General features: G+C 71.3%; 49 protein-coding genes and 1 pseudogene (2 of these 50 only partly in view). 14 read left to right on the forward strand and 36 right to left on the reverse strand.

What is annotated here, in order from left to right:
• The 10 genes from AB0M93_RS37885 to AB0M93_RS37930 form a co-directional block, all read right to left on the reverse strand.
• Positions 1-611, reverse strand: partial view of a TetR/AcrR family transcriptional regulator gene (locus AB0M93_RS37885; RefSeq protein ID WP_364283367.1) — the 5' portion only. The gene continues 34 nt to the left of window position 1, outside the view; only the first 611 of its 645 coding nucleotides appear in the window; it begins with the start codon at positions 609-611; its stop codon lies beyond the left edge, outside the window.
• A 90-nt stretch (positions 612-701) separates the two neighbouring features.
• Entirely contained in the window at positions 702-2393 is a 1692-nt protein-coding gene (locus tag AB0M93_RS37890; protein WP_364283370.1) for an NAD(P)/FAD-dependent oxidoreductase, read from the reverse strand.
• A complete protein-coding gene (locus tag AB0M93_RS37895; RefSeq protein WP_364283373.1) occupies positions 2390-3145 on the reverse strand; it encodes a carbon-nitrogen hydrolase family protein in 756 nt (251 codons plus the stop codon). The genes AB0M93_RS37890 and AB0M93_RS37895 overlap by 4 nt, the downstream gene beginning before the upstream one ends.
• Positions 3142-4533, reverse strand: coding sequence for an amino acid permease (locus AB0M93_RS37900; RefSeq protein ID WP_364283376.1), 1392 nt, complete (start codon positions 4531-4533; stop codon positions 3142-3144). Before AB0M93_RS37900 ends, AB0M93_RS37895 begins: the two co-directional genes overlap by 4 nt.
• A 264-nt stretch (positions 4534-4797) precedes the next feature.
• The gene (locus AB0M93_RS37905; protein ID WP_364283379.1) at positions 4798-6093 is read right to left on the reverse strand and encodes a HAMP domain-containing sensor histidine kinase; all 1296 of its coding nucleotides are present in this window, start codon (positions 6091-6093) and stop codon (positions 4798-4800) included.
• A gap of 2 nt (positions 6094-6095) precedes the next feature.
• Positions 6096-6806, reverse strand: coding sequence for a response regulator transcription factor (locus AB0M93_RS37910; RefSeq protein ID WP_364283381.1), 711 nt, complete (start codon positions 6804-6806; stop codon positions 6096-6098).
• 47 nt (positions 6807-6853) lie between these two features.
• Positions 6854-7516 carry an IclR family transcriptional regulator gene (locus AB0M93_RS37915; RefSeq protein ID WP_364283384.1) on the reverse strand — a complete coding sequence of 221 codons (663 nt, stop codon included), beginning with the start codon at positions 7514-7516 and terminating at the stop codon, positions 6854-6856.
• A 50-nt stretch (positions 7517-7566) separates the two neighbouring features.
• Entirely contained in the window at positions 7567-8379 is an 813-nt protein-coding gene (locus tag AB0M93_RS37920) for a sugar phosphate isomerase/epimerase family protein (RefSeq protein WP_364283387.1), read from the reverse strand.
• Positions 8379-9512, reverse strand: a complete 1134-nt coding sequence (locus tag AB0M93_RS37925) for a dihydrodipicolinate synthase family protein (protein ID WP_364283390.1) — start codon at positions 9510-9512, stop codon at positions 8379-8381. Before AB0M93_RS37925 ends, AB0M93_RS37920 begins: the two co-directional genes overlap by 1 nt.
• An 81-nt stretch (positions 9513-9593) precedes the next feature.
• Entirely contained in the window at positions 9594-10634 is a 1041-nt protein-coding gene (locus AB0M93_RS37930) for a LacI family DNA-binding transcriptional regulator (RefSeq protein WP_364283393.1), read from the reverse strand.
• A 216-nt stretch (positions 10635-10850) separates the two neighbouring features.
• Here AB0M93_RS37930 and AB0M93_RS37935 point away from each other — a divergent pair, with 216 nt between their 5' ends.
• The 3 genes from AB0M93_RS37935 to lpdA all read left to right on the forward strand — a co-directional run bounded on the left by AB0M93_RS37935 (position 10851) and on the right by lpdA (position 13535).
• Positions 10851-11255 (forward strand): nitroreductase family deazaflavin-dependent oxidoreductase, encoded by a 405-nt coding sequence (locus AB0M93_RS37935; protein WP_364283396.1) that lies wholly within the window; start codon positions 10851-10853, stop codon positions 11253-11255.
• 77 nt (positions 11256-11332) lie between these two features.
• Positions 11333-12094, forward strand: coding sequence for a lysophospholipid acyltransferase family protein (locus AB0M93_RS37940; protein WP_364283398.1), 762 nt, complete (start codon positions 11333-11335; stop codon positions 12092-12094).
• A 49-nt stretch (positions 12095-12143) separates the two neighbouring features.
• The gene (lpdA, locus tag AB0M93_RS37945; protein ID WP_364283401.1) at positions 12144-13535 is read left to right on the forward strand and encodes a dihydrolipoyl dehydrogenase; all 1392 of its coding nucleotides are present in this window, start codon (positions 12144-12146) and stop codon (positions 13533-13535) included.
• Here the strand turns inward: lpdA and AB0M93_RS37950 are convergent.
• A complete protein-coding gene (locus AB0M93_RS37950) occupies positions 13525-13968 on the reverse strand; it encodes a GNAT family N-acetyltransferase (protein WP_364283404.1) in 444 nt (147 codons plus the stop codon). The two genes, lpdA and AB0M93_RS37950, sit on opposite strands and share 11 nt — an antisense overlap.
• Positions 13969-14038: 70 nt before the next feature.
• On the opposite strand from AB0M93_RS37950, the gene AB0M93_RS37955 reads away from it, so the two are divergent.
• Positions 14039-14359, forward strand: coding sequence for a nucleotidyltransferase family protein (locus AB0M93_RS37955; protein ID WP_364283406.1), 321 nt, complete (start codon positions 14039-14041; stop codon positions 14357-14359).
• Positions 14360-14630: 271 nt separating this feature from the next.
• Entirely contained in the window at positions 14631-16538 is a 1908-nt protein-coding gene (locus tag AB0M93_RS37960) for a S8 family serine peptidase (protein WP_364283409.1), read from the forward strand.
• Between the two features lie 45 nt (positions 16539-16583).
• Here the strand turns inward: AB0M93_RS37960 and AB0M93_RS37965 are convergent, their stop codons facing one another.
• Positions 16584-17213: a class I SAM-dependent methyltransferase gene (locus AB0M93_RS37965; RefSeq protein ID WP_364283411.1), complete on the reverse strand. Its 630-nt coding sequence runs from the start codon at positions 17211-17213 to the stop codon at positions 16584-16586.
• 21 nt (positions 17214-17234) lie between these two features.
• On the opposite strand from AB0M93_RS37965, the gene AB0M93_RS37970 reads away from it, so the two are divergent.
• The gene (locus tag AB0M93_RS37970) at positions 17235-17969 is read left to right on the forward strand and encodes an SDR family oxidoreductase (protein ID WP_364283414.1); all 735 of its coding nucleotides are present in this window, start codon (positions 17235-17237) and stop codon (positions 17967-17969) included.
• 137 nt (positions 17970-18106) lie between these two features.
• On the forward strand, positions 18107-21016 hold the full coding sequence (locus AB0M93_RS37975; RefSeq protein ID WP_364283417.1) for an NACHT domain-containing protein: 2910 nt from the start codon (positions 18107-18109) through the stop codon (positions 21014-21016).
• On the opposite strand, the pseudogene AB0M93_RS37980 reads toward AB0M93_RS37975, so the two are convergent.
• Positions 21013-22028, reverse strand: a pseudogene (locus AB0M93_RS37980) (SDR family oxidoreductase). The gene AB0M93_RS37975 and the pseudogene AB0M93_RS37980 overlap by 4 nt on opposite strands.
• Positions 22029-22098: 70 nt before the next feature.
• On the opposite strand from AB0M93_RS37980, the gene AB0M93_RS37985 reads away from it, so the two are divergent.
• Both AB0M93_RS37985 and AB0M93_RS37990 read left to right on the forward strand, forming a co-directional pair.
• A complete protein-coding gene (locus AB0M93_RS37985) occupies positions 22099-23046 on the forward strand; it encodes a LysR family transcriptional regulator (RefSeq protein WP_364283420.1) in 948 nt (315 codons plus the stop codon).
• 25 nt (positions 23047-23071) lie between these two features.
• Positions 23072-23422: a VOC family protein gene (locus AB0M93_RS37990; RefSeq protein ID WP_364283423.1), complete on the forward strand. Its 351-nt coding sequence runs from the start codon at positions 23072-23074 to the stop codon at positions 23420-23422.
• Between the two features lie 24 nt (positions 23423-23446).
• Here the strand turns inward: AB0M93_RS37990 and AB0M93_RS37995 are convergent, their stop codons facing one another.
• The 8 genes from AB0M93_RS37995 to AB0M93_RS38030 are packed head-to-tail and all read right to left on the reverse strand — an operon-like array spanning position 23447 to position 32113.
• Positions 23447-24073: a VOC family protein gene (locus tag AB0M93_RS37995; RefSeq protein WP_364283426.1), complete on the reverse strand. Its 627-nt coding sequence runs from the start codon at positions 24071-24073 to the stop codon at positions 23447-23449.
• Entirely contained in the window at positions 24070-25347 is a 1278-nt protein-coding gene (locus AB0M93_RS38000) for an MFS transporter (protein ID WP_364283429.1), read from the reverse strand. Before AB0M93_RS38000 ends, AB0M93_RS37995 begins: the two co-directional genes overlap by 4 nt.
• A 50-nt stretch (positions 25348-25397) precedes the next feature.
• Positions 25398-26312, reverse strand: a complete 915-nt coding sequence (locus tag AB0M93_RS38005) for a hypothetical protein (RefSeq protein ID WP_364283431.1) — start codon at positions 26310-26312, stop codon at positions 25398-25400.
• On the reverse strand, positions 26291-27667 hold the full coding sequence (locus tag AB0M93_RS38010) for an FAD-binding oxidoreductase (RefSeq protein ID WP_364283434.1): 1377 nt from the start codon (positions 27665-27667) through the stop codon (positions 26291-26293). The genes AB0M93_RS38005 and AB0M93_RS38010 overlap by 22 nt, the downstream gene beginning before the upstream one ends.
• Positions 27654-28253 (reverse strand): class I SAM-dependent methyltransferase, encoded by a 600-nt coding sequence (locus AB0M93_RS38015; RefSeq protein ID WP_364283437.1) that lies wholly within the window; start codon positions 28251-28253, stop codon positions 27654-27656. Before AB0M93_RS38015 ends, AB0M93_RS38010 begins: the two co-directional genes overlap by 14 nt.
• Positions 28250-29908 carry an alpha/beta fold hydrolase gene (locus AB0M93_RS38020; protein ID WP_364283440.1) on the reverse strand — a complete coding sequence of 553 codons (1659 nt, stop codon included), beginning with the start codon at positions 29906-29908 and terminating at the stop codon, positions 28250-28252. The genes AB0M93_RS38015 and AB0M93_RS38020 overlap by 4 nt, the downstream gene beginning before the upstream one ends.
• Before the next feature lie 4 nt (positions 29909-29912).
• Positions 29913-31151 carry a hypothetical protein gene (locus AB0M93_RS38025; protein WP_364283443.1) on the reverse strand — a complete coding sequence of 413 codons (1239 nt, stop codon included), beginning with the start codon at positions 31149-31151 and terminating at the stop codon, positions 29913-29915.
• A gap of 17 nt (positions 31152-31168) precedes the next feature.
• Positions 31169-32113 (reverse strand): YcaO-like family protein, encoded by a 945-nt coding sequence (locus AB0M93_RS38030; RefSeq protein ID WP_364283446.1) that lies wholly within the window; start codon positions 32111-32113, stop codon positions 31169-31171.
• Positions 32114-32923: 810 nt separating this feature from the next.
• Between AB0M93_RS38030 and AB0M93_RS38035 the strand changes: the two genes are divergently transcribed.
• Both AB0M93_RS38035 and AB0M93_RS38040 read left to right on the forward strand, forming a co-directional pair.
• On the forward strand, positions 32924-34147 hold the full coding sequence (locus AB0M93_RS38035) for an aminopeptidase (RefSeq protein ID WP_364283449.1): 1224 nt from the start codon (positions 32924-32926) through the stop codon (positions 34145-34147).
• Complete coding sequence (locus AB0M93_RS38040) at positions 34140-35012, forward strand: DUF5829 family protein (protein ID WP_364283452.1); 873 nt, start codon at positions 34140-34142, stop codon at positions 35010-35012. The genes AB0M93_RS38035 and AB0M93_RS38040 overlap by 8 nt, the downstream gene beginning before the upstream one ends.
• Positions 35013-35019: 7 nt before the next feature.
• Here the strand turns inward: AB0M93_RS38040 and AB0M93_RS38045 are convergent, their stop codons facing one another.
• From AB0M93_RS38045 to AB0M93_RS38065, 5 genes are all read right to left on the reverse strand, one after another.
• Entirely contained in the window at positions 35020-35538 is a 519-nt protein-coding gene (locus AB0M93_RS38045) for a GNAT family N-acetyltransferase (protein ID WP_364283455.1), read from the reverse strand.
• Positions 35539-35600: 62 nt separating this feature from the next.
• Positions 35601-37178 (reverse strand): glycoside hydrolase family 13 protein, encoded by a 1578-nt coding sequence (locus tag AB0M93_RS38050; protein WP_364283458.1) that lies wholly within the window; start codon positions 37176-37178, stop codon positions 35601-35603.
• 33 nt (positions 37179-37211) lie between these two features.
• The gene (locus AB0M93_RS38055) at positions 37212-38081 is read right to left on the reverse strand and encodes a carbohydrate ABC transporter permease (RefSeq protein ID WP_364283461.1); all 870 of its coding nucleotides are present in this window, start codon (positions 38079-38081) and stop codon (positions 37212-37214) included.
• Positions 38078-39046, reverse strand: a complete 969-nt coding sequence (locus AB0M93_RS38060) for a sugar ABC transporter permease (protein WP_364283464.1) — start codon at positions 39044-39046, stop codon at positions 38078-38080. The genes AB0M93_RS38055 and AB0M93_RS38060 overlap by 4 nt, the downstream gene beginning before the upstream one ends.
• Entirely contained in the window at positions 39024-40400 is a 1377-nt protein-coding gene (locus tag AB0M93_RS38065; protein WP_364283467.1) for an extracellular solute-binding protein, read from the reverse strand. Before AB0M93_RS38065 ends, AB0M93_RS38060 begins: the two co-directional genes overlap by 23 nt.
• A gap of 140 nt (positions 40401-40540) precedes the next feature.
• Here AB0M93_RS38065 and AB0M93_RS38070 point away from each other — a divergent pair, with 140 nt between their 5' ends.
• Positions 40541-40798: a hypothetical protein gene (locus tag AB0M93_RS38070; protein ID WP_364283470.1), complete on the forward strand. Its 258-nt coding sequence runs from the start codon at positions 40541-40543 to the stop codon at positions 40796-40798.
• A gap of 151 nt (positions 40799-40949) precedes the next feature.
• Here AB0M93_RS38070 and AB0M93_RS38075 read toward each other — a convergent pair whose 3' ends face one another.
• The 5 genes from AB0M93_RS38075 to AB0M93_RS38095 form a co-directional block, all read right to left on the reverse strand.
• Entirely contained in the window at positions 40950-41957 is a 1008-nt protein-coding gene (locus AB0M93_RS38075) for a LacI family DNA-binding transcriptional regulator (RefSeq protein ID WP_103352111.1), read from the reverse strand.
• A gap of 1113 nt (positions 41958-43070) precedes the next feature.
• The gene (locus AB0M93_RS38080) at positions 43071-44492 is read right to left on the reverse strand and encodes a HAMP domain-containing sensor histidine kinase (RefSeq protein ID WP_364283473.1); all 1422 of its coding nucleotides are present in this window, start codon (positions 44490-44492) and stop codon (positions 43071-43073) included.
• Positions 44489-45163, reverse strand: a complete 675-nt coding sequence (locus AB0M93_RS38085) for a response regulator transcription factor (RefSeq protein ID WP_364283474.1) — start codon at positions 45161-45163, stop codon at positions 44489-44491. The genes AB0M93_RS38080 and AB0M93_RS38085 overlap by 4 nt, the downstream gene beginning before the upstream one ends.
• A 130-nt stretch (positions 45164-45293) precedes the next feature.
• Entirely contained in the window at positions 45294-47486 is a 2193-nt protein-coding gene (locus tag AB0M93_RS38090; RefSeq protein WP_364283477.1) for a discoidin domain-containing protein, read from the reverse strand.
• Between the two features lie 20 nt (positions 47487-47506).
• A complete protein-coding gene (locus AB0M93_RS38095) occupies positions 47507-49765 on the reverse strand; it encodes a discoidin domain-containing protein (RefSeq protein ID WP_364283480.1) in 2259 nt (752 codons plus the stop codon).
• Between the two features lie 198 nt (positions 49766-49963).
• On the opposite strand from AB0M93_RS38095, the gene AB0M93_RS38100 reads away from it, so the two are divergent.
• Entirely contained in the window at positions 49964-50746 is a 783-nt protein-coding gene (locus AB0M93_RS38100; protein WP_364283483.1) for a methyltransferase domain-containing protein, read from the forward strand.
• Complete coding sequence (locus AB0M93_RS38105; RefSeq protein ID WP_364283485.1) at positions 50743-51660, forward strand: alpha/beta hydrolase; 918 nt, start codon at positions 50743-50745, stop codon at positions 51658-51660. The genes AB0M93_RS38100 and AB0M93_RS38105 overlap by 4 nt, the downstream gene beginning before the upstream one ends.
• Here AB0M93_RS38105 and AB0M93_RS38110 read toward each other — a convergent pair.
• From AB0M93_RS38110 to AB0M93_RS38130, 5 genes are all read right to left on the reverse strand, one after another.
• On the reverse strand, positions 51646-53382 hold the full coding sequence (locus AB0M93_RS38110) for a choline/carnitine O-acyltransferase (RefSeq protein ID WP_364283488.1): 1737 nt from the start codon (positions 53380-53382) through the stop codon (positions 51646-51648). The genes AB0M93_RS38105 and AB0M93_RS38110 overlap by 15 nt on opposite strands.
• Positions 53379-54188, reverse strand: coding sequence for a class I SAM-dependent methyltransferase (locus AB0M93_RS38115; RefSeq protein WP_364283491.1), 810 nt, complete (start codon positions 54186-54188; stop codon positions 53379-53381). Before AB0M93_RS38115 ends, AB0M93_RS38110 begins: the two co-directional genes overlap by 4 nt.
• Before the next feature lie 15 nt (positions 54189-54203).
• Positions 54204-55055 (reverse strand): arpA protein, encoded by an 852-nt coding sequence (locus tag AB0M93_RS38120; protein ID WP_364283494.1) that lies wholly within the window; start codon positions 55053-55055, stop codon positions 54204-54206.
• 88 nt (positions 55056-55143) lie between these two features.
• Positions 55144-55674, reverse strand: coding sequence for a DUF4232 domain-containing protein (locus AB0M93_RS38125; RefSeq protein WP_364283497.1), 531 nt, complete (start codon positions 55672-55674; stop codon positions 55144-55146).
• A gap of 106 nt (positions 55675-55780) precedes the next feature.
• Positions 55781-57671, reverse strand: the 3' portion of a protein-coding gene (locus AB0M93_RS38130) for a bifunctional FO biosynthesis protein CofGH (protein ID WP_364283500.1). Its footprint extends 707 nt past the window's final position; the window shows 1891 of its 2598 coding nt (coding positions 708-2598); the start codon falls outside the window, past its right edge — the gene reads right to left on this strand; it ends in the stop codon at positions 55781-55783.

A 57671-nucleotide genomic window follows, 5' to 3' on the forward strand; every position in this document is an offset into this window, starting at 1 on the left:
TGGATGGCCGGGAAGATCTCGCCGACCAGGGTCACCAGCGACTTCGACAGCAGCAGGTGCACCTGGTCGCGGGTCAGTGACCGGCGCACGAGCCATTCCCGGCCGGCCGACTTCACCATCCCGCCGAACGCGCGCACCAGCGCGTTGAGCTCCGGCCCGTGTTCGCTCTCCCGCGACAGCCCGACGGCCTCCAGCACGCGGTCGGCGGATTCGCGGTCGGCCTCTTCCAGGATGCGCTCGACCTCCAAGTCGCGGCCGATGCCCTCGGGCGCGATCGCGGCCAGCCACATCCGCTCCTGGCTGGTGACCATGTCGAGGAACCACTCGATGGCCACGTCGGCCCGCAGCTCGAGCGGCCCGTCGGGGAGGATCTCCACGGCCAGCCGCGGCACGGTCAGCGCGCGGCGGATGATTTCCAGGTACAGCTCGCGTTTCGTGCCGAAGTAGTGGTTGATCAACCCCCGCGCGACGCCGGCCGCCGCGGCGATGTCCGAAGTGGACACTGCGGAATAGGGGCGCTCACCGAACAGCCGCGCCGCACAAGCGTAGATCTGTTCCTTCCGTTCGTCCGGTTCCAGTCTTCGCCATCTCGGCGCCGGCTCGGTGTTCATGGCCCCATCGTCGCACGGGCCGATGCGCCGGGCAGGGTAGTGAGCACGATGTCGGATGCGCTCCCGCGCCAACACCCGATCGGGGCACGCTCAGTCCGGCAGCGTGATCGGCGCGATGTCCGCGAAGCCGTCACCCGGGCCCGGGTTCGCCGGATCGGTGGCCCCGCCGAAGTGGTGCAGCACGCCCCAGACGGCGTTGAGCGCCGTCTGCACCGCGCCCTCGGCCCAGCCCGCCGTCCACGAGATGTCGTCGCCCGCCAGGAACAGCCCGCGGTACCGCGCCGGCAGCTCGTCCTGCACGAAGTGCGTGAACAGCCGCTGCTGGTAGCGGTAGTGGCCGGGCAGGTTCGCCTTGAACGCGCCCATGAAGTGCGGTTCGGCCTCCCACGACACGGTCACCGGATCGCCGATGATGTGCCGCCGGACGTCGACGCCCGGGTAGATCTCGCGCAGCGACTGCAGCATCACCTCGACGCGCTCGCCGACCGGCAGCGGCAGCCACTTCAGCGAGTCGTCGGCCCAGGTGTAGGACAGGCAGATCACCGCGGGCTTCGCCGGGTCGTCGCCGAGCAGGTACGTGCCGCGCGGCATCCGGTCGGTGAGCGTCATGCTCATCGCGTCGCGGCCGGTGCCTGCGTCGCGGTCCAGCCAGAACGGCCGGTCGACCGGCACGAAGACCTTCGACGACGCCATGTAGTGCGTGCGCTCGATCGCCGTCCAGTGGTCGATCGGGAACAGGGCTTCGTCGCATTCGATGTTCGACAGCAGCATCCAGCTCTGCGCGGTGAACACCGCGGCCGGGAACGTCCGGATGTGGCCTTCGGTGTCCGTCACGGTGATGTTGCCAGGTGCGGTGCGGTGCAGCCGCGCGACGCCGGGCTGCGGGCGGCCGCCGTGCAGCGTGCTCAGGCTGGTGCCCGCCGGCCAGAAAGCGATGTCTTCCGGGGCGTGCTCCCACAGCCGCAGCGGGAGCTGCCGGCTGCCGCCGGCGATGCTGCGGTGCTCGTCGTCGGCTCCGGTGTAGACCACGCGCAGGATCTCCAGGATGGAGTTCGGGAAATCGGTGTCCCAGCCACCGGTTCCGAAGCCGACCTGGCCGAAGATCTCGCGGTGGCGGAAAGAGGCGAATGCGGGGGAGTCGCAGAGGAAGCCGTAGAACGTCTGGTTGTCCAGCCGCGGCACCAGCTCGTTCCACAGCCGCTTGATCGTCTTCGCGTCGTGGTCGCGGATCGCCGTCTGCATCTCGGCGAAGGCGGCGTGCTCGGCCAGGGTCCGGTCCCAGGCCGCGGCGACTTCGCCGAAGACGGCGGGCAAGTCCTCGGGCGTGCGCGCGTAGTGGCTCTGCCCCTTCAGGTCCACGACGGTGCTGGGCGTGCCCGGCGCCAGCGGGTTCGGGAACGGCGTGGTCTCCAGCCCCACTTTGCCGATGTAGTGGAACAGTGCGGTGGACGCGGGCGGGAAGCGCATCGCGCCCATCTCGGCGACGACGTCGTCCGGGCAGCCGGGGAACCGCACGGTCCGCAGCCGCCCGCCGATCTCGGCGATCTCGTACACCACCGGCCGCAGGCCCAGCTTCATCAGCTCGTACGCGGTGACGATGCCGGAGAGGCCGCCGCCGATCACCGCGACCTCGGTGCCGTGCCGGTGCGCGGGCAGCGAGCCGAGGCCGGCGGGGTGGGCGAGGTAGTCGTCGTAGGCGAACGGGAAGTCCGGGCCGAACATCGTGATCGGGCGGCCCGCCGGTTCGTCGTGGTGGATCGCGGTCGGGACGGCGGAGGTCATGCGGTGGTTCCTCGGTACAGTTCGGGCCGTCGGTCGGCCAGGTGGGTGTTCTCCGTGCGGGACGCGAGCAAGACATCCCGCGTGACGTCGGCGGCGATCAGCTCGGGACCGGCGCCGGCGCGGGCGAGCACCGCGCCGGTCGGGGCCACGACGCAGGACCGCCCGCAGTAGGTCAGCTCCTGCTCGGTGTCGCAGCGGTTCGCGTAGGCGACGAACAGCTGGCTTTCGTAGGCCCGCGCGGGCACGAGCGTGTCGGCGACCAGCTCGTAGGGGTGCATCAGCGCGGTCGGCACGACCAGGAGCTCGGTGCCGGCGAGCGCGTGCGCGCGGACCAGCTCCGGGAATTCGACGTCGTAGCAGATCAGCAGCCCGATCCGGACGCCGCCGAGGTCCGCCTGCACGACGGCCTCGTCGCCGGGGGTGAACCAGGCCTTGTCGAGGTCGCCGAACAGGTGCGTCTTGCGGTAGTTGGCGAGCCGGCGCCCGGCCGCGTCGACGAGCTGGACGCTGTTGTGGACGTGCTCGCCGTCGGATTCCGGGTAGCCGTAGGCGAGGGCGACGCCGGTTTCCCGGGCCAGCGCGGACATCCGGGCCGCGGTGGGGCCGTCGGCCGGCTCGGCGAGCTCGTGCGTGCGGGCGCCGATGTGGTAGCCGGTGGTGCTCATCTCCGCCGTGACGACGAGGTCGGCGTCCGTTTCGGCGGCGACCCGGGCGAGGTCGGCGAAGGGGCCCTGGTGGATCGCGACCTTCATGCCAGCCTCGACCGCCGGATCCCGTAGCCGAAGTAGATCAGCAGGCCCAGCGCCATCCAGCCGCCGAAGACGGCCCAGGTGGCGCCGTCGAGGCTGAGCATCATGTACCCGCAGCAGAGCACGCCCAGGATCGGCGTGACCGGCGAAAGCGGCACGCGGAACGAGCGCGGGGCGTCCGGCTGGCGCCGTCGCAGGAGCAGGACCGCCACGTTGACCAGGCCGAACGCGAACAGCGTGCCGATGCTGGTGGCGTCGGCCAGCTTCCCGAGCGGGATGAAGGCGGCCAGGGCCGCGACGAAGGCCGAGACGACCAGGGTGTTGACCCGCGGGGTGCCGCTCTTGGCGTCCACTTTGGACAGGGCAGCGGGGACCAGGCCGTCGCGGGACATCGCGAACAGGATGCGGGTCTGTCCGTACAGGACGGTCAGCACGACGCTGGTGATCGCCACGATCGCGCCGGCGGCCAGCAGGCCGGCCCAGAACGGGTTGTCCGAGACGACGTCGAGCACGTGGGAGAGCGCGGCCTCCTGGCCGTCGAACTGCTGCCACGGCAGCGCGCCGACGGCGGCCACCGCGACCAGGCAGTACAGCACGGTGACGATGCCGAGCGAGAGCAGGATCGCCCGCGGCAGGTCGCGCTGCGGGTTCTTCGCCTCTTCGCCGGCGGTCGACGCGGCGTCGAAGCCGATGTAGGCGAAGAACAGCTTGGCCCCGCCGGCGCTCAGCCCGGCCAGCCCGAGCGGCAGGAACGGCGTGAAGTTCTTCGCCTGCACGGCGCTGAAGGCGATCGCGCAGAACAGCACCAGCGTGCCGATCTTGACCGCGACCATGACGGCGTTGGCCCGCGCGCTCTCCTTCGCCCCGGACAGGAGCAGGACCATCGCGAGGACGACCACGAGGATGGCGGGCACGTTGACGACCCCGCCCGAGCCGGGCGGCTGGCTGAGCGCGTCCGGGATGGCGAAGCCGAAGGCCAGCCGCAGCAGTTCGTTGAGGTACTGCCCCCAGCCGACCGCGACCGACGCCACCGAGACGCCGTATTCGAGCACCAGGCACCACCCGCAGACCCAGGCGACCAGCTCGCCGAGGGTCGCGTACGCGTAGGAGTAGGACGAACCGGACAGCGGGATCATCCCGGCGAGCTCGGCGTAGGACAGCGCCGAGAACAGCGCGGTGATCCCGGCGAGCACGAACGACAGCACGACCGCCGGCCCGGCCACCGGGACGGCTTCGCCGAGCACGACGAAGATGCCGCTGCCCAGCGTCGCCCCGATGCTGAGCATGGTGAGCTGCCCCAGGCCGAGCGACCGCTTCAACGTGCCATGATCACCTTCGGCGACCAGGTCGGCGACCGGTTTCCGCCGCACCGTCGCGGCTCGCAAAGTCATGCCGACGACGGTAACGGCCGTTTCCGGCCCGCAAAACACGAGAACATTGCGCGTACAGATGAATCACAGGTGATTCATTGCACATCGGCCATGAAACGTGGCGAATCGTTCCGGGTCATCACGCGTGTTTCCAGGGCATCACGCGTGATTGAAGGGGCATTACGCGTGATTGGAGGGGCATTACGCGTGATTGGAGGGTCATCACGCGTGATTGGAGGGTCATCACGGCTGATGCCCCTCCAGACACGGGTGATGCCCGGTTCGTCACGCCGGGCCGGGGGGTTCGGCGGCCGGGAGGAGGAGGGTGAACGTCGGCGGGGCGGGGCGGCTGAGCCGGAGGCGGCCGCCTTCGGCCTCGGCGAGGCTGCGGGCCAGGCGGAGGCCGATGCCGTGGCCGGTGGGGGCCGTGGCGAACGGGTCCGTTTCGCCGAGGTCGGGGCCTTCGTCGGCGACGTCGATGGCGAGCGCGTCGCCGGCGTCGCGGGCCACGACCGTGACCGTGCCGCGCCCGTGCGTCGCCGCGTTGTCCAGCAGTACGCCGAGGACCTGCCGGACCGCCGCGGGCGCCACGTGCGCCGGCGGTGGGTCGTCCCGGACGATGCGCAGCGTCCGCCCCTGCGGTGCGAGCAGGGCTTCGCCGGCCTGCCGGACCTCGTCGAGGAGCCGGCCGAGGTTCAGCTCGGCTCGCTGCCCCCGGCGTTTCCGGCCCAGGGCCAGCAGGTCGTCGATGGTGCGTTCCAGCCGGTCGGCGGACGCGATGGCGGCGCGGATCGCCGCGTACGGGTCCGCGGCCGGGGTCTCCAGGGCGGCTTCGAGCTGCAGGCGCAACCCGGTCAGCGGCGTGCGCAGCTGGTGCGACGCCTCCGCGGAGAACGCGCGCTCGCGTTCCAGCGTTTCGCCGATCCGGGTGGCGGTGGCGTCCAGTGCCTCGCCGACCTGGTCGATCTCGGGGATGCCCGCCCGCGGCGACCGGACGGTGAAGTCGCCATCGCCGAGCCGCCCGGCCGTGACGGCCAGCTCCTCCAGCGGCCGGACGAGCCGCTTCGCGAACCGCCGGGCGGTCAGCCAGCTCGCGCCGATCGCCGCGGCCGCCAAGATGGCCATGATGTGCAAGGTGAGCGCGATCCGCACGGTCAGCGCGGTCTCCGGCATCGCGGCGCGGACGACGCCGGTCACCCGGGACCCGCTGACCACCGGCACGGCCAGCACCAGGTCCTCGCCTTCGTTCCCGGTGACGACGTCCACCGTGGCCCTCGCCGCCTGCTGCTCGATCGGGCCGGCGGCGGCCGGGCCGTGCCCGGCGAGCAGCCGCCCGGCCGGGCTGTAGACGCCCACCTCGGCGTCGGCGTCGTCGTCGTCGCCGGGCGGTGGCACGACGGGGAGCCGCCCGGCGTCCAGCTCGTGCGACACCGCGAGCGCGACCGTGTCCGCGGCCCGTTCCAGTTCGGTGGTGGCGTCGTCGCGGAAGTACCGGGTCACCGCGATGCCCAGCGGCAGCGCGAACAGCAGGGTGGCGACCGCGGCGGCCAGCACCGTCAGCGAGATGATCCGGCGGCGCACGGCTACCCTTCGGCGGCGGAGCGCGCCGGGTCTTCCAGCCGGTAGCCGTGCCCGCGCAGGGTGGCGATCCGCGGCACCTCCTCGTCGGGTCCGGCGGCCGCGGCCAGCTTGCGGCGCACCGCGGCGATGTGCACGTCGAGGGTCTTCGTCGAGCCGTACCAGTGCGCGTCCCAGACCTCGGACATCAGCGTGTCGCGGCTGACCGCGACGCCGGGCTGCTCGGCCAGCCGCGCCAGCAGGTCGAACTCCTTGGCGCGCAGCACCACCTCGCGCCCGCCCAGGGTGGCGCGGCGGCCGGCGATGTCGACGGTCAGCCCGCCGATGGTCACCGGCGGCCGGGCCCCGGCCGGTGCGCCGCGCCGCAGGTGCGCGCGGACCCTGGCCAGCAGCTCGCCCAGCCGGATCGGCTTGGTGAGGTAGTCGTCCGCGCCGGCGTCGAGGCCGACGACGACGTCCATCTCCTCCTGCCGCGCGGTGAGGATCACCAGCACCGCCGCGGGCAGCGCGGCCCGCAGGCGGCGGCAGACCTCGACGCCGTCGAGGTCGGGCAGGCCGAGGTCGAGCAGCACGAGGTCGAAATCGCCGGCTTCGGCGGCCTGCAAAGCGGTCCGCCCGTCGCGGCGCCAGCACACCTGGTGACCGTGCAGCCGCAGGGTCGATTCGAGCACGCTGCCGATCGCCGCGTCGTCTTCCACCACCAGCAGGTTCGGCATGTCGGGCAGCCTAGCCAACAACCCGGCGGGATCCGGCCCCTTGTGGCTTATTCCGCTCGCGTCCCGAGGCCGATCTGCGATATCCGCACCGCGGCGGCGGTGACGGCTTCGGCGAACGCGGCGGTTTCGCCCGCGCCGAACCGGCTGCTGGGCCCGGTGATCGCCAGGGCCGCCAGCACCCGCCCGTCGCCGTCGTGCACCGGCGCGGCGACGCTGGAGGCGCCGGCTTCGGGCTCGCCGTGGCTGACCGCGGCCCCCTCGGTGCCGTCGAGGACCCGCCCGGCGGCCCCGGAGCCGAGCGGCAGCTCGTCCCCGACCCGCCCGACGTGCCGGATGGCCAGCGGCCCCTCCTGCTGGGCCACGCAGACCAGCACCGACGTGCTGCGCACGTAGAGGTTCACCGTCTCCCGGCACTCCCGGGCCAGCTCCCGCAGCACCTGGCGGACCTGCTCGGGCAGCTGCCACGCCGTGTTCGCCAGCTGCGCCCACCGCAGCATCCCGGGCCCGACGGTGATCCGCCCGTCGGGGCGGGTCCAGAGCAGGCCGCGCTGTTCGCAGGTGGCGACCAGCCGCAGGACGGTCGTCTTCGCCAAGCCGCTGGCCGTGGTGAGATCCTTGACCGCCCAGGTCCGGCGGTGTTCGGTGAAGAGGGCGAGCAGGTCGAACGCGCGCAGCACGCTCCGGACCGTTCCCTCGTCATCCGTGGTCATCGAGCGCCCCGTCCGCCTGATGGACCCAGCGTACCGCCAGGCGGACCGGATCAGGCCACGTATCGCTCGAATGCCGCAACGGTCTCGGCGAGCACTTCGGCGCCCGGGCGGCCCCACAGGCCGGCGTTGAACACCTCGACCTCGATCGGCCCGGTGTAGCCGGCGGCTTCGACGGCCGCGCGCAGCCGGCGGTGGTCGATCGGGCCGTCGCCGGGCAGGGCGCGGCCCAGCAGCGGATCGGGCAGCGGCACCAGGACGTCGCAGACGTGGAACCCGGCGATCCGGCCCGCGGCCGCGGCGATCGACTCCTCGATCCGCGGGTCCCACCACACGTGGAACTCGTCCACCACCACGCCCACCTGCTCGGCGGGGTGCTCCGCGGCGATCGCCAGCGCCTGGTCCACAGTGGACAAAACGGACCGGTCCGCGCACTGCATCGGGTGCAGCGGCTCCAGGCCGAGCCGGACCCCGCGTTCCCCGGCGTACGGCGCCAGCTCGCCGACGGCGTCGGCGACGCGCTGCCGGGACGCGGGCAGGTCGTTGCCCGCGATCCCGCCGACGACCAGCACGAGCACGCCGGCGCCGAGCGCGGCGGCTTCGTCGATCGCCTCCCGCGTCTGCGCGATCCCGTCCACGGGGGACCCCTCCGGCGTCACGCCGGTGAAGAACCCACCGCGGCACAACGACGAAACCCGCACCCCGTGCTCCTCGAGCAGCCGGGCGGCTTCGCCGACGCCGGTCTCGGCGACCTTGTCGCGCCACAGGCCGATCCAGCCGACGCCGGCCGCGGCGCAGCCGGCCACCGCCTCGGGCAGCGACCAGGACTTCGTGGTGATCTGGTTGAGGCTCAGCCGCGGGTCCATCACGCCACCCCGGCGGCCTGCAGCAGCGGCCGCATCCGGGCCTCGGCCAGGTCCGGGTCGGCCAGCACGCCGGCCTCGTCGGCGAGCCGCAGCAGCGTGGCGAGGTGGGTGATCGTGCGCGCGGATTCCTGGCCGGCGAGCATCCGGAAGTGGTTCTGGTGGCCGTTGAGGTAGGCCAGGAAGACGACGCCGGTCTTGTAGTGCCGGGTCGGTGCCCGGAAGATCTCGCGCGCCAGCGGCACGGTCGGGTCGAGCCGCGCGCGGAACCCGGCCCGGTCGCCGTCGTCCAGGCAACGCAGCGCAGCCGCGGCGACCGGGGCGATCGGGTCGAAGATGCCGAGCAGCGCCTCGCTGTGGCCCTCGTCGTCGCCGGCGATCAGCTCGGGGTAGCTGAAGTCGTCGCCGGTGTAGCAGGCGACGCCGTCCGGCAGCGCCCGCCGGAACTCGATCTCGACCTCGGCGTCGAGCACCGAGACCTTCACCCCGGCGATCGTGGCGGCGTGCTCGGCGCACAGCGTCGCCAGCTCGCGGGCCGCGGCGCGGACGTCGTCGTGGCCCCAGTACCCGGCCAGCGCCGGGTCGAACTGCTCGCCCAGCCAGTGCAGCAGGACCGGCCCGCCCGCCTCGGACAGCACCTTCCCGTAGGCCGCGTGGTAGTCGGCCGGGCCGGTGGCCGCCGCGGCCAGCGCGCGGCTGGCCATCACGACCGGGACCGCGCCCGCGCCGGCGACCAGGTCCAGCTGCTCGCGCCAGGCGTCCACAATGGACGCCACGGTGGCCGGCCCCGGCGGCAGCTGGTCGGTGCCGACCCCGGCGCACCAGCGCCGCCCGGCCGCGGCCGCACCGGTGCGCGTGACCAGCTGCCGCGTCGTGGCCCAGTCCAGGCCCATGCCGCGCTGCGCGGTGTCCATCGCCTCCGCGATGCCGAGCCCGCACGCCCAGAGGTGTTCGCGGAAGGCCAGCGTCGTGTCCCAGTCCACGGCGCAGGGCTCGTCGGCCAGCGCGTCCGCGACGACGTGCGCGGCGGCGTAGGCGATCCGCGACGACGGCGGTGTCCCCGGCGGCGCGGGGCGCGGCCGGCCGGACGGCGACCAGTTCTGCAGCCCGCCGCCGGGGACCGGGAGCACGAGCATCGGGACCTCCGAGAGGGTCAGAAAGCGCTTTCTCAACCCACGGTAGGGCCTGTGCCGGAGCTCGACAAGGCCCTGCCCGGGTCAGCGCTTGGGGCGCGCGGTGCTCTCGCGCAGGACGACCTCGCCGGACAGCCGGACCGTCCGCGGCCGGCCGCCCGCGGACCCCTTGATCGCCAGGTCCATCGCCCGCTCGCCGAGTTCCTCCAGCGGCAGCCGCACGGTGGTCAGCGCCGGGGCGAGGTCGCGGACCACCGGGATGTCGTCGAACCCGGCCACCGAAATGTCGCCGGGCACCGAGACGCCCTCTTCGCGCAACGCCGTCAGCGCGCCGATCGCCATCACGTCGGTGACGGCGAACAGGCAGGTCGGCAGTTTGCGCCGGCGGCCGGCCAGCAGCCGCTTCGTCGCCTCGTACCCGCCGTCGCGGCTGAACGCGGCCTCCACGACGTCGTCCTCGCGCAGCTCGATGCCGTGCGCGGCGAGCTCGCCGGAGAACCCGGCCAGCCGGTCGATCACGGTGCTCAGCCGCCGCGGCCCGGCCAGCACGGCGAACCGCTTGTGGCCGAGGCCGACCAGTTCCTTCGCCAGCGCGGCGGCGCCGCCCTTGTTGTCCGGCTGCACGGTGTCGATCTTGAGCCCGCGGTGCCTGCTGACCGCGGCGACCTGCCCGCCGCCGCGGCGGTAGGGCTCCAGCTCGGCGGCCATCGCGCGTTCCCACGCCCGGTCCTCGAACGCCGAACCGATCAGCAGGATGGCCGCGGCCCGCTGCGCGCGCAGCGTCGAGACGTAGGCCACTTCGCGGTCCGGGTCGCGGAAGGTGCCGGCGAGCATCACGAGCAGCCCGTTGTCGGTGGCCACCCGCATCACCCCGCCCGCGATCGCGGCGAAGTACGGGTCGCTGACGTCGTGGCAGATCACGCCGACCGTGCGGTGGGTGCCGCCGGCGAGGGCCTGCGCGTGCGCGTTGGGGGCGTAGGCCAGCTCGGCCGCGGCGGCGGAAACCCGCTCCCGCAGGTCGGCGCGGACGGACGCGGTGCCGTTGAGCACCCGCGACGCCGTCGCGAGCGAGACGTTCGCGCTGCGTGCCACGTCTTCCAGTGTCACGTGCGGCCGGGCCTTCATCGCTGGCTCCTCCAGGGGTCGGTCTCGGGTGTCACGGCGTGCTCGGTCGGTGCAATCTACTGGGAGGAGGGTGTGTCCCGAGAAGCCGCTGCTCGGGGGACCTCCCCCGAACGAGTGAATGCCGCGGGAAGATCGCGCGGGGCGTGTGTGTTGGAAACAAGGAAAACCTTCAAGTGGTGAGCCCGCCACTGCTGCCGATCACGAAAGGAACCACGCATGCTGTTCGGTGACGAGCACGTCCGCCGCTACGAGGAGACCGACGGCGAGGTCGGTCACGAGTGGAAGGAAGGCGTGCCGACGCTCGTGCTGACCACGAAGGGCCGCAAGACCGGGCAGGAGCGGAAGTTCGCGCTGATCTACCAGGAAGCCGACGGGAACCCGGTGATCGTGGCCTCCAAGGGCGGCGCGCCGAACCACCCCGGCTGGTACCTCAACCTCCTCGAGCACCCGGAGGTCGGCGTGCAGGTCAAGGCGGACAAGTTCAAGGCCCGCGCCCGCACGGCGTCGGGCGAGGAGCGCGCGAAGCTGTGGGAGAAGCTCGCCGCCGTCTGGCCGGACTACAACGAGTACGCCAAGAAGACCGACCGTGAGATTCCCGTCGTGGTGCTCGAGCGGCTCTGAAATTCGTGCTGTGATCTGCGCCGCGTTCGGCGCGGGGAGGGGCCGATCCGGCCGGCCGTGGGCTACGAATGACAGCTATGGACCGCTGGACCGCCCTGGACCTCGAAGGTGAGCTGCTCACCCGGCGCCAGATGATCGCCTACGGCCGGCGCTTCGCCCGCGCCGGCCGGGGCGCCTGGTACAGCTTCGCCATCGAGGTGGTCTGGCAGTTCCTCGCCCAGACGACCCGGTTCCGGGTGCGGGGCTCGCACCACATCCCGAAGACCGGCGGCGTGCTGGTGGCGTCGAACCACCTGTCGTTCGCCGACCCGACGACGCTCACCGCGTTCTGCCTCGCCGCCGGCCGCGTGCCGCGCTACCTGGCCAAGGCGTCCCTGTGGAAGCTGCCGGTGGTCGGCCGCGTGATGCGCTCCGGGCGGCACATCCCGGTCTACCGCGGCGCCGCGACGGCCGCCGAGGCCTACCGCGACCTGGTCACCTCGGTGCGGGACGGCGAGTGCGTCGCGGTCTTCCCGGAAGGCACGTTCTCGAACGACCCGGACGGCTGGCCGATGCGCGGCAAGACGGGCATCGTGCGGGCCGCGCTGGAGACCGGGGCCCCGGTGATCCCGGTGGCCAACTGGGGCACCCACCACCTGCTGCCGTCGACGGCGAAGTTCCCGCGGATGGTGCCGCGCAAGACCGTCGACCTGGTCGCCGGGCCGCCGGTGGACCTCTCGGACCTGCGCGACCGCCCGCTCACCCGCGAGGTGCTGGAGGAGGCGACGGCCCGGATCATGGGCGCGGTGACCGCGCTGCTGGAGTCGATCCGCGGCGAGCAGCGCCCGGTCGCCGCCTGAGGTCGGCGTCACCCCGCCCGGGCCTGGCCGAAGGGGTAACTTCGGGCGTATGAGTGCACAACACTTTGATGTCGTCGTGCTGGGGGCCGGAGTGGGCGGCTACGTCGCGGCGATCCGCGCGTCCCAGCTGGGGCTGAGCGCCGCGGTGGTCGAGGAGAAGTACTGGGGTGGCGTCTGCCTGAACGTCGGGTGCATCCCGTCGAAGGCGCTGCTGCGCAACGCCGAGCTGGCGCACGTGGTGACCCAGGAGGCGAAGACGTTCGGCATCTCCTCCGACAGCCCGATCCGCGTCGACTACACGGCCGCCTACGAGCGCAGCCGGAAGGTCGCCGACGGGCGCGTCAAGGGCGTGCACTTCCTGATGAAGAAGAACAAGATCACCGAGTTCGACGGGCACGGCACCTTCGTCGACGACCACACCCTCGAGGTGAACGGCGAGCGGATCACCTTCGGCCACTGCATCATCGCCACCGGCGCGACCACGCGGCTGCTGCCCGGCACCTCCCGCAGCGAGCGGGTCGTCACGTACGAAGAGCAGATCCTCTCGAGCGAGCTGCCTTCGAGCATCGTGATCGCCGGCGCGGGCGCGATCGGCGTGGAGTTCGCGTACGTGCTGCACAACTACGGCGTCGACGTCACGATCGTCGAGTTCCTGGACCGGATGGTGCCGCTGGAGGACGCGGAGGTGTCGGCGGAACTCGCGCGCCGCTACCGCAAGCTGGGCATCAAGGTGCTGACGTCGACCCGCGTCGAGTCGATCGACGACTCCGGTTCCTCGGTGCGGGTGACGGTGTCGTCGGAGAAGAACGGGCAGCAGGTCCTCGAAGCCGACAAGGTGCTGCAGGCGATCGGCTTCCAGCCGCGCGTGGAGGGCTACGGCCTGGAGAAGACGGGCGTGGCCCTGACCGACCGCGGCGCGATCGCGGTGGACGGCCGCGGCCGCACGAACGTCGGCCACATCTTCGCGATCGGCGACGTGACGGCGAAGCTGATGCTGGCGCACGCGTCGGAGTCGATGGGCGTGGTGGCGGCGGAGACGATCGCGGGCGCGGAGACCATGGAACTCGACTTCCCGATGATCCCGCGCGCGACCTACTGCCAGCCCCAGATCGCGAGCTTCGGCTGGACGGAGGAGCAGGCCCGCGAGAAGGGCTTCGACGTCAAGGTGGCGAAGTTCCCGTTCACCGCAAACGGCAAGGCCCAGGGCCTCGGCGACGCGGGCGGCTTCGTGAAGCTGATCAGCGACGCCGAGTACGGGGAGCTGATCGGCGGCCACCTGATCGGCCCGGACGTCACGGAACTGCTGCCGGAGCTGACGCTGGCCCAGCAGTGGGACCTGACGGTGCACGAGGTGGCCCGCAACGTCCACGCCCACCCGACACTGGGCGAAGCGGTGAAGGAGGCCGTCCACGGCCTCGCCGGTCACATGATCAACCTGTAGGGACGTCGAAGCGCAGCTCCGGCCGTTCCCAGCGGACCTTCGGGGGTCTCGCCGGGATCGTGCCGGTGCGGCGCGCACCCATCCGCAGGTAGAACGGCAGCGCGGGCGGGTGCGAGACGACGCGCACACTCGCCAGCCCGCGCCTGCGCGCCTCGGCGAGCATGTGCGCGATCAGGCGCGCGCCGATGCCGAGCCCTTGGGCTTCGTCGGCGACGAAGAGCAGGTCGAGTTCGGCGTCCAAGAGCGCGTAGAAGCCGAGGAGCCGATCTCCGGTGGCGGTGAACGTGGGGTTGGCTCCGACGTAGCCCGGGGTGATCGTGTAACCGTCCAAGATGGACGCGTAGCGGCCTCGGTAGGCCGCGGAAGCGTGCACCAAGGCGGTCAGCGCGCCGGCCTGCGCCGGGGTGGCGCGGCGGATTTCGATTTCGGCCATGCCACGAACCGTAGGGCAGGGCACCGACAGTTTCCGGCCGCTGCCCCGTGCGCCGTTCTACGATGGCGGCATGGCGGACCCCGATCGGCTGCAGGAAGCCCTGGCGCGCAACGAAGTTCTCGTCGAGCTGCTGCGGCGGGCCCGCGGGTTCGGGCTGCCGGGCTGGTACTTCACCGCCGGGTGCGTCGTGCAGACCGTGTGGAACGTCCTGACCGGCCGTGCCCCGACGCACGTGCACCTTTGGTGCGAAGCGAATTTCGCACGCCGTGCCCTCTGTTCGCGAGCGCCGAGGCCGCGATCGACGCCTTTCCCGCCGTCTGCTCGTGCGCCGGGGTGCGGTGACTCGACGGCGCCGAGGAGATCGGCACCGCGGGTGCGCTTCCCGTCGTGATCCTCACGCTTGTCGACCACCACCGAGCCGCGGAACCCGGCGTGCCCCGGCCTACCCGTACACCGAGGCGGCCCCGCGCACCGGGAAATGGAGACCGGGCACGGCCGGGGCAGAATAGTTCTCACGTTTCCTCGATCGTTCCAGCATGTGGACCGAAGCCGCTTCCCGACTTTGGTCGCTGGAATCCGGGCCGGTCGCTCCTTAGATTCTCCCCATTACACCCGGTTGGGTGTCATTCGGTCGAGTGACCGAGTACCACAGGGAGACATCGATGGTGAGATTCAGCCGGGTCGCCGCGCACGCGGTTCCGCTGACGGTCGGCACGCTGCTGCTGACGACCGGGGTTTCGGCGGCGCAGCCGTCCACCGTGGACGCCGCGGCCGCGCGCACCGAGGCGGGCATCAGCGCGCTGCAGAGCATCAAGAAGAGCCTGAGCCCCGCGGAACGCAAGCAATCGAGCCAGCTGGTCGTCGAGAAGCGGTTGCGGGCCGACCGGTCGCTGGCCGCGAAGCTGCCCGAGTACCGCTCGGGTGTCGGCGTGAGCTCCGCCGGCACCGTCGCGGTCGACATCTCCTCCCGTGACCAGGGCGTCGCCAACGCCGTCAAGGCGGCCGGCGGCACGGTCCGCTTCGCCTCGCCGGACGGTGCCGTCCGCGCCGACCTGCCGCTGTCCGCGCTGGACACCATCGCCGGCCGCGCCGACGTCGTCGAGGTGAAGCCCGCCGCGCAGGCCATGACCTGGCGCGAACCGGGCAACCGCGACGCCGCCGCGCCCGCGGCCGTCAAGGCAGCCGCCGCCGCGACGCAGGTGTCCGAAGGCGACAAGGCGCACGGCGCCGACGCCGCCCGCGCCACCTACGGCGTCAGCGGCGCCGGCACCAAGGTCTGCGTGCTCTCCGACGGCGTCGACTCCCTGGCGAAGTCCCAGAGCGCCGGCGAGTTGCCCGCGGTCGACGTCCTGTCCGGCCAGAAGGGCAGCGGCGACGAGGGCACCGCGATGCTCGAGATCATCCACGACCTCGCGCCGAACGCCACCCTCGGCTTCGCCACCGCGTTCACCAGCGAGGCCAGCTTCGCCGCGAACATCCGCGCGCTGCGCACCACCGGCAAGTGCCAGATCATCGTCGACGACGTCTCCTACTTCGACGAATCGCCGTTCCAGGACACGCAGGTCGCGCAGGCGGTCAACGACGTGACCGCGGCCGGCGTCCTCTACTTCTCCTCGGCCGGCAACTCGGGCAACGCGACCGACGGCACCAGCGGCTACTACGAAGGCGACTTCCGCGCGTCTTCGACGAAGATCAGCGGCGTCACCGGCACGCCGCACGACTTCGACCCGAGCAGCACCACGCAGAACTTCGACGCGCTTTCGGCGGGCTCGCTCGGCAAGCCGGTGACGCTGTTCTGGTCCGACCCGTGGGGCAAGTCCGCCAACGACTACGACCTGTTCATCCTGAACTCCTCGGGCAGCGTCGTGGCCTCCAGCGAGAACGGGCAGTCCGGCTCGCAGAACCCGTACGAGATCGCCAGCGTGCCGACCACCGGCTCGGGCTACAAGGTCGCGGTCGTCAAGTACAGCGGCGCCGACCGGTTCATCGCGCTGAACGTCATCCGCGGCCGCTTCGTGGCTTCGGGCTCGCTCAAGGCCTTCAGCACCAACGGCGTCACGAACGGCCACTCGGCCGCGGCCAACGCCTTCAGCGTCGCGGCGGCCCCGGCGGCGGGCGCGTTCACCCGGCCCCTGGAGACCGGTGACCCGGCCAACCCGGCCGGCCCGTACCCCGGCCTGTTCACCGCGTCGAGCAAGTGGGAGCGGTTCTCCTCCGACGGCAAGCGCCGCCTGTTCTACAACGCCGACGGCACCGCGATCACCCCGGGCAACGTGTCCTCGACCGGCGGCACGGTCCGCAGCAAGCCGGACATCACCGCGGCGGACGGCGTGGCGACGTCGGTGACCGGCTTCCAGCCGTTCTTCGGCACGTCGGCGGCGGCCCCGCACGCGGCGGCCATCGCGGCCCTGCTGCTGTCCGGCAAGCCCACGGCCACCCCGGCCCAGATCCGCACGGCGCTGGTCTCGTCGGCGATCGACCTCGGCACCTCGGGCTTCGACACGGTGACCGGCAACGGCGTGATCATGGCCGGCCCGGCCCTGGCCGCGCTGGGCGTGGCGGCGAAGTAAGGCGGTTTCCGGCAGCGGGGCCCGGCGCGTGCCGGGCCCCGCTCGTCATTTCCCGGACACGAGCAGGTGGAAGCCGAGGCCGCCGTGGGCGAACCGCTCGTGCCGGCGCAGGGACAGTCCCGCGGTCGCCAGCACGGACTCGAGTTCGGCCACCGGCCGGATGCGGAAGCCGTTGTCGGTGAGCATCCGCGAGCGGCCCATCAGGTCCGGGTCGCCGATGCCCAGCACGAACCGGCCACCCGGCCGGAGGACCCGGGCGACCTCGGCGAACGCGGCGGCGAGGTCGTCGACGAAGTAGACGGTGTTCGTCGAAACGACCGCGTCGACGGAGCCGTCCGCCAGCGGCAGCGCGGTCATCGACCCTTCACCGAGCACCAGGCGCCCGGCCGCGATCTCGGCGCGGAACGACCGGCGGGCCCGGTCGAGCATCGCCGCCGAGATGTCCACGCCGTGCACCACGCCGGCCTCGTTCAGCAGGAGGGCGAGGCCGAGGCCACCGCCGAAGCCGATGTCGAGCGCGGTTTCGCCGCCGGTCGGCGCCAGCGCCGCGACCGCCCGCACGACGGCCTCCCGGTTCCGGCGGTTGAGCATCGCGCCGACGATCCGGCCCCGCAGGCCGCTAGGGTGGCCGAGCTGCCGGGCGAGCCCGGCGCGGAAACTCTCGCGAAGTCCCATGCGCGCAGTCTAGGAGGCGGGATGGCGAAAACGGCGGTGGTCACCGGGGCGGGGTCGGGCATCGGGCGGGCCGTGGCCCGGGCGCTCCTGGAAGACGGCTACCAGGTCGCGCTGGCCGGGCGGCGCGCCGACGCCCTCGACGAAACCGCCTCGGGCTTCGAGAACGCCTTCGCGGTGCCCACCGACGTCTCCGACGAGCAGGCGGTGGAGGCGCTGTTCGACGCCGTGCGCGCCCGGTGGGGGCGGCTCGACCTGCTCTTCAACAACGCCGGGATCAGCGCCGGCGGGACGGTAGCCGACCTGTCCGTCGAGGACTGGAAGCGGACTGTCGACGTCAACCTCACCGGGATGTTCCTCTGCGCGCGGCAGGCCGTGCGGCTCATGCGCGAGCAGGACCCCCGTGGCGGCCGGATCGTCAACAACGGCTCGATCTCGGCACACGCCCCGCGCCCGGCGAGCGTCGCCTACACCGCCACCAAGCACGCCGTCACCGGCCTGACGCGGTCGATCTCGCTGGACGGGCGGCCCTGGGACGTCGCCTGCGGCCAGATCGACATCGGCAACGCCGCCACCGAGATGACCGAACGGATGGCCGCGGGCATCCCGCAGGCCGACGGCCGGGTCGTCGCCGAGCCGACGTTCGACGTCCGGCACGTCGCCGACGCTGTGCGGTACATGGCCGGGCTGCCGCTCGACGCGAACGTCCAGTTCCTCACCATCACCGCGACGACCATGCCGTTCATCGGCCGCGGCTGAGCTCGGAACGCCTTGCGACATTCAGGTGAAGACACCAGGCCGGTATCGACCGTCCCGCGCCCGGGTTGCTAAACCGGAAGGCCGGAACCCAGCGCGAAGGCCCGGTCGTGCCGAACCAATGGACCTATGCCGCCGTAGTGACGACGGCACTCGCCATCGTCGGCTTCCTGGCGAAGCAGTTTTTCGGTGAAGGCGCGAAACACCTCGGTCAGCTTTTTTGGCCCGCGGTGTTCCGCAGCCGGCGCCGCACGCTGGGAACGCGGGGCCAGCGGCGGTACGCGAGCGCTGTCAATGCGAATCACAACAGTCACGCGCTGGGTTTCCTGGCCAACACCAAGGTGACGGTCAGCGATGTCTACGTGCCGGTCCAGCACGAGGTCGACGGGCGCCGCGAAGACGTCTACCGCAGCATCCGGACCCGCACCAGGACAGTCGTGCTCGGCGCCGCCGGCGCCGGCAAGTCGATGCTGCTGAAGAATTCGATGGTGAAGTGGGCGGCCGACCCGGCCGCCTTCGAGCGCATCCCGGTGTTCGTCGAGCTGTTCCGCCACGATCGCGGCGAACGGAACATCCGTGACCTCGTCGCGGACGCATTCGCCCGGAGTGGGCTGGAAAAACCGGAACGGTTCCTGGACCGGGCCCTGGCGGACGGGGTGCTGAGCATCCTCTGCGACGGTTTCGACGAAACCGTGACGGACCGCCGGGCGGAAGTCGCGCGGGATTTGAAGCAGTTCGCCGAGAAGTGGCCGGCTTGTCAAATCATCGTCACCTGCCGCGACGCCGTCTACGACCACGAACTGCGCCCCCAGTTCGACCACGAGGTCCGGCTGACCGATTTCGACGATGCCGCCATCCGCCGGTTCCTGAAGCTTTGGTTCACATCGAAGCAGCCCGGGCGCGACGCCCGGTACGAGGTCGAACAGATGATGGGCGGACTGCGGGCGAGCCCGTCGGTCATGCGGCTGGCCCGGACCCCGTTGCTGCTCACCATGATCGCCTCCCTGCACGACGCGGATCCCGGGCTCGGGCCGGTGCTGCCGAGCTCGCGCACCGAGTTCTACGACACGGCGGTGTGGCACCTGCTGCGGCGCGACTCCGAACTCGGCCGCGCCCGTGGACTCGCGACCTACAAGGCCGGCCACAAGCTGATGGCCCTGCGGTCCATCGCGGTCCGGGCCCAGGGCGCGATGGCGCCGGGAACCGACCGGCGGGCCGTGCCGGAGGCCGAGCTGATCGCGACCATCACCCAGGTGCTCGCCCGGTTCAACCTGGAGGCCACGCACGCGGGCGCCATGCTCGACGAAATCGTCGACCGCAGTGGCCTGCTGGTGCGGGTCGACGAAAACAACCTGCTCTACGAGTTCCCGCACCTCACCCTCCAGGAGTACTTGGCCGCGATGGAGCTGGCGGACGACCCGGAGCGGCTGCTGGCGCTGTACGGGGAGAGCCCCGATCGGTGGCGTGAGGCGGTGAAGCTCTGGTGCGGGGGCGCCCGCCGCGACTGCACGCCGGTCGTCAGGAAGATCTTCGGTGGTGACGGGCGCGACAAGCTCCTGGCGCTTGAATGCCTGGCCGAGGCCCGCCAGATCGACGCGAGGCTGGCGGACGAGGTGCTCGGCCACTTCGAGCCGCCACCGGACGACGACCCGCTCGTGCCGGCGGCCCTGGGTGCCGTCGCGGCGGACCCCGGCCCCCGCGGAAAGGCCCTGCTCGGCCGCCTCATGGGGGCCGCGCGGCAGCGGCGGGCGTTCGCGATCCACGCGCTGGCCGCGTCCCGGCTGCGGTCGGCGGTCGAGACGCTCAGTGATCTGGCGGTGTGGGTCCCCGCGGCCCGGACAGCCCTGCGGGCGACCGGAGAACTCGCCATCCCGGTCCTCGCGGAACGCGCCGCCGCGGGATCGCTCGACGCCATCGACGACATCGCCGCCGTCGGGACGGCTTCGGCGGGATCGGCGCTGGCCGAGCTGTTGTGGGACGAAAGCGATGTCGCCGTCCGCGCCGCCTGGCGCCTGGCGGCGCTGGTGAACAGCCCGGACGTCGAGGACGAGCTGGCGCACGTCGAGGTCGGGAACCCGCCGGGGGAGCGGTACGACTGGGTGTGGGCACCCTTCGACCCCGGCGGCCGGGGGAACCTCACCAAGGTCATGGGCCGGATCGGCTACCTGATCGACGACCGCGTCGCGGCGAGGATGCCGGCCGACATCGGCCGGGTGGACCCGCGGCTGGCCATGCCGATCGGCGTCCGGGGCGCATCCCGGCAGTACGACTACACCGCGTTGGCCGGGCTGGACCTCGAAATCGTCCGCGCCGCGCGTTCACTCGGTCTTCCGGTCGGCGACCGCTGGGGAAACGGGGAAGCTCTGCAGGAGATCCACAAACGAGATCCGGCCGAGTCCCGCCGGCTCGCGCAGGCGCTGTTCACGCGGGCCGGCGTGGGCCGTGGCTACCGGAACTTGCTGGACACGCTGCCCACCGCCGTCCTGGTGGAGCTGGCGACCAGGCTCTGCGCCGCCGGGTTCGACGCCGGCGAGAACCAGTGGCAGACCTCCGGCGAGGATCTGCGGAACCCGTTCGTCCTCGAGCCCGTGGCGAACGCGGCTCTGGCCGTGCTGCTGGGTTTTCCCTACCTGGTGGGAGCGGTACGCGCGACCGGCACCGCGTTCGGCTGGTGGCCGTGGGGAGCGGCGTGGTTCGGCTGGGGCACGCTCGTCATGGTTGCGGGGTTCCTGCTCGGCTTCCTCCTCGTCTGGATCTTGGAGAGCGCCGGTCGCGATATCCTGTTTTCTTTCTTGCCGACGATCGCCTGTCTGATCTTGTCGTTGCCCGGAGTCGTGACGCTGTCCGTGGTCACGCTGGCGGAGTGGATCGGATGGCCGCTTTTCCTGTCGGGTGCCCTCGTCATGACGGCCGTGACCACAGGGCTCTTCCGCGAGAAGGCCACCAGGTTGCACGCCATCACCAATCCGTTCCGCGAGCTGCGGCGGCTGGACGAGCGGGTGGTCCGGATCCGGTCGACGGTGATCTCCCGCCGCGGGGTCGGCGGCTAGGGGATCACCCGCGCCTTCCGGAACTCGTCGAACAGCCGGTAGAACATCTGCTCCGTTTCGACGTACTCGTGGAAGCCCGCGCGGCGCGATTTCGACGTGTCCGCGAACATGTCGTAGTCCCAGCCGAACACGAAGTCGGCGAACGCCCACGAGGCCGAGACGTCCGCGTAGGACGCCGAAAGCCCGTGCTTCGCCGCCATTGAAGTCCACAGTGGGCCCTTGTCCGCCATCACGTCCGCCAGTGACATCCGCAGCGGCGGGGCGACGTCGAGCTCGAAGTACGCCGCCAGTTTCGGCCACAGTTCGCGCCAGCGAACAGGTCGCCGTTCGCGATGTTGAAGGCGCCCTGGTGCCCGGTTGCCCAGACCGTTGCCGAGGCCAGGAGACCCGCGTCGGTCATTTCCAGCAGGCTGTCGTACGCGCCTGGCTTGCCGGGGAAACGCAGCGGCAGCCCGAGTTCCTTCGAAATCGACGCGTACACCGCGATCACCAGCGCGAGGTTCATCGGGTTGCCCAGCGCCGTGCCGCCGACGACCGACGGCCGGATCGCCGACCACGTCCAGGTGCCCGCCCGGCGTTCGAGGAACTGCTGCTGGTCGACGTTGAACTCCGGGGGCATGTGTCCGGCGTCGGTCTCGCGCGCCGGGGTCTTGAACGGGCCGAGGTGCGCGCCGTACACCTTGTAGCCCTGCATCAGGCTGACGTGCTCCAGGCCGGGTGCGGCCGCTTCGGCGGCGTCGACCAGGTTCGTCAGCATCGCCAGGTTCGGCGGGACCAGCTCTGCCCACGTCGGTTTGTCCTGGTAGGCGGCGTAGAACAGGTGGGTGGTGCCGGTCAGCGGGGCGAGCTTCGCGCGGGTGTCGGCCGGGTCGAGCAGGTCGACGGCGATCGTGCCGGGGCCGCCGCGACGGGAAAGGCCGGTGACGTCCCAGCCGCTCGTGCGCAGGTGCTCGGTGAGCGTGCGGCCGATGATCCCGTTGGCCCCGGCGACCAGGGCTGTCTTGCGTTCCATGCCTCCAGGCTGGGAGCAATAGCTCGATAAGTCCAAGGCTTAGTTATCACCAAGTCGATAAACTGAGTTCATGACAAGCCTGCGGCAGCTGGAGTACCTGGTCACGGTGGTCGACACCGGCTCGTTCACCCGCGCCGCCGAGCAGCTGCACGTGACGCAGCCGGCGTTGTCGCACCAGATGCGGGCGCTCGAACGCAGCCTCGGCGGCCCGCTGCTGGAGCGGCTGCCGCGGGCGGTCCGCCTCACCCCGATGGGGCGGGCGATGCTGCCGCACGCGCGGGCGGCGCTGGCCGACGCCGAACGCGCGCGCTGCGCCGCCCGGCTCGCCTCCGGGACGACGGCGGGCGAGCTGCAGGTCGCCACGGTGTACTCGGTCAGCCTCGGCGTGCTGCCTCCGGCGCTGCGGGTGTGGCGGCGCGACCGGCCCGAGGTCGACGTCCGGCTGATCGAGTTCCGCCACGCCGACGAGCTGCGCGAAGCGATGGCGGCGGGGGAGGCCGACGTCGCGCTCGGCCCGCGCCCCGGCGACTGGGCGGGCCCGGTGCGCGAGCTGGGCGTGGAGGAGTTCGTCGTCGTGCTGCCCGCCGACGGTGCCGGCGAGGACGACGGCACGGGCGAGGTCGACCTGGCCACGCTCGCCGGCTGCGCCTGGGTGCACTACGCGCCGGGCAACGGCCTCGCGGAGCTGGTCGACGCGGCCTGCGCGGCGGCGGGCTTCCGCCCCCGCGCGGCGGTCCGCACCGAGCAGACGGCGGCGGCCCCGATCCTCGCGGCGGCGGGCCTCGGCCCGGCGCTGGTCCCGGCGAACGTCCTGCCGGCCCGCTTCGACGGCCGGGTGCTGCGGCCGAGCGTCCCGATCCACCGCACTCTGACGGCATACACGCGCGCGGCCCCGGACCCGTTGACCGGGGCGTTCATCGAGACGCTGGCGGAGCACGCGACGGTCCAGGGGCGGGGCGGGCACTGGGAAACACCCGTCCGGCGGGTGGTCCGGCGCGACTCGGCGCCGGTAGTTTGACGTGCACCAAGGGGAGGATCCGCTGATGAGCGACGGCCCGCAGCTGCGGCAGGTGCAACACCCGGTGTCCGACGTCGGCGCGGCCGTGGCGTTCTACGCTGCCGCCTTCGGTTTCGCCGAGAAGTTCACCGACGGCGACCGGTACGCCGCGCTGGACGCCGGTGGTGTCACCCTCGCGTTGGTGGGTGCGGCCGAGGACGTCACCGGCGGTGCGCCCGCAGCCTCGATCAAGGTGTCCGATGTGGCCGCGACGCTCGACGCCGTGGTGCGCGCCGGTGGCTCTGTCGTGCGGGCGCCGGAGCAGGGACCCCACGAAACCCGGGCCGTGGTCCAGGACGCGTGGGGCAACGCGGTCATCGTGTACGGCCCGCGCTGACACGCGCCGGGCGGCCGGCAGCGATCACCCCAGGGTGACTTCTCCGGCCGGGGTCCGCAGCGTCGCCTGCAGGGAAGGTTCCGCCGCCTGCCGCACGGCGACGCCGTCCGCCAGGCCGAGCGAGTCCAGATGCCCCCGCACCATCGCGGCGTCGGGGTGCGACACGACCAAGGACACCAGGTGCATGCCCTTGGTGGACAGTTCGGCGGCGTACGCGTCGGTCTCCCACTGGATGAGGAACGGGATGACCCCGCCGAACCCCTGTCCTTCCGAAGGGGCGGCTGCCCGCCAGGCGAGGTGGACACCGTCGCCCCGGTCCCGGGACATGGCCACGATCGGGTCGAACCGGCACCCGTTCGCGGTGGCGGTTCGCACGGCCTCGTCCAGATCGTCCACCCGGGCCGCCCAGGTGGACAGCCGCGGCTCGGTCAGGTCGTCGATCCCGAGCGGCCGTCCGTGCGCCGGGGCCGGCAGGTCCGGGTCCGGGCCCAGCACTTCGAAGTAGGTGCGATCACCGAGATCGGCGAGGTAGTTCCGGGTACCGAGCTGGAGGTGCCGGCCACCGGGCGAAAGACGGACCCCGAACCGCCGGTTCAGGTCGTCGACACCGGACTCGAGATCCGGCGTGGCATACAGGATGTGGTCGATCATGCCGTCTCGGCCGGGACTTCGTTGGGTTCGGTGGCCGGCGGCGTCTTCTTCGGCACCCGGACCAGGCCGAGGACCGCCACCGCGACGAGCACCTCGACCGCGCCGAGGAGCGGCCACAGCAGTGCGGTTCCGAGCGAGAGGAACAACCAGCCGCCGACCAACGGGGCGACCGTGTTGCCGAGGCCGAAAGCGAACTGGAAACTGCCGATGTAACGGCTCTTGAGGGGGCCGGCACCGACGACCGCGGGGTACGCGAACAGCGACGGGCCACTGATGATCTCGCCGATCGTCCACAGCAGTGTCCCGCCGATGATCACCGCCGGCACCATCGGCAGCCCGTACACGCCGACCCCGATTCCGATGAGGGCGAGGCCGATCGCGATCGAAAGCCGCATCGGCATCCGCTGCACCACCTTCGTCGCCGGCAGTTCGAGGGCGATCACCACCAAACCGTTCAGCGAGACGGCGAGCGTGTACCAGAAGACGTCCAGCTTGACCTCGTTCACGGTCAGGGGCAGCGTCGAAAGGTATTGCTGGTAAACGATGGTGTGGACGGCAGCCACCAGCAGAAAGACGGCATAGCGGCGATTCCGGAGCACCGCGAGGTAACCGCCGCGGCCGGAGCCGGCGGCGGGGTCGTGCTCCACGGGCGCGGCAATGGTCCGCACCACGTCCCGGGGTGGCAACATCACCCAGGCCAGCACCGCGTACGCGACGGCGACGATCGCCTCGGTGAGGAAGACCACCGTGTAGTGCTTGCCGTCCAGGTAGTAGAGGGCGAACCCGAGCATCGGGGCCACGGTCGAGCCGACGTTGAGGCCGAACCGCCAGATCGCGAAGATCATCACCTGGTTGTCGGCGGGGGTGAGGTCCGACAGCAGGGTGGAGGAGGCGGGCCGGAAAACCTGCGAGGTGACGCCGACCAGCACACTGGCCACCAACAGCAGCGGATACTGGTTCGGCACCAGCATGAAAGCGATCAGCAGGCCGCTGAGCCCCATGCTCGCCGCGATCGTGAGACGCGGCCCGAACCGGTCGGACAGCGCCCCGCCGACGAGCGTGCCCACCACCCCGCCGGCTCCGTAGGCGCCGAGGGCGAACACGGCCTGGGCGGTCGAATAGCCGAGCGCCGACACGTAGAGGACCAGGAAGATCACGAGAAAGCCGCTGAGGCGATTCACGATGACGCCGAACATGATCGTCTTCGCCGCCGCGGGAGCGTCGCGGAATGTCGCCCAGACGCCTGGTTTCTGCGGATCGGCAGCCGCCGTCATACAACCCCCTTGCGAACCGGCGAGCGAATTTCGCCCGCGCGTACGGGATACTACCGAAGAACGGAGGTGAGGACCCCCTCCATCGCCGCACCGAAACGCGCCGGAAACGCGTGGCCCATCCCGTTGTCATAACGGAGGAAACAGTCGATCCCGCGAGTACGGGCCCATCCTGCGAAGCTTTCGCACGAGGCCACCGATTCCGGGGTCCCACCAGGGAAAATGCAGATTCGCGGCTCGATTGCGGCAACCGGTCCGAGCGGCCGCAGGTTCGGTGCGAACGCCACGGCGCCGTCCGCCGCCACGGCACCGGTGAGGGTTGCTTCGATCGCGATCCGGCCGCCGGCGCCGAGCCCGGCGAGGATCAGCGGCACCTCCGGGCCGAATTCGGCCCGTGCGGCCCGCGCGGCGGTCCGGACGTCGGCGACGGCCCGGTCGTGGTCGCGCCACTCGGGGACCCCGCGGGCGGCCAGCTGCGGTGAGCGCACCAGGCAGGCCGCGCACGAACCCAGTTCGGCCCACAGCGAGGCGAAGAGATCCGCGGGCGCCGGACCGTTGCCGTGCAAGGAAACGACGACCGCGGACGGCGGCGCGGCCGGGCGGATGATCTCCCAGCTCACCTCGGCCCGCTCCTGCGCCGCCCGCCAGCGCCGCTCCGACCTGGCGCGGATGTCCTGACGGTCGAGCGGCCAGATGGTCTCCAGCGCGGGATCGGCCAGCAGCTGCGGACTCCACCAGCCACCGCGCTCGACGGCGTCGGCGAGCAGCCGCAGGCCGGCCTCCGGCGCACCGCGCAACGCCATGACGCCGGCGCGGATGTAGGCCGACCACGCTCGCAGTTCGGGGTGCGCGGTCCCCAGTTGCGAGGCCGCCGCGTCGACGTCGGGCAGCGCCCCTTGCTCGTACGCCTCCATCAGCCGGGCGAGGAGCCGGTCGGCGCGGGAGGTCACGGCTGACGGGCGGCCCACGCGAAAAGTCCCTCCGGGTCGAATTCGGTGCGGATCGCGTCCAGCCGGGCCGCGCTCGGGCCGTAGACGGCGTCGCGCACGGAACCGGCATCTTCGGCCAAGCCCGAGAAGTTCAGGTAGACACCTCCGTTGCCGTGCGGCGCCAGCGCCGTCCAGCTCGTCCGGCACCAGCCGAGGATCGCGTCGTCGAGCGCGGTGTCGCGCCACATGGCGTTGACGTTGACGTTGAACTGCGCCGCGCGGTGCGGAAACGCGCTGCGGTCCGCAGGAATGTCCCGGACGGCGCCGCCCATCGTGCGGATCACCAGCTCGGCGCCGGGGCCGGGGCAGCGCGCCTGCCGGTCGAGCAGGGTCCGGATCGCGTCGTCGGTGAGCTCGTCCAGGAAGTGTGACTTCATGAAAGCCCGGATCCCGGCGGGCGGGCTGGGCGACTGCTCGTAGGCCACAGTCCCGCTCACGTCGAGCAGCGGGGTGGCCAGCTGACGCAAGGGTGCGAGCACCGCCTGCGCTTCCTCCGGTGGGCCGGCGTAAACCGCGCCGACGCCGATGACGGGGGTGTCGCGTAACTCCTCAGGTACCTGGGGATACGGCGGCATACCGCGCAGGATCGCCATCGGCGAGACCGTGTCCGGCAGGGTCGCGACCGCGTCGCGCCAGGCCCGCAGCACCGAATCCCCTTGCTCCGACGAGTAGTACACCTCCGCATAGGAGACCGTCGGCCCGAGGGTGACGAGGTCGAACTCCATGCCGGTGACGACGCCGAGACCGCGGCCGCCGCCGCGCGCGGCCCAGAGGAGGTCCGGGTATTCGTCCGGACCCGCCGTCCGGACCCGGCCGTCCGCCGTCACGATCTCCATCGACCGCAGGTGGTCGCAGGTCAGGCCGTGTGCCCGGGTCAGCATGCCGATCCCGCCGCCCAGGGCGAGGCCCGCCACGCCGGTGCCCGTCACGTCCCCGCCGGGCAGCGCCAGCCCGAAGACCTGTGTCCCGGCGTCCAGCTCGCCGACGGTCACCCCGCCCTGCACCCGCACGACCCGGCGCGCCGGGTCGACGTGCACCGCGGTCATCGCCGAGAGGTCGATCACGAGCCCGTCGTCGCACACCGCGCTGCCGGCGACCTGGTGGCCGCCGCCCCGGACGCTCACCGGCGGCCGGTGCTCGGCAGCCACGCACACCGCTTCGACCACGTCCGCCACGTCGGCGCACCGGGCGATCAGGGCCGGCCGCCGGTCCACCAGCCCGTTCCACACGCCACGCGCATCGTCGTACGCAGGATGCCACCGGTCGACGATCGTCCCGCCGAACCCGGCCTCGAACGCCCGGCGGAGCGCGCGGTCGTCTTCAGCTGTCGACATCGGCCGCGATCCGGGTCGCGACGCAGACGCCGGGCCCCCAGTCCATCAGCAGCACGTGGAAGTCCGGCTCGTCGAAGATCTCCAGCCGGAACTTGTCGACCCGGTCCTTGCTCGGCCGGACGGCCGGATCCCAGCTCGCCGACCAGATGACGTCGTCGCAGACGAACAGCCCGCCCGGGGCGATCCGGGACAGCGTCAGCGCCCGCTCCTCGTACTTCGGCACGCTGGCGTCGACGAAGATCATGTCGAAGAGCGGGCCGTCGTACGCCCGCAGCCACTCGATCGCGTCGGCGTGCACCACCTCGACGCGGGAGTCGCCGGCCAGCATCTCCGTGCTGATCTCCGCCGCTTCGGGATGCACCTCCAGGGTGATCAGCCGCGCGGTGGGGTCCATGCCGTCGAGCAGCCAGCCCGCGCCGACGCCGACGCCCGTGCCGATCTCCAGCAGCAGCCCGCCCGGCTTGCTCGCGGCGAGCGCGCGCAGCAGCTGCCCCGTGTCGCGGGCGCTGGACATGTGGAAGTCCTCTTCCATGGCCCGCTTCTCGGCGACCTCGACGAGCTTCGGGACCTTCACCAGTTCGTTCACGATTCCTCCACGCCGTCTCGAACGCGGCGGCCCGCGGCCGGTGCCCGGCCGCCGCGTACATCGTTCATCCACTCCAGTAGTGGCGGGTAAGCCAGGCGAGCACCACGGTCGGTGCGGATGGCGTGCCCCTCGCCGTCGAGCTCCACGAAAGCGGCCCGCTGGTCCATCCGGCCGAGGTGCCTCCGCACGGCAGACATCGGAATCCGCTCGTCCAGCTCACCGTGCGCGATGAAATAGCGCTTGCGCAGCCGGTCGGTACCGAGCGGGGCGCGGCCGGCGAACGCGAACTCGGCGAACTGGCGCACGCCGGGGTGTGCCGTGCCGGCCAGGTCGTCGTGGTGCAGGAAGCCGCCGAGGAGAGCCACCCCGGCGCACCGGTCCGACAGCTCGCCCGCGAGTGCCGCCACGTAACCGCCGTAACTCATCCCCATGGTGACGACCGGGCCGTCGGCGAGCTCTTCGATCACCACGCCCAGGTCCGCCACGTCGTCCACGCCGAACCGGACCGGTCCCTTCGGCCGGTACTCGGGCTGGCGCAGACCGCTCGAGCTCAGGTTGACCCGCACGACCCGCCAGCCCTCTTCGTTCAGCGCCGTCGTGAGCGCGGTGAACTCGCCCCACATCGGGACGTGCGGGCCACCGGGGACGAAGAACGCGGTGCCGCGGCAGGCGGCCAGTGGCTCGTGGACCAGGCACGGCAGCAGCTGCTCGCCCCGCCGCACGACGACCGCGCGGACCTCGCCACCCGGCGCCGGCTCCGAAAAGGACGTGTCGTCGAGGGCCCGGAGTGTGCGCGGCAGGGTGGGGGTGCCGACCGCCGCGGCACACGTGCCGTCCGGCGCGGCGGCCACGGACCGGACGGATCCGATCGTCCCGGGTGCCCACACCGGCTCGACCCGCCCGCTCGCCCAGTCCCAGACGTACGGAACGATGCTCGGCCATTCCTCCGCGCAGAGCACGACCCGGGTGTCGTCCAGCCAGGCGGAGGACGGCAGGACGACCTTCCGCAGCGGCTGCGGGCTGAGCACCCGGCCGGTCCCGCCGGCGATGACGACGAGCTGGTAGCTGGCACCGCCGCGGATCACCGCCAGCACCGCCTCGCGGTCCGGTGACGGCGAAAGGTGCGACACCGTGGCCCCACGCGGAACCCCGATCTGCCACCCGGGGCCGGTGAGGGCCGACTTCCCGTCCGGCTGCGTCGTCACCTGGACGGGTTCGCCGGCGGCGGTCAGGACGGCCGCGTTGCCCGCCGGGCTGCGATGAGCCAGGCGCCTGCCGTCCCAGTCGGTGATCCCGGATTCCTCGACGTTCTCCTCGAGCACGTCCCAGCGGCCGTCGCGCAGCGCTAGCTGCCGGCCGTCGTCGGCTTGGTGCTCGTGCCACAGCACGCTCAGCCGGTCGCCGCCCGCCGACATCGGCCGCCGGATCCAGCCGGCGGGCGCCGGGAACTCGGTCCAGCGACCGGCGTCCGGGTCGAACTGTCCCACCCGGCGGTCTCCCCACGCGTCGGTGGAGACCAGCCAGCGGTCCCGGTACCAGCACACCGAGTCCGGCAGATAGTCCACTTGGGACCGCCGGAACGCGTCCGACAGCCCGCTGATGACGGCGTCCGAGCGGTCGGGCAGATCGGCCACGAGCCGGGTTGCTTCCGTCATGGGGTCAGGCCGCCGTGGCGGCGGGGTCCAGCTCCGCGGCCACCGCGAACCAGGTTTCCGACTCTTCCTTGCGCCCCAGTGCGTCGAAGGCGACGCCGGCGCGCGCGGCGGCCAGCGCACCGGGGAAGGTGCCCAGCGCGCCGCCCATCGTGAAGCATTCGAGAGCGCGTTCGTCGTGGCCGGTCATCCACAGCGTGTCGCCCGCGTAGAGCTGCGTGTAGGGGTCACCCGGGTCGAGTTCGAGCAGCCGGCCGGCCGCCGCGTCCGGTTCCATGTCGATGACCATCGCGCGGCCCTTGGAGTTGATGAACGCCTTGAGACTGGCCTCCAGGCTCAGCCGCTCGTTCTGAGCGGCCGCCACCTTCTCCGCCGGGGTGCTCGCCGCGGCGCTCAGCCCTCTGGCGAGGTCGATGGCGAGCTGCATCTTGTCGGCGATGTCCGCCATGTCGCGACGGCGCACCGCGTACAAGGCGAGTGCCCGGTAGGTCCGGCTGACGTACAGGCGGAGGTCGAAGGTGTCCGCCGCGACGCCGTCGATCAGCGCCTGCGCGTCCGCGGCCACCCCGGCGCACTCGTCGAGGTCGCGCTGCCGCCGGCAGTAGTGCGCGATCAGCCTGCCGTAGGCGCTCAGCCGTGTCCCCGGCGAAATTCCGGTGTCCGCCGCCAGCGTGTGGAACGGTTGTGCCGCCTTGTCCGAATCGGTGACGAGCCCGTAGTACGAACGGGCCACTTCGTAGGTCAGGACGGGGTCGCCGCTTTCGGCGGCTCGTTTGCCGAGCGCTTTGGCGGAGACGCTGAACAACCCCAGCACGTTGAGGATCTGTGCCAGGGACGTGAGAGTCGTTACGGAGACGTCCGAGCCGGGTTCCAGCATGGCGCGCAGTTCCGCCAGGAACGGCAGCCCGCTCTCGTCCTTCGCGCTCAACCGGTGATCGATGGCGTCGTCCGGGAATGCGGTGTGACCGAGGACGTGCTGACGGAAACCGGGCGGGTAGTACGAACCGGGCACGAACGGGAGCCCCTCGCCGGAGCGGGTGAGGATCAGCTCGAGCAGCAGCGGGATGAACCGCGTGGCCACCGCCGCGTCCGGGTTGCCGTGGCCGCGCAGGTAGGTCGACCACAGCTCACGTCGCCGCAGCACCATCGTCCGGTTGTGGTCGGAGAGTTCCAGCGTGGCCAATGCGGTGTCGTCTGATCGGGGGTAATCGGTCAGCGCCGGGCGTCTCGCGGCGGTCGAAGTCATCGTTCGGATCCCTTCTGCTATTCCAGGTAGCCCGGAGCGACGATGTAGTCGCCGCCCGACCGCGGCGTCAGGAACTCCGCCGACGGGATGACCGCCTTGACGACGGCGGTGGCGTTCACCGACGGCACGTCGATGAGCAGCGGCGCGACACCGAAACGTTCTTCGACGAAGGCGGGCAGTTCAGGGGGCGTGATCGCGGCCGGGTCGCTCGCCTCGCCGACGGGCTTTTCGAGGTGGCGAAGGAAGGACAGGAACGCCTCCTGGTGACCGGCCGAACGGGCGCCGCGGAGGAATTCGGGTTCGCTCCGGTTGACGGGATTCCCCAGCGAGGCCCGCACCATCACGGCCTCGTGCAACGCGTGCAACAGCGCGGGGCCCTGGGTGAACCCCGCACCGGCGCCGAAGGTCGCCTGGGCCCGGTCATGCCGGCCGACCAGGACCAGCGTGACGTGGATCGGCGCCGTTTCCCGCACACCCCAGGCGTGGGCGACGAGCTGACGGTCCGCGAGCGCTTTCGCCAGCCCGGGCGGGATCAGTTCGGCGAGCCGCTCGGTGGCGGGCTCCAACGTGACCGTTCCCGCCCACACCCGCCGGATGGCCTGGCGTTCCAGGCATTCCAGGATCCCGCTGACGCCGGCGACGTCGCGGTCCGGGTGTGCGGCCGTACCGACCGAACTCTGCCGCCACGGCAGTACGCGCAGCTTCGTGCTCACCCTGCGGAGCAGGGCGGCGTCCGCCGGCACGCCGGCGGCCTCGCCGGTCGTGGCGCTCCGGGCCGGGACCCAGTCCTCGGCGTCTTCGAGGATTTCGTGCGGGGTGAACAGGGAAAGGCCCCGCTCCACTGCCTCACCCCGGGAGATGACCATGAGCGGACCGTTCTCGATCAAACTCGCCCGCTCGGTGGCCTCGCCGTGGGCCCGCACCATTGCCCGTTCGGGCACGTCGTCGCAGGCCCCGCCCACGAAACGACCGGACCGGGCATCCACGTGATCCAACCCCAGATACAACTGATCATCGAGAATCGGCGTAGCGCTCACCGAAAGATGCTCCGTTCTGACGGACGGACAGGCCTCGTGACGAGACCTGTCCGTCCGCGTTCAGTTCGCCGTGTTTGACGCCCGCTCGGGCGGAATTGCGCGATTTACCACGACAGAATCACCCTTCGGCCGCACGACACCGAAGGGTACGACAGTAATCTCGCGCAAGAACGTATCGAAACTGTGCCAGGGATCAGCTGGCTTCTCGACAGGCCCCTCCAGATAAGCCCGAACAGGTCATCGGCGAGCCGTTCCCTCAGTACGAGGTGCAGAGAAGAACGGGGAAGTCCTGCGTGTCCTCGACGATGTCCAGCTCAAACTCGACCATTTCGATCCTCCGAAAGGTGAATTACCTCTGATGGATGGTTCAAATTTTGCGATTTCCGCCCCAGTCCCCATGCGACTCGGAACCGAGCCGTGACCGCTCCCCGATGCTAGCAGGATCTCTTGCAGAATGCCAAGGTAACGTTCACCGATATGCCGTTCGGACTAATTGCACGCTCTCTTGGGTGTACAATTCTGATCACCTGACAGGCGCCGGTTGCCGCAATTGATCATGGTTTCCGGTTGTGCACGTAGGTATCCGGCTGTCGGCTCGCTATAGTGATCACCGTGATCGGCGGGGATGCACGTGCGGACGATCAAGAAACAGTGCACGAAGCGCATTACCACTCTTCTGTTGTATTGTCGGGCAAATTCGCGGATCTTACCTGAATGTAACAAGGGGACGGGTCGATGGTGAGCACGGTCGAGCGGTTGAACCGCTATGCGAAGCTGGCAGTGGAGGTCGGCGTGTGTCTCCGGCCGGGTCAGGACCTCTTGGTCGAGGCGGCGGTGGAGCACGCACCACTCGCCCGCAGCGTGGCACGCGCGGCATACGAGGCAGGCGCCCGTTACGTGGATGTCCTGTACAACGACCAGCAGATCCTGCGCGCGCAGGTGGAGTTCGGTGCCGACGAGGGCCTGGGCTGGGCCCCGCCCTGGCAGGTCATGCGGCTCGAAGAAGGCAGGCGCCGGCACGTGTGCCGCATGCTGATCGTCGGCGACCCGGACCCGAACGCGATGGCGGGCTTGGACGGCAGCCGGGTCGCCCGCGCGGACGCGATCGACGTCCGCAAGGAACACCTGCGTGGCATCAACGAGCGTGCGGTCGCCTGGTCGATCATCGCGTGCCCGACCGAAGGGTGGGCCGAAGCGTTGTTCGGTGAACCCGACGTCGATCGGTTGTGGGGGCTGATCGAGCGAGCGGTGCGGCTGGACGAGCCGGACCCGGTCGCGGCTTGGCAGGAGCACATGGCGCGGCTGGAAGCGCGGGCGAGGGCCATCACCGAGCGGCACTTCGACGCCATCCGGTTCCGCGGACCCGGTACCGACCTGACGGTCGGCCTGTTGCAGGCCGCGCGCTGGGGAGCCGCGGTCTTCGAGACGGAATGGGGGCAGAAGCACCTGCCCAACCTGCCGACCGAGGAGATCGGCACGGTCCCGGACCTCCGGCGCGCCGACGGCGTCGTCCGCGCCACCCGGCCCCTCTACGCGGGCGGCGTCGAGGTGCGGGACCTGACCCTGCGCGTCGCGGGCGGAAAGGTGGAGGAAGCGAGCGCGTCCGCCGGCGAGAAAACGATCCACCAGCTGATGTCCCGGGACGAAGGGGCGACCCGGTTCGGCGAGGTGGCCCTGGTCGACGCGACATCGAGGGTGGGCAGGCTGAACACGCTCTTCCGGACCACGCTGCTCGACGAAAACGCGACGTGTCACCTGGCTCTCGGCAACGGCGCGCCGTTCGCGGTGGAGAACGCGCCGGCGAACGACCCGGTGGCCCTGCGGGAAATCGGCATCAACCAGTCCAGCATCCACCTGGACTTCATGGTCGGTGGTCCGGAGGTGGAGGTGGACGGCATCGAGCCGGGTGGCACCGCGGTTCCGCTGGTGCACGGCGACGAGTGGCAGCTGGATGCCTGAAAGCCGCGCCGTCGGTGTCCCGCGGAGCCGCACCGCGGGGCAAGACCGGCAGCTGCTGCAGCTCAACCACTGTTACGGCGTGCTGGACGCGGTGACCGCCGACGCCGTCGGGAAGTCCGAGTACCTGCGGACGTTCGCCGGCTGCCACCCGCGTACCACGACGGACGACAGCCGGACCTGGACCGGTTGGTACCTGATGGGCCGGACGACGTACCTGGAGCTGTTCAAGGTCGGCGACGTGCCCGGTCAGGAAGCTGAGCTCGGCTCGGCGGGGGTGGGCCTGTCCGTGGAGCGCGCGGGCGAGCTGGCCGCGGTCGCCGGCAGGCTGCCGGTGCTCGGGGTGCCCACGCCGGTGGAGCGCCGGCAGACCCGCGATTTCGGCGACGGCGTGGTGGTTCCCTGGTTCCGGGCCGTGTACCCCGGTCAGACTTATGACACGTGCCGGATTTGGGGGATGGAGTACGAACAATCGTATTTCGCCGACCCACGCAGCAAGAGCGGGCCTGCGGCCCACCCGGGTGACGTCAGCCGTGAGCGGTACCTCGACGACTACTACCGCGCAGGGCACCTGCGCGACCTCACCGCGGTCCGGGTCGCCGTCACCGCGAACGACCTCGCCGGCAGCGTGCCCCTGCTGCGGGCGGGCGGCTACACCGTGCGTGAAGAACCCGGCAGCGTGGTCGCCGTGGGCGGCGGTACGGTGCTGCGGTTCGACGCGGTGCCACGGGCGGCCGCCGGGCTGCGTCAGGTGGACATGGCACTGCTCGCACCGATGCCCCGGGCGCACAGCGAAAAGATCGGCAACTCCACCCTCACCGTCGGCCCCGGTCCGCGCGCGGTCTGGACCTTTGCGCCCAACGCGTGACCGGGGCTCACGAAGCAGGGCACCAGTACCGCAGGCGTCCGGCCTTGCTGGTGCCGTCGAGGACGCCGCCGTTGCGCTCGATCACGCGGATCGAGGCGTGGTTGTCCGGGGCGCAGGTCAGCAGCGCACGGTCGATGCCCGCCTCGCCCGCGGTGGCCAGCACCGCACGCAGCAGCGCCGTCGCGTGGCCCCGGCCGCGGGCGCTCGGGCGGATGTCGTAGCCGATGTGGCCGCCGAACTCGGTCAGCTCCGGGGTGAGCCGGAGACTGAGCCGGGCCCGGCCGAGGAACCGCGTTCCCTCGACCCACCAGAACATGCGGTGGGGCGACTGGTCCCGCGCGTTGTCCGCCCGCCCCAGGAGACCGGCCCAGCGCAGGTGTTCGAGCCAGGTCCGGAACGCCTCGGGCTCGGCGAGGTCGCCCGGCCGCAGCTCGGTGAGCAGCCCCTCTTCGTGGAACTCGCGCAGGGCGGCGAGGAACGACTGGTGGTAGGGCTCGCCGGGGACGGCCAAGTGCGCTTCGGACACTGCCCGACCATCCCCGACGCCCGCGTTCCGGGCAACCGATTTCGTGAGCCGCCGGCGAGCCGTCAGGAGCGGAGCCAGACGGCGGTGTCCGTGGGCAGCTCGCCGTCGACCGGCCCGCTGGCCAGCAGGATCTCGCCGTCGGGCAGCGGGACCGGCGCGGCCGAGAAGTTCAGCGCGAACGTGAACCCCGGGCCGATCCGGAACGCCAGCACCCCCTCGCCGAGCGACAGCCAGTCCAGCGGGCCCGGGGGCAGTTCGCGGCGGATCCGCAGCCCGGAGCGGTACAGCGACAGCATCGACGCCGGATCCGCCGCCTCCGCCTCGGCCGTGTAGGCGCTCCAGGCGGCCGGCTGCGGCAGCCACGCGTCCCCGCTGCCGAAGCCGAACGGGGGCTCGTCGCCGGACCACGGGATCGGCACCCGGCAGCCGTCGCGGCCGGGGTCGGTGCCATGGGTGCGGGCGAAGACCGGGTCCTGGCGCAGCTCGTCGGGGATGTCCAGGACTTCCCAGAGCCCCAGCTCTTCGCCCTGGTAGACGTACAGCCCGCCCGGCAGCGCCAGCGTCAGCAGCGCCGCCGCCCGGGCCCGCCGGGTGCCCAGCTCGCGGTCGACCGGCAGCTCGTGCAGCCGGTTCGCGAAGCTGAACCCGGTGTCGCCTTGCCGTCCGTAGCGCGTGACGTGCCGGGTGACGTCGTGGTTCGACAGCACCCACGCCGCCGGGGCGCCGACTTCGTCGTGCGCGCGCAGCGTGCGCGTGATGACGTCCCGGAAGCGCGCGCAATCCCACGGGCAGACCAGGAAGTCGAAGTTGAACGCCGAGTGCAGCTCGTCGCGGCGCAGGTACCGCGCCGCCCGCGACATGTCCGGCAGCCACATCTCGCCGACGAGCACGCGCTCACCGCCGTAGCTGTCGGCGATCTTGCGCCACGACCGGTAGATCTCGTGCAGCGCCTCCTGGTCGGAGAACGGCGTCTCGTCGCCGTCGTCGACGTCGGGCAGGTGCGGGTCCTTGACCAGCCCGTCGGCGACGTCGATGCGGAAGCCGTCCACCCCGCGGTCGAACCAGAACCGCAGCACGTCCTCGAACTCGGTGCGGATCTCCGGGTTGTCCCAGTTGAAGTCGGGCTGCCGGGAGCTGTAGAGGTGCAGGTACCACTCGCCGTCGGGCACGCGCGTCCACGCGGACCCGCCGAAGCGGGACTTCCAGTTGTTCGGCGGCTCGGCCCCGTCCGGGCCCCGGCCGGGCCGGAACCAGAACCGCTGCCGCTCCGGCGAACCCGGGCCCGCCGCCAGCGCGGCCTGGAACCAGCGGTGCTCGTCGGAGCAGTGGTTGGGCACGATGTCGATGATCACGCGGATGTCCCGCGTGTGGGCCTCGGCGATCAGCGCTTCCGCCTCGGCGAGGGTGCCGAACAGCGGCTCGATGTCGCGGAAGTCGGCGACGTCGTAGCCGCCGTCGTCCATCGGGGACGGGTACCACGGGGTGAACCAGATCGCGTCGATCCCCAGGTCGGCCAGGTGGTCCAGCCGGGCGCGGACGCCGGCGAGGTCGCCCACGCCGTCACCGTTGCCGTCCGCGAAGCTGCGGATGTACACCTGGTAGATCGCCGCGCTCCGCCACCAGCCGGTCTTGTCGGTCACGAAATGCTCCTCCGGGTAGTCGGGGAATGGGGCTCAGCCCTTGATGCCGCCGGCGGTCAGCCCGGCGAGGATCTGCCGCTGGAACGCGAGGAACAGGGCCACCATCGGCAGGCTGGCCAGCACCATCCCGGCGACGAGCACGTTGAGCGGCATGTCGATCGCCACCCGCTGCAGCATCACCGAGAGCGTCTGCTTTTCGGTGTCCGGGAACACCAGCAGCGGCCAGATGAAGTCCTTCCACGCGGTGACCACCGCGAGGATCGACACCACGGCCAGGATCGGCCGCGAGATCGGCAGGATGATCCGCCAGAGCGTGCGCACCGGCCCGGCGCCGTCGATGCGCGCCGCTTCGATCAGCTCGTCCGGGATCTGGTCGAAGAACCGTTTCAGCAGGTAGATGTTGAACGCGTTCGCCGCCGCCGGCAGCCAGACCGCGGCCGGCGAGTTGATCAGGTTGAGGTGCAGCAGCGGCAGGTCCGTCACCGTCACGTACGTCGGGACGAGCAGCGCCGTCGCGGGCAGCATGAGCGTGGCGAGCATCAGCCCGAGCACGACGTTGCCGAACTTGGGCCGCAGCTTCGACAGCGCGAACGCGGCCGGGACGTCGATGGCCAGCTGCGCCAGCCACGCGCCGCCGGCGACGACGAGGGTGTTGAGGAAGTACTTGCCGAGGTTCAGCTGGTCCCACGCGTCGGCGAAGGTTTCCGGGTGCCACTCGTGCGGGACGAGCGTCGCCGGTGTCTGCGCCAGTTCCTGCGGCGACTTCAGCGCGCCGGTCACCGCCCAGTAGAGCGGGAACATGAACGCCAGGATGAAGACCACCAGGGTGCAGGCGAAGACGACGCCGTAGACCAGCTTGCCGCGCGGGCTGCGCAGCGCACCGGGGGAAACGAGGGTCCTCATGACTGGTCCGCCTTCCGCGTCAGCCGGACGTACCAGGCGGAGAACACGCCGAGCGCCACGAACAGCAGCAGGCTCATCGCGCTCGCCGAGCCGAAGTCGTTGTAGACGAAGGCGTAGCGGTAGAGCAGCAGGAGCACGGTCACCGTCGAGTCGTCCGGGCCGCCACCGGTCATTACGTACGGCTCGGTGAACACCTGCATGGTCGCGACGACCTGCAGCAGCAGGAGCACCAGCAGGACGAACCGGGTCTGCGGGAACGTCACGTGCCGCAGGCGTTTCCACAACCCGGCGCCGTCGAGCTCCGCGGCTTCGTAGAGCTCGCCGGGGATCGTGCCCAGCGCGGCCAGGTAGATCAGCGTGGTGCTGCCCATGTTGGCCCACGTCGAGACGAACACCAGCGACAGCATCGCCGTGCCGCTCGAGTCGAGCCACTGGCCGCCGGGCAGGCCGACCGCGCCGAGCGCGGAGTTGAACAGGCCGGGACCGGGGTCGTAGAACCACTTCCACATCAGCGCCGTGACCACCGGCGGCAGCATCACCGGCAGGTAGACGGCGAGCCGGAAGAACGCCTTGGCGTGGCGCAGTTCGTTCAGCAGCACCGCGGTGAGGAACGGGACGGCGAAGCCGAAGACGAGCGCGAGCCCGGTGAACAGCAGCGTGTTGCGCCAGGCGACGCCGAACAGCGGGTCGTCGAACAGCTTCGCGAAGTTGCCGAACCCGACCCAGGTCGGCGCGTTGACGAAGTCGACCTGCTGGAAGCTCAGCAGCACCCCGCGCACGATCGGGTACCAGGAGAACAGCGCGAACACCACGAGCGCGGCGCAGAGGAGGCCGTACGCGGTGAGGTTCTCCTTGAGCTTGCGGCGGAGCCTGGTGCGGTTCACCCGCGTGGCGGCCGGGCGCCCGGCCCGCGACGGTTTCGCCGCGGGCCAGGCGAGCAGGCTACTTGACCTGGGCGAGGACACTGTTGACCTTCGAGGCGGCCGACGACAGCTGCTGGTCGAGGTTCGCGTTCTGGTCGGTGAGGACGGCCTGCATCACGCTGTCGAGCGCGGCGTAGATCTGCTGCGCGTTCGGCGGCTCGATGCTGCCCTTGATCTTGCTGGTAGTGTCCACATAGGACTTATAGTTGGCTGCGGGGACGTTGGCGTACTTGGCCTTCAGGGCCAGCTGCTGCTCGCGGACGGCGCCGGTCCAGACGTCCGGGGTGGGTTCGGCGGGCAGGCCGACCGGCTGCTTGCCGTCGACGTACTGCTGGATGTGCTTCTCGAAGCGGTCCGGGTTGAGGTACTTCCACTGGATCCACTCGAGGCCGGCCTTGACCTTCTCCGGCGACGCCTTCGGGTTGATCATGTAGCCCTCGCCGCCGAGCAGGGTGCCCTGGCCGCCGGGCATGCCCGCGATGCCGTAGTCCTCGTACTTGCCGTTGAACTGCTTGACCAGCACCGGCACGTTGTCCGGGGCGGCCATGTACATGCCGAGCTGGCCGGCGCCCATCATCCGCTGGACGTCCTGCGCTTCCAGGAGCTGCTTCGCGCCCATGGAGTTGTCGGTCCAGCGCATGTCGTGCAAGTACTGGAGGGCCTGCTTGCCCTTCTCGTTGGCGAAGTCGGCGACCCACTTGTCGCCGTCCTTGCGGGCGATGTCGCCGCCCATCGAGTAGAGCCAGCCGGTCATGTGCCAGCCACCCTGGTTGTTCTTGCTGTAGTCGGCGTACCCGACGACGCCGTTGCCCAGCGCGGCGATCTTCTTCGCGTCCGCGCGGACCTCGTCCCAGGTCTGCGGCGGCTTGTCCGGGTCGAGCCCGGCCTTCTGGAACAGCGGGCGGCTGTAGAGCAGGCCCATGGTGTAGTTCATGGTCGGCAGGCCGTAGAGCTTGCCGTTCGCGTCGCGGAAGTTGTCGAGTAGTTCCGGCTTGATGTCGTTGATGTGCGGGACGCTCTTCGCGGCTTCCGTGATGTCGGCGGCCTGGTGCCGGGCGATGATCTGCGCGGGATCGGTGAAGTAGACGTAGTAGACGTCTTCGAGCTGCCCGCCGGCGAGCTTCGCGGAGAAGGTCTTCGGGTCCATGAAGCCTTCGTGCGGATCGATGTCGATGTTCGGGTGCGCCGCCTCGAACTCCTTGACGTCGGCGTCGAAGACGCTGCGCTCGAACGGCTGGCTGGTCGGCGGCTGGCCGGTGACGGTGATCTTCACCTTGCCACCGGCCTGGGTGCCGGTATCACCGTCACCGCAGGCGGCGACGGTGACGGCGAGACCGCCCGCGGCCAGCAGGCACAACGTCCGGCGGGCGAGGGTTCTGGACCAGGGACTGCTCATCTCAAGCCTCTTCTCGGGGTCGCGACGGCTGTCACGTGATTGCGGTCACTCTAAAGTGGTAGACCGGATCGGCGCAATAAGCCGACGAGAATCTGCAAGTTACGAACAGGCCGCGAACTGTCCCCAGGGAGACGGCGCGGGTGTTTTCGCTACGGGGCGAGGGAGGGCGCGCAAAAGAGCGCGACGGCCGGCAAGCCAACGACGCGCCTTCCGGCGACGCGCACGAAAAGCGCGACGACCCGCAGGCTGTCGCGCTGCTTGCCGGCACCTACGCCCGCCGCGTGCGGACGTTCCAGACGCGCGAGTCGACCCTCCAAGCACGCGAGTCGACCGTTCAGACACGCGAGTCGACCGTTCAGGTACGCGAGTTCGCCGGCCGGGTGTTCCGAACCCCGTGACGAGGAGGTCGACTCGCGTGATCAGAGGGTCGACACGCGTGATCAGAGGGTCGACTCGCGTGATCAGAGGGTCGACTCCCGTGATCAGAGGGTCGACTCGCGTACCCACCCGGTCGGGTCGCGTGCCTGGCGGGTCGGGGCGGGACTCGGGTCAGGCGATGCGGCGGGCCGTGGACCCGCGGACCACCAGTTCCGGGGCGAACAGCAGTTCCTCCGCCGCCACCTCGCCGCCGTTGATGCGCTTGACCAGCAGTTCCACCACCGCGCGGCCCATTGCCTCGATCGGCTGGCGGGTGGTCGTCAGGGGCGGGTCGGTGCAGTTCATCAGGGCCGAGTCGTCGTAGCCGACCACCGAGATGTCTTCCGGCACCGACAGGCCCTGGCGCCGGGCCGCGCGGACCGCGCCGAGCGCCAGCAGGTCGCTTGCGCACAGCACCGCCGTCGCTCCGCGCGGGTACAGGCGGGCTGCCGCCGCGTGGCCGCCCTCGATCGAGAACATCCCGTGCTCGACCAGCTCGTCCAGCACCGGCAACCCCAGCTTCGCCGCGTACGAACGGAACGCCTCGAGCTTGCGCTGCGACGGCACGTGGTCCGACGGGCCGAGCACCAAGCCGATCTTCTCGTGCCCGAGTGAGCTCAGGTGGCCGACGACCTGCTCGACGGCCACCGCGTCGTCGCACGAGACCTGGGGCAGGCCGAGGTGGTCGACCGCGGCGTTGATCAGCACCGTCGGCAACCGGCGCTCGACGAGGTGGTGGTAGTGCGAGTGGACCGCGTCCGCCTGTGCGTACAGGCCGCCGGCGAACACCACGCCCGACACCTGCTGCTGCAGCAGCAGCTCGACGTACTCCGCTTCGGACACCCCGCCCGCCGTCCGCGTGCAGAGCACCGGCGTGAACCCCTGCTGGGCGAGGGCGTTGCCCATGATCTCGGCCAGCGCCGGGAAGATCGGGTTCTGCAGCTCCGGCAGCACCAGCCCGACCAGCCGGGCGCGCTCGCCCCGCAGCTGGGTGGGCCGCTCGTAGCCCATCACGTCCAGCGCGGTGAGCACGGCGGCGCGGGTGCTGGCGGACACCCCGGACCGGCCGTTGAGCACCCGGCTGACCGTGGCTTCGCTGACCCCGACCTGGCGGGCGACTTCGGCAAGACGACGCGTCATGGCTGAAACTTTACAGCAACCGAGTGCAAAAGTACGACGTGCGGAACCGGCACGGAACCGGTGAACGACGGTCATCGGGCGCGCACATCCCGTTCCTAGCTTGGCCGGCGTGACCAGCACCCTCGACCGCGCCACCACCACCCGCGGCCTCAACGCGCTCTTCGCGCTCGCCCTGCTCCTCGCCGCCTACCGCGGGTTCCGCCTGCCGGGCGACTGGGCCGTGACGCTCGAAGCCGTTTCCCTGACCGGCGGGTTCCACCGCCGGTTCCTCGTCGGCACGCTGTTGCACCCGCTCGCCGTCGCGACCGGGTACGCGTACTGGGTGTTCGCGACCGCCGCGTTCGCCGGCCTCGCGGCGGTGCTCGGGGTGGTGGCCGTCGCGTTCGCCCGCGCCCGGCACCCGGGCCGGAAGCTCCTGGTCGTCGGCTGGCTGTTGCTGCCGTCGGGCGGGTTCCTCTTCCACGAGGCGGGCTACTTCGACCAGGTCCTGTACCTGCTGCTGTTCGCGGCGCTGGGGCAGCTGCCGCGCCGGCCCGCGGTGGCCTCCGGGCTGATGACGGCGGCGGTGTTCACCCACGAGATCGCGGCGCTCACCGTCCTCCCGGTCTTCGCGGTCGTGCTGCTGCGGCGGTTCTCGGTGCGGAGCACGGCGAAGCTGCTCGTGACGCCGGTCGTCGCGGAGCTCGCCGTGCTCGCGCTCCCGGCGTCGAGCCCGGGCGCGGTCGAACGCCTCGAAATCGCGCTGGCCACCGCGGACTTCACCCCGCGAGCCGACGCGCTGGCCTTGTTCGAACGCACCCAGAGCCAGAGCTGGCAGCTGTATTCGATCACCGGGGTCCTGGTGTGCGTGGCCCCGATCTTCGCCGTGGTCGTGCTCGGCGCCGTGCTGCAACGCCTCGACGCGCTCGCCGTCGCGGCGGTCGCGGCGCCGGTGTTGCTCGCCTTCGCCGGCTGGGACTGGGCGCGCTGGGGCTTCCTGCTCACCGTCAACTTCGCCGTGATGCTGTGGCTGAGCCCAGCTCTTCGCCCGCTCCCCCTGCTCGCCGTCGCGGTGCTCCTCGCCTACCTGCCGCTGCCGTACTTCGACGCGCAGCACCCGCGCGAGCTGACCGGTCAGGCGTTCGCGGCGCCCCGGGGGAGCCGCACGGTGAACACGGCACCGCCGTCGTTGTGCACCGCGAGCGAGCCGCCGTGCGCCAGCACGTTCTCCCGGGCGATGGCCAGCCCGAGCCCGCTGCCCTCGGTCGCCTGACGCGCGTGGTCGCCGCGGGTGAACCGGTCGAACAGGATCGGCAGCAGGTCGTCGCCGACACCGGGACCGGCGTCGGCGACGCGCACGACGACGTCGTCGCCGGTGCCGTCGAGGGTGACCGTGACCGGCGCGGCGCCGTGCCGGACGGCGTTGCTCAGCAGGTTCGCCACCACGGTGTGCACCCGCCGCGGATCGGCGACGACCGTGACGTCCCCGCTCGCCGTCACGGCGGCCTCGACGCCGGTGACGTCGGCGGCGTCCGCGACCAGGTCGGCGAGGTCGACGGGCGCCACTCGCAGGTCGGCCTTCCCGGCGTCGAACCGGACGATTTCCAGGAGGTCCTCCACGAGCTTGGCCAGCCGGCGGGCTTGGGTGCCGAGGATGTCGGCGGCGCGGGTGCGGGTGGCGGGCTCGGCGTGGTCGAGGGTGTCGACGGTGGCGATCATCGAGGCGAGCGGGGTCCGCAGGTCGTGGGCGACGTCGGCGACGAACCGCCGTTGCTGGCGGTCCTTCGCGTGCAGCTCGTCGATGGACTCGCCGAGCCGCGCGGCCATCGTGTTGAACGACGCGGCGAGCGCGGCCACCTCGTCCCGGCCCTTGACCGGCACCCGGGTGCCGAGCGCGCCCGCGCCCAGTTCGTCGGCCGCCGCGGACAACGCCTTGATCGGACGGCGGATCCGGCGCCCGATCAGCAGCGCCACGCCGACGCCGAGCACGCTCACCCCGAGCGCGATGCGGACGAGCTTCCAGCGCAGCGCGGTCAGGTCGTCGTCGAACCGGCTGAAGTCGAAGAACTCGACGAGGTGGTAGCCGTCCTTCGGCAGGTTCGCGTTGACCACGAACACCTTCCGGCCGGTCCGCGGCACGCTCGTGTAGGCCGTCGTGAGCTGATCGGGACCCTTGCCGGGCGGGAACAGCTCGTCCCGCACGGTTCCCAGCATCGTGAGCTTGTCCGGAACCGGGATGAGTCCTTCGTACCCGGTGGCCCCCCGCACGACTTCGAGGCCGGATCCGCGCCGGTCGAACACCAGAGCCCAGTCCGGGTCGGGGCTGAGCCGATCGGGGACGTCGCCGAGCCAGCCGGCGGGCTCCTCCTGCGTGAACTCCAGGAGCACCTTCCGGTCGGCCGCCGTGTTCCGCACGGCCGACCAGGCGAACCGGCCGACGGCCTCGTTCGCCTGCACCTGGTAGGCGGAGTACGCCATCACCGCCGTCGCCGTCGTGGTCACCCCGACGATCGCCGCGACGATCCGCGTCCGCAGGCTGATCGCGGGAAGCCTCACCTCGTCACCAGGCGGTAGCCCAGGCCGCGGACCGTCCGCAGCAGCACCGGGTTCGCCGGGTCGTCCTCCACCTTCGCCCGCAGCCGCGCGACCGCCGCGTCGACGATCCGCGAGTCGCCGACGTAGCCGTAGTCCCAGACGCGCTTGAGCAGCACCTGACGGCTCAGCACCTGGTTCGGGTGCTCGGCGAACTCGACGAGCAGCCGGATCTCGGTGGCGGTCAGCGCGAGTTCCTCGCCGTCGCGGGTGACGCTCATCGCGGCGGCGTCGATCTCCAGCCCGCCCACGCGCAGCAGCCCGGCTTCGGGCACGGCGGGGCGCGCGCGGCGGCCGATCGCCTTGATCCGCGCGTCGAGCACCCGCGGCTCCGCCGGCTTGACCACGTAGTCGTCGGCGCCGCATTCGAGCCCGGCGACGACGTCGATCGGGTCGCCGCGCGCGGTCAGCAGCACGATCGGCAGCCGGCTGCGGGCCCGGATGCGGCGGCAGACCTCGAAGCCGTCGATGCCGGGCAACATGACGTCGAGCAGGACGAACTCGGCGTCGCCCAGCGCGCTCAGCGCGTGCTCGCCGGTGGGGGCGTGGACGACGTCGTGACCCAGCGCGCCCAAGGCCAGCGAAAGCGCCTCCGCCAGCGGTTCGTCGTCCTCGACGAGCAGCAGACGCGGCACTGGTCCTCCCCGGGATGATCTCCCGGGCGATGCTAATGCAGCGCACGGCGGCCCGGCGGTTCTCGTGCGGAACCGTCGAGCCGCCGTGCGCTTTCGTCACACTGCGGCTGTCACACTGCGGCTGTCAAAACTAGGCCGCGGCCACCTCGAATTCCGACACCTGGCCGGCGGGCCAGCCGGTGTTGCCGGTGAACGTCAGCCGCACGAACCGCTGGGACGTCGCCGTGAACGACACCGACGCCGTGTTGCCGGAAGCCGGGTCGAACGTGTAGCCGCGCGAACCCACCAGCGTCGTGTACGAACCGCCGTCGGTGCTGGCGGAGATCGTCACCGTCTGGGTGCGAGTGCCCCACGCCGAGGACGGCGGCAGCTTCAGCGTCACCTTGTTGATCGACGCCGCCGCGCCCAGGTCCACCGTCAGCGTCTGCGGAAAGGCGTTGTTCGTGCTCTCCCAATAGCTGTTGGCGTCGCCGTCGTTCGCGTTCGACGGCGGGAAGCCGCCCTGGGACCCGGACGCGCTGATCGCCTTGCCCCGGGCGAGGTTGGTGCCGGACTGCGGCGGCTGCGGGGGCCCCGAGTTCGGCGCGGGCCACGTCGAGCAGTCGCTCCAGGTGCCGGTCCAGCCGCTGTTGCCGGAGCCGGTGAACGTCATCTTCGGGATCGACGCCGGGTAGGGGCAGTTGTACGTCCCGGTCACGCCGACGCCGGAGGCCGTCAGGTTGCTGATCGACACCGAACCCTGCGTCTGGGACTGCGCCACGAACGTGCCGACGCCCTGCACCGAGACGCCGTCGATGGTGATGCCCTGGATCGGCTTGCCCGCGCCGTTGCCGTCGATGAACTGGATGGCCTCGTACGGGCTCTGGATCGCGGTGAACCCGGTGACGCGGATGGTCACGCCGGTGATCGCCTGGTCGCGGGCGTCGAACCACAGCGCGCCGACGCCGAACTGCCAGTTCGGGTCGAGCGCCCCGGCCCGCAGTGCCGTGTTGTTCGACAGCGTCACCGTGCCGGACAGCGGCACCGAATTGAACCGGTTCGCCACCAGGTAGCCGCCGCCGAGGGCGTTGGTGTCCTGGACGAGGTTGCCGCTCACGGTGTTGTTCGAGCCGCCGTACAGCGCGATGCCGTTGGCCAGGTTGGGCTGCACGACCGTGTTGTTCGCGATCGTGTTGCCCGAGTCGGCCTGGCCGTTGGACCACAGCGCGAGGCCGTCGTCGCCGTTGTTGCGCAGGTAGTTGTTGCGCAGCGCCGAATTCGTGACGGCACCGTCGAAGTTGACGCCGTCGGCCTGCGTGTCGAGGATGCGGTTGTTCTCGATGGTGAGGTTCGACGACGCGCCGTTCATCAGCCACAGGCCGCACTTCGTGTCCTGGATCCACAGGCCGCTCACGACCGAGCCGTTGCCGAGGACGCCGTGGAACGCGTTGTCCGGGCTGCCGTCGTTGCGTTCGGTCACGTCGCCGAACACCGCGAAGTCGTACAGCTTGATGTTCCCGGACGCGCTGCCGTTGTTGAAGATGTTGTTGCCGTGCAGCACGGTGTACCACTGGCCCGCGCCGCGGACGGTCGTCTGGTCGATCTGCAGCGCCGAGCCGATCTCGAACCGGCCGGACGGCACCCAGACCTCCCGGCCCTGCGAACGGGCCGCCGAAAGCGCGTTGCGGAACGCCTGCGAGTCGTCGGAGGAGTCGTTCGCCGTGGCGCCGTAGTCGGTCACCGACAGCGCGTTCGCCGGTTGCGTGCCCGCGCCGCCGACCTGCTCGAAGTCGGCGAGGTCGATGGTCGCCTGGCCGACGTCACCGGAGTCGGCGGCCACCCGGACCTTCGCCCCGGCGGAGAGGTTCTGGCCCAGCAGGAGCCGGGCGTCGTCGAAGAAGTGGTGCGTCTTGGCACCCGGGATCCAGCCCGTGTCCACATAGGAATACCGGGACGTCACCGAAAGCCCGCTGCCGAGCTTGGTCCCGTTGACGTACACCGAAAGCCGCCCGGACGAGCCGTCGGGCAGGTTGTAGTGGACGTTGATCGAGTTGGCCGCGGCGGGCAGCGTGAACTCGACGTACTGGCCGGTGGTGATCTTCACCGCCTGTCGCCCGGAGGCTTCCGAGGCGATGCTGGCCTGCGTGTAGTCGGGGCCGACGGCCGAGCCGTTGGTCGCCGAACACTCGGCTTCGACGGTCCGGAACGGCACGCTCGCGCCGCCGGACGCCGTCGTGGGGCAGGTCGCGGCCGCGGCGGGAGTGCCGCCGGACAGCACGGTCAGGCCGGCCGCGGCGAGGGCCGCGGCCAGCAGCGCCGCGTGGCGCCGTGGGGTGGGGGACATCGTCGTCACCTTTCTGCGAGTCAGGACGAATAGGCTTCGAGCTCGGACAGCTGGCCGGCGGGCCAGCCGGTGTTGCCGGTGAAGGTGAGCCGCAGGGTGCGCGCGGACGTCGCCGGGAAGGTCACGGTCGCCGAGTTGCCGGTCGCCGGGTTGAACGTGTAGCCGGCCGCGGCCTTGACGCCGTCGACCGCGATCGTCTGCGTGCGCGTGCCCCACGCCGAGGACGGCGGCAGCTTCAGCACCAGCCGGGAGACGGTCACCGTGCTGCCGAAGTCGACCGTCAGCGACTGCGGGAACGCGTTGTTCGTGCTCTCCCAGTAGGAGTTCGCGTCACCGTCGACCGCGTTGCCCGGCGGGAAGCCACCCTGCGAGCCGGACGCGCTGACGCTCTTGTGCAGCGCCAGGTTCCCGCCCGGCTGGGTCGGCGTGGTGGTCGGCGGAGTCGTGGTCGTGCCGCCGTTGTCGGAGCCGTAGACCGGCGCCGGCCACGACCCGCAGTACGTCGTCGTCCAGCCGGAGTTGCCGCCCAGGTCGGCCAGCCCGCTCATCGCGTCCGGGCCCATGCAGTTGTAGACGCCCGCGCGGCCGACGCCGGTCGCGACGACGTTCTGCACCGAACCGGTCGGCTTGGCCTGGATCTGCCAGGCGAACGTGCCGGCTCCGCTGATCCGGACGTTCGTGAAGTGCACGTCGGTCGTGGCGCTGTCGATGAACTGGATCGCCTCGTAGTTGTTGTCCTGCAGGTCGATGTCGGAGACGTCGATCCGGCCGGTGAGGGCCGAGTCGCGCCCGTCGAACCACAGCGCGCCGACGCCGAACTGCCAGTTGGAGTCGAGCACGCCGGTGCGGATCGCGGTGTTGCGCGCGACCGTCGTGGTGCCCGACAGCGGCACCGCGCTGAACCGGTTGGCGACGTGCAGGCCGCCGCCTTGGTCCTGGTTGTCGGCCACGACGTTGTCGGACACGGTGTTGTCGTGCCCGCCGTAGACGGCGATGTTGTTGGCGAGGATCGGCAGCAGCACGGTGTTGAAGGAGAACGTGTTGTGGTGGTCGGCTTGGTGCTCGGACCACATCGCGAGGCCGTCGTCGCCGGTGTTGCGCAGGAAGTTGTTCGTCACGGTGACGTTGCTGATGCCCTGGTGCAGGTTCAGCCCGTCGGCGGTCTGGTCGAGGATCCGGTTGCCGGTCACGGTGAGCCCGTCGAACGGCCCGTCCAGCCACAGGCCGACCTTCGTGTGCTGCAGCCACAGGTTCTGCACGACCGAGCCGCCGCCCAGCGCGCCGCCGATGGCGTTGGACTGGTCGCAGTCGACGCGGGCGTCGACCTGGCCGATGATCGCGAAGTCGTAGAGCTTCACGGCGCTGCTCGTCCCGGGCACCGCGGGGTTGCCGGGGTACGTCGGCGTCCCGCAACTCTCGGGTTCGCCCTTGCCGAAGATCCCGGCGCGCGGCCCGGTCAGCACCGAGTACCACGGCCCGGCGCCGCGGATCGTCACCTGGTCGACGGTGATGTGGTGGCCGAGGGTGAAGGTGCCGGCCGGGATCCAGACCTCCTTGCCCTGGCTGCGCGCGGCCGCGACCGCCGCGTCGAACGCCGCGGCGTCGTCGCTCGTGTCGCCCGCGGTGGCGCCGTAATCGGTGACGGACACCGAGTTCGCGGGCCGCGCGGCGGCCCCGCCGACCTGCTCGAAGTCGGCGAGGTCGACGGTGACCGGGGTGACGTCGCCGGCGTCGGCCTGCAGCCGGATCTTCGTCCCGGCCGGGTAGGACGTGCCGAGCAGCGCGCGGGTCTCGTCGTAGAAGTGGTGCGCGTGCCCGTCACCCGGGTTGTTGGTGAACGGGTACGAGCCGTAGTACCAAGCCCACTTCGACGTCAGCGGGATGTCCCGGTTGTGAGCACCGCCGACGTAGAGCGAGATCGTCCCGCTCGCGGAATCCGGGACGCTGTACCGGAAGTCGATCGAGTTCGCCGGTGCGGTGAGCGTGAACTCGACGTACTGGCCCTGGCCGGACAGCGTCACTGCCTTCCGGCCGGAGGCTTCGCCGGCGAGGGTGCCCGCGGCCCGGTTCGGGCCGATGACCGAGCCGTTCGTCGCGGCGTTCTCGGCTTCCTGTTCGACGAAGGGAACCGTTGCGCCGCGGCCCGCGGCGAGCGCCGCGTTCCCCGTGGGGACGGCGGCGATGGTGAGTCCGGCGGCGGCGATCACCGCCGCGGCGAGAGCGCCGGCTCGCGCTTTGCCGGCACTTTTGGGCGCACTGAACACAGAGCTGGGAGACATGGGCGGCACTGGCCTTTCCGCAGCAGGTGGGGACCTCTGTGACGGGGATCATACGAATCCCGGACAAGAAATCGCAATAGTTGAACGAACTTACGCAAGTTTGCGACAGGAATTGACGGCTCGGCCGGATGCCTGACGTCCGCTTACACCCCGCGGAGCAACGCCCGGGCGCCCGGGATCCGCTGCTAGTTTTCAGTCATGAGCCAGCGACGTGCGGACGGGAGCGCCGGGGACGCCGACTACGGCGCGATCGGCGGGGTCTACACCGACTACCGCAAGCCCGATCCCCGCATCGGCCAGTACATCCTCGACGCGCTGGGTGACGCGCGGACCGTGCTGAACGTCGGCGCGGGCGCCGGCGCGTACGAACCCGAGGACCGCGAGGTGACCGCGGTCGAGCCCTCGGCGTCGATGCGTGCCCAACGCCCGCCGGGCCTGCCGCCGGCGGTCGACGCCGTCGCCGAGAAGCTCCCGTTCCCGGACCGCGCGTTCGAGGGCGCGATGAGCACGTTCAGCGTCCACCAGTGGAACGACCTGTGGGCCGGCCTCAAGGAGATGCGCCGGGTCACCCGCGGCCCGATCGCCATCCTCACCTGCGACCCGGAGCTGCTGCGCCGCTTCTGGCTGCTCGACTACGCGCCCGAGGTGATCGAGACCGAGGCGCGGCGCTACCCGTCGGTCGACGACATCGCCGACGGGCTCGGCGGCCACACCTCGATCGTGCCCGTGCCGATCCCGATCGACTGCACCGACGGCTTCAACGAGGCGTACCACGCCCGGCCCGAACGCCTCCTGGACCCGGGTGCGCGGCTGTCGTGCTCGGCGTGGAGCTTCGTCGACGACCGCGTCCACCACCGCTTCGCCGCGGAACTGCAGCACGACCTCGACGACGGCACGTGGGAACGCCGCTACGGCAAGCTCCGCGAGCAGCCGGTGTTCGAGGGCTCGCTGGTGCTGGTCGTCTCGGACCCCACGGCGTGACACCGCCGCGGTTCGACCCGGAGCTGGCCGCGGCCGTCGAAGAGGTGCGCGCGGTACGCCCGCCGCTGACGACGGCCGCCGACATCCCCGCGCGGCGCGCGGTGGTCGCGGCCGACGTCCGGACCGTCGAAGAGCTGGCGGCCGCGCACCCCGGCTTCACCTTCCGCGAGGAACAGACTGGTGACGTGCCGCTGCTGGTCGTGACCCCGGCGGAGCGGGCGCCGGCCGGCGTCCTGTACCACCTGCACGGCGGCGGCCTGATCGTCGGCAGCCACCTCGGCCCGGACGTGCCGTACCTGCTGGGCTGGGCCGGGGACCTGGGCCTCGCCGTCGTCTCGCCGGGGTACCGGCTGGCGCCGGAGCACCCGTACCCGGCGGCCGTCGAAGACTGCTACGCCGGTCTCTTGTGGACGGCCGAGCAGCTGGGCGTGCCGGTGATCGGCGGGATCAGCGCGGGCGGCGGCCTGGCCGCGGCGACGACCCTGCTGGCCCGCGACCGCGGCGGCCCGCGCCCGCTCGGGCAGCTGCTGGTCTGCCCGATGCTGGACGACCGCAACGACTCCGCGTCGGCCGTCGACCTCGACGGCCGGGGCCTGTGGGACCGCACGGCGAACCACGTCGGCTGGACGGCGTACCTGGGCGACCGCCGTGACGTCCCGGCCTACGCGGCCCCGGCCCGCGCCGAAGACCTGTCGGGGCTGCCGCCGGCGTTCCTGGACGTCGGCACGGCCGAGACGTTCCGCGACGAGGTCGTCGCCTATGCGAGCCGGATCTGGCAGGCGGGCGGGGACGCGGAGCTGCACGTGTGGCCGGGCGGGTTCCACGGCTTCGACGCGCTGGTGCCCGAAGCGGCGATCAGCCGGGCGGCGCGGGCCGCCCGGCTGGCCTGGCTGCGCCGTCTACTCGGCCAGTAGCTCCTGCAGTTCGCGCACCGCAACGGCGAGTTCGTCGGCGAAGCGGTACATCTCCGCCGAGACGTGCTTCGGCGTGCTCAGGTAGATGTTCCAGCGGTCCGGCAGCAGCACGTAGGCGACGCCGATGCACTGCGGGCTGGTCGAGCCGAAGCCGAAGTACTGGATGTTGACCGACGGCGCCGAGCTGGTGCTCAGGTAGTCGTCCCGCAGCTTCAGCCAGCCCGGCGAGGTGTACAGCGCCGGCGTTTCGGTGTCGCCACGGCGTTTCCCGATCAGCTGCAGCTCCCACAGGTGCTGCTCCGGCGCGTCCCCGGCCTGGCACTCCTTCGCGCGGGCCACGTGCTTCGCCGCCGCGGCGCGGAAAGCTGCCCGCTTTTCTTCCGGGGAGGCGTCGGAGGTCAGGACGTCGGCGAAGCGCACGACCTCCGGCGTGACGACCCGCATGGCCTCGGTCCGGCCGTTCCGGAACTGCCGGGTGGCGATCGATTCGTACGTCGCTCCCGTCAGGCCCTTCGCGCGGCGGTGGGCCAGCTGGTACGCCATCTGTGCGAAGGCGTCCGGGGACATCCCGAGCTCCTTCGCCCGGTTGGCGCCGAAGTCGAACGACACCGTCTGCGTCGCTGTCGCGTCCGCGTACGCCTTGAAGGCCGCTCCGGCGGCGCGCGCGTCTTCGCGGAGGGCGTCGGTCAGCGTGAACTCGATCGCCTCGAAGCCCGGTACGCCGTCGGCCGCCTCCCGCGGCTGCCGCGAGCCGCTCAGCAGGGCGTCGGTGAAGCCGAGGATCGTAGTGCCGTCGAGCTCGCAGTGCTCGACGTTGATGCCCGCGCTGCCGTCCTCGAAGACGACCAGCGACACGGCCTTGTCGTACCAGCGGTTGTCGCCGTAGAGCAGCCGGTCGCTCGCTTCGAGCGTGGTCGACGGGCTGAAGTCGTCCAGGCACAGGCAGAACAGCGCCGTCTCGATGGTCTCCAGCGCCGCCGCGTTGCCCGCTTCGAGCAACGCGGCACGCGAAGCCGCCCACTCGGCACGCGCCTTCGTCGTGAAGTGCCCGGGCGGGACGTCGGTGGCGTGGTCGTCCTTGAGGATCGCGCGCAGGCTCTCCGCCAGCTGCGCCGGCGAGTACGGGCGGCCGTCCGCCGCGATGACGTCCAGCCGGAACGGCGTGTTGCGGTGGAACACGACGATGTGGCGCTCGGGCGACGGGAACTGCGTGCGCGCGCTGTCGAGCACCTCGCCCGGGATCCGCGTGGCCGAGAACAGGAACTTGTGCTGCACCATCGACTGCGGCGTGCCGCGCAGGAGCACCGGCGGCACGAGTTCGTCGTCGAGCCGCAGCTTGTAGTCCACGGCGGCCGCGGCCAGCTCGGCCGCGCGCTCGACCTGGCCCAGCGGGGAGTCCTGGAACAGGAAGAAGAAGTTGGCGTTGAGCGCGATCCGGTCGCGGCGGCCGAGGTAGCGGTACGGCCAGAACGTGTCGAGCCAGCTGTGCACGCCGGGCGAGCGGTCGTACTCCTCGAGCCGGGCCTGCAACTCCGGACCCGGACCCGCCACGAACTCCGCGAGCGCCGCTTCGGTTTCCGCCAGCTCCTCCGGCGTCAGCAGCGGGGCGCACCACTCGAGGAACCGGCGGCCGCTGTCTTCCAGGGTGGGGAGGGGGACGCGGGGGAGCCGGTCCTCGTTGCCGAAGGTGCGGGTGGACCATCCGGGACTGCTCACGATCATCCTTCTGAGTCGGGGAGTTCGAGTTCGGCCAAGCCTGCAGGACGGGAAACATACAGCTGCGCGTAGAGCCACCCGTCGGACTCCAGCCCGGTGGGGTCGACCCCGGCCGCGCCCAGCGTGTCCAGGATCTGCGCCTGCTCCTCGGCGGAGGCGAACTGCCGCTGCCGGAAGACCCCGCCGACGCTCGTGGTTTCGTACCCCAGTTCGGCGAGGCTCTCGGCGATCGGCGCGTAGGAGAACATCCGCAGCACGAAGTGCGCCATCCACGGCCGGGCGCCGCGCGCGACCCGCGTGAGGGTCTTCTCGGTGACGTACCCGACGCAGCCGGTCGAGATCACGAGGTCGACGTCGTCCAGGAGCTTCTGCTGGGTGCTGTCGGGGTCGTCGCGTTCGAAGTCGGCGTGGATCGCCTCGTCGAGGAAGCCGGCGGAAAGCGCGTACTCGAGGGCCGGAGCCGAGCTGTCGAGGCCGTAGAAGCGCGGCCCGCCGGGGTGGACGCGGTCGCGGTCGGCCGCGACCAGCGCCGCGTGGTCCAGCGCGCGCACGGCTGGGTCGGTGTAGTGGGCGTAGAGGTCGTCCATCGTCGCGTCACACCGCTGCAGCGCCGCGTTGATGCCGTACGAGCAGCCGATGTCGAGCACGGTCGGGCGGTCGGCGGGGTGCGCGGCGATCAGCTTCGCGAAGTACGGCTTCGCCAGCTGGGGGATGCCGTAGTCCACGTGCCGCAGCGTGCCGAAGAACGGGCGCGGGTCGGGCGCGGTGTAGATGTGGTCGAACGAGATCTTGCCGGTCGAGTCGAAAGGCACGGGCCAGTCTCCTGATCAGTCGAGCAGTTCGTCGCCGCGGGTGCGGTCCGCGAGGTGGGCGGGCAGGACGCGGCCGAACAGCTGCCGGGTGCGCTCGGCGCTGCCGATGACGCCCGGGCGCTCGCTGTAGGCGAAGATCGCGGAGTGCCGCGCGATCGCGCCCTCCACGGTACTGACCCGGTGCAGCGCGAAGCGTCCTTTGAACAGCTGGAGATCACCGGGCCGCAGGTCCAGGCGCCGGACCAGGCGGGTGTCACCGGCCAGGACCGAGCGCACGGCGGCGAAGTTCTCGTCCGTCGCGGACCGGATGCCCGGGCAGTACTCGAAGGTCCCGCCGTCGGCCGCGGCCTGCGTCAGCATGCTGACGGTGTGGGTGTTCGTGTCGAAGTGCCACGGGTGCGCGCGGCCGGGCGCGATGACGTTGAGCGTCAGCCCGGACAGCGGGTCGGCGAGCTCGTGCAGTTCCGGCAGCCCGAAGCAGTCGGCGACGAACCGCTGGAACAGCGGGCTGGTGTAGAGCCGGCCGATGATCGAGGACGCGGGGATGCGGTCGCGGGCGACGAAGGCGTTGCCGCGTTCCATGATCGTCCGCCCGGGGTGGTCGTCGGGCAGCGGCTCGCCGATCGCGGTGTTGTAGGCGTTGACCTGCTCGATCTTCGTGTACGCGTGCGGTTCGAGCGCGGCGCATTCGGCCCGCAGCACGTCGCGGAGCTCGGGGCGGACGAAGTCGGCGAGGACGCTGCAGCCGGCGTCGGCCAGCTCCGCGCGGGTGCGTCCGACGACCTCTCGCCAGGCGGGGCTGTCCGGTTCGGTGAGCGGGTAGCGGTCGGTGTCGACCATTTCCAGGGGGGCCACGGAGGTGCTCATCGAACGTCCCTTCCGGCATTGGAAGAAACAGAGGTAGCACAGATCCCCGCTGGTCAACCGTCAGTTTGTGAGCGGTGACACAGGGTCGTCAGTGGCCGATCCGGCTCGCCCACGCACTCAGCTGGACGGTGTCGGTGGTGCCGAGGTCGGTCTCCAGCGGCTGCCGCTGCGCGGGCTCCCCGGGGATCGGGACCACCGAGATCGCCGCGCCGGTGTGCTTGTCGCCGCTGGTGACGGTCGCCGACCAGGCGAGCACGGACAGCGCGTGCTCACCCGGCGCGAGCGTGAGGTCCTGCGGGCCCGGGTCGGGGGCGAAGTACGACGTCTCGTGCAGGACCTTGACGTCGAGCGGTTCGCCGTCGCCGGCCAGGATCTTCAGGTCCGGGTAGCCGGTGACCTTGCGCGGCACGCTGTCCCGGTTGGTCAGGGTCAGGACGCTGGCGCGGTGCCCGAGCCCGGCTTCGACCTGACCGACCGAAAGCGACAGACCGGTCGGCGGCGGCGGCGCGTACGTCGGGCTCGGCGGCGGCGGGGTTGGTGTCGGGGCGGGCGGCGGTGGAGTGGCACAACCCGCGAGAAGCGCTATGAGAAGAACTGGTGCGAAGCGGAAAACCCCCATGCGGCGGAAGGGTAGCGGGCGCCTCGGAAGGCGCCCGCCCCACTGTGTCAACCGGGGCTCTGCCCCGGGCCGGGGGCTCCGCCACCCGGAACCCCCGAACCGCTCCTCACGGGGTCAGCAGGGGCAGGAGCGGCTTGCGCACCGCGGTCGCGACGCCGTCCGACGCCTCCGCCGCGGCGAGCCGCTCGGCCGACGGCCGTCCGTACCCCGTCGTGCGCTGCACCAGGGGACGGCCCAGCGGCTCGACCATCGCGCGCATGTCGCTGATCGTCTTGTACGACCCGTTGGACGCGCCCGCCATCCGGCTGATCGTCTCCTCCATCAGCGTCCCGCCGATGTCGTTGACGCCACCCTGCAGCACCGCGCGGCTGCCCTCTTCGCCGAGCTTCACCCAGGAGCTCTGGATGTTGTCGATCATGCCGTGCAGCAGCAGCCGGGCCAGCGCGTGCACCGCGCGGTTCTCGCGCAGCGTCGTGCCCGGGCGGGCGAGCCCGGCCAGGTAGATCGGCGCGCTCTGGTGGATGAACGGCAGCAGGACGAACTCGGTGAATCCGCGCCGCCCGTGCTTCTCCAGCCCTTCGCGCTGCAGCCGGGCCAGCAGCTTGAGGTGCGCGACCCAGTGCGCGGGCGTGTCGACGTGGCCGTACATCATCGTGGACGTCGTCGGCAGGCCGACCTCGTGCGCGGTGGTGACGACCTTGATCCACTCCGACGTCGGCAGCTTGCCCTTGGTGAGCACCCAGCGGACGTCGTCGTCGAGGATCTCCGCCGCCGTGCCCGGCAGCGAGTCCACGCCGGCTTCCTTGGCCTTGATCAGCCAGTCCTTCAGCGAGAGGTTGGTCCGCGAAGCGCCGTTCACGACCTCCATCGGGCTGTAGGAGTGCAGGTGGATCTCCGGCTGACGGCGTTTCACCTCGGCCGCGAGGTCGAAGTACGCGGTGCCGGGCAGGTCCGGGTGGATGCCGCCCTGCATGCAGATCTCGGTCGCGCCCGCGGCCCACGCCTCGTCGACGCGGTCGCCGACCTGCTCCAGCGAGAGCGTGTACGCGTCGGCGTCGGTGCGACGCTGCGCGAAGGCGCAGAAGCGGCAACCCGTGTAGCAGACGTTGGTGAAGTTGATGTTCCGCGTGACGACGAACGTGATGTCGTCGCCGACGGTCTCGCGCCGCAGGTCGTCGGCGAGCTTCGTGAACGCGTCCAGTTCCTTGCCGTCGGCGGACAGCAGGGCCAGTGCGGCGTCGTCGGAGAGGCCGGCCGGGTCCTTTTCCGCGCTGCGCAAGGCTTCCAGCACGGTCGAGTCGAACTTCTGCGGCCCGGTCTTGATCCGGTCGCCGATCTCCTTCCAGTCCCCGTAGACGGAGTCGAAGTCGCTGCGGCGGTCCTCGGTGCGGCCGCTGGTGTCGATCTCGGTGTGCAGGTCGGTGCGGCCGGACTCCTGCCAGCCGCCGTCCGGCTCCTGCCACGGGATGCCGACCGGCATCGCGTCCTCGCGTGCCATGCCGGTGTCGTAGTCGACGAGCGCGGCGACGTGCCGGGTGATCCGCGGGTCCAGCCACGGCTCGCCGGCCTTGACGTACTCCGGGTAGATCGTCAGCCGTTCCTTGAGCTCGAAGCCGGCCTTCTCGGTGCGGCGGGCGAGCTCGTCGATCTGCGGCCACGCGCGTTCCGGGTTGACGTGGTCCGGGGTCAGCGGCGAGACGCCGCCCCAGTCGTCGATGCCGGCCCGGATCATCAGGTCGTACTGGTTGCCGATCAGGTTCGGCGGCGCCTGGATGCGCATCTTCGGGCCGAGCACGAGCCGGGCGACGGCGATGTTCGCGGCGAGTTCTTCGAGGTCGGCGTCCGGCGTCGCGCGCATCTTCGTGTCCGGCTTGGCCCGGAAGTTCTGCACGATGACTTCCTGGATGCCGCCGTAGGTCTTGGCGACCTTGCGGATCTCGAACAGCGCGTCCGCGCGCTCCTCGTGCGTCTCGCCGATGCCGATGAGGACACCGGTG

Origin of the sequence: Amycolatopsis sp. NPDC051102 (assembly GCF_040682815.1) — a bacterium.
Classification (GTDB): domain Bacteria; phylum Actinomycetota; class Actinomycetes; order Mycobacteriales; family Pseudonocardiaceae; genus Amycolatopsis.

Bases quoted from the DNA above. Each gene is read 5' to 3' on its own strand.
- AB0M93_RS37910 (WP_364283381.1), bottom strand. From the start codon at position 6,806: ATGCCGAACCTGCTGGTGGTGGAAGACGACGCGGCGATCGGCAGCGTG.
- AB0M93_RS37915 (WP_364283384.1), bottom strand. From the start codon at position 7,516: ATGACCACGGATGACGAGGGAACGGTCCGGAGCGTGCTGCGCGCGTTC.
- AB0M93_RS37940 (WP_364283398.1), top strand. From the start codon at position 11,333: ATGGACCGCTGGACCGCCCTGGACCTCGAAGGTGAGCTGCTCACCCGG.
- AB0M93_RS38110 (WP_364283488.1), bottom strand. From the start codon at position 53,382: ATGATCGTGAGCAGTCCCGGATGGTCCACCCGCACCTTCGGCAACGAG.
- AB0M93_RS38025 (WP_364283443.1), bottom strand. From the start codon at position 31,151: ATGACTTCGACCGCCGCGAGACGCCCGGCGCTGACCGATTACCCCCGA.
- AB0M93_RS37920 (WP_364283387.1), bottom strand. From the start codon at position 8,379: ATGGACCCGCGGCTGAGCCTCAACCAGATCACCACGAAGTCCTGGTCG.
- AB0M93_RS38075 (WP_103352111.1), bottom strand. From the start codon at position 41,957: ATGACGCGTCGTCTTGCCGAAGTCGCCCGCCAGGTCGGGGTCAGCGAA.
- AB0M93_RS38040 (WP_364283452.1), top strand. From the start codon at position 34,140: ATGCCTGAAAGCCGCGCCGTCGGTGTCCCGCGGAGCCGCACCGCGGGG.
- AB0M93_RS38020 (WP_364283440.1), bottom strand. From the start codon at position 29,908: ATGACGGAAGCAACCCGGCTCGTGGCCGATCTGCCCGACCGCTCGGAC.
- AB0M93_RS38065 (WP_364283467.1), bottom strand. From the start codon at position 40,400: ATGAGCAGTCCCTGGTCCAGAACCCTCGCCCGCCGGACGTTGTGCCTG.
- AB0M93_RS37970 (WP_364283414.1), top strand. From the start codon at position 17,235: ATGGCGAAAACGGCGGTGGTCACCGGGGCGGGGTCGGGCATCGGGCGG.
- AB0M93_RS37960 (WP_364283409.1), top strand. From the start codon at position 14,631: ATGGTGAGATTCAGCCGGGTCGCCGCGCACGCGGTTCCGCTGACGGTC.
- AB0M93_RS37995 (WP_364283426.1), bottom strand. From the start codon at position 24,073: ATGATCGACCACATCCTGTATGCCACGCCGGATCTCGAGTCCGGTGTC.
- AB0M93_RS37935 (WP_364283396.1), top strand. From the start codon at position 10,851: ATGCTGTTCGGTGACGAGCACGTCCGCCGCTACGAGGAGACCGACGGC.
- AB0M93_RS37890 (WP_364283370.1), bottom strand. From the start codon at position 2,393: ATGACCTCCGCCGTCCCGACCGCGATCCACCACGACGAACCGGCGGGC.
- AB0M93_RS38035 (WP_364283449.1), top strand. From the start codon at position 32,924: ATGGTGAGCACGGTCGAGCGGTTGAACCGCTATGCGAAGCTGGCAGTG.
- AB0M93_RS37950 (WP_364283404.1), bottom strand. From the start codon at position 13,968: ATGGCCGAAATCGAAATCCGCCGCGCCACCCCGGCGCAGGCCGGCGCG.
- AB0M93_RS38055 (WP_364283461.1), bottom strand. From the start codon at position 38,081: ATGAGGACCCTCGTTTCCCCCGGTGCGCTGCGCAGCCCGCGCGGCAAG.
- AB0M93_RS37985 (WP_364283420.1), top strand. From the start codon at position 22,099: ATGACAAGCCTGCGGCAGCTGGAGTACCTGGTCACGGTGGTCGACACC.
- AB0M93_RS37925 (WP_364283390.1), bottom strand. From the start codon at position 9,512: ATGCTCGTGCTCCCGGTCCCCGGCGGCGGGCTGCAGAACTGGTCGCCG.
- AB0M93_RS37965 (WP_364283411.1), bottom strand. From the start codon at position 17,213: ATGGGACTTCGCGAGAGTTTCCGCGCCGGGCTCGCCCGGCAGCTCGGC.
- AB0M93_RS38010 (WP_364283434.1), bottom strand. From the start codon at position 27,667: ATGTCGACAGCTGAAGACGACCGCGCGCTCCGCCGGGCGTTCGAGGCC.
- AB0M93_RS37930 (WP_364283393.1), bottom strand. From the start codon at position 10,634: ATGAAGGCCCGGCCGCACGTGACACTGGAAGACGTGGCACGCAGCGCG.
- AB0M93_RS38100 (WP_364283483.1), top strand. From the start codon at position 49,964: ATGAGCCAGCGACGTGCGGACGGGAGCGCCGGGGACGCCGACTACGGC.
- AB0M93_RS37990 (WP_364283423.1), top strand. From the start codon at position 23,072: ATGAGCGACGGCCCGCAGCTGCGGCAGGTGCAACACCCGGTGTCCGAC.
- AB0M93_RS38095 (WP_364283480.1), bottom strand. From the start codon at position 49,765: ATGTCTCCCAGCTCTGTGTTCAGTGCGCCCAAAAGTGCCGGCAAAGCG.
- AB0M93_RS37895 (WP_364283373.1), bottom strand. From the start codon at position 3,145: ATGAAGGTCGCGATCCACCAGGGCCCCTTCGCCGACCTCGCCCGGGTC.
- AB0M93_RS38090 (WP_364283477.1), bottom strand. From the start codon at position 47,486: ATGTCCCCCACCCCACGGCGCCACGCGGCGCTGCTGGCCGCGGCCCTC.
- AB0M93_RS37955 (WP_364283406.1), top strand. From the start codon at position 14,039: ATGGCGGACCCCGATCGGCTGCAGGAAGCCCTGGCGCGCAACGAAGTT.
- lpdA (WP_364283401.1), top strand. From the start codon at position 12,144: ATGAGTGCACAACACTTTGATGTCGTCGTGCTGGGGGCCGGAGTGGGC.
- AB0M93_RS38125 (WP_364283497.1), bottom strand. From the start codon at position 55,674: ATGGGGGTTTTCCGCTTCGCACCAGTTCTTCTCATAGCGCTTCTCGCG.
- AB0M93_RS38120 (WP_364283494.1), bottom strand. From the start codon at position 55,055: ATGAGCACCTCCGTGGCCCCCCTGGAAATGGTCGACACCGACCGCTAC.
- AB0M93_RS37900 (WP_364283376.1), bottom strand. From the start codon at position 4,533: ATGACTTTGCGAGCCGCGACGGTGCGGCGGAAACCGGTCGCCGACCTG.
- AB0M93_RS38000 (WP_364283429.1), bottom strand. From the start codon at position 25,347: ATGACGGCGGCTGCCGATCCGCAGAAACCAGGCGTCTGGGCGACATTC.